Annotated in this window: 53 protein-coding genes and 2 pseudogenes; 9 read left to right on the plus strand and 46 right to left on the minus strand. The window is 63.6% G+C overall.

Annotated features, from left to right (window positions below):
* The 13 genes from VKR55_RS08850 to yajC form a co-directional block, all read right to left on the minus strand.
* A partial coding sequence (locus VKR55_RS08850; RefSeq protein ID WP_324401915.1) for an ATP-binding cassette domain-containing protein occupies positions 1-433 on the minus strand: 433 nt, incomplete at its 3' end.
* On the minus strand, positions 423-1,172 hold the full coding sequence (locus VKR55_RS08855) for an ABC transporter ATP-binding protein (protein ID WP_324401917.1): 750 nt from the start codon (positions 1,170-1,172) through the stop codon (positions 423-425). The genes VKR55_RS08855 and VKR55_RS08850, both read right to left, overlap by 11 nt.
* Positions 1,169-2,122, minus strand: coding sequence for a branched-chain amino acid ABC transporter permease (locus VKR55_RS08860; protein ID WP_324401920.1), 954 nt, complete (start codon positions 2,120-2,122; stop codon positions 1,169-1,171). The genes VKR55_RS08855 and VKR55_RS08860 overlap by 4 nt, the downstream gene beginning before the upstream one ends.
* Positions 2,123-2,125: 3 nt before the next feature.
* Positions 2,126-2,992: a branched-chain amino acid ABC transporter permease gene (locus VKR55_RS08865; RefSeq protein ID WP_324402020.1), complete on the minus strand. Its 867-nt coding sequence runs from the start codon at positions 2,990-2,992 to the stop codon at positions 2,126-2,128.
* Positions 2,993-3,137: 145 nt separating this feature from the next.
* Positions 3,138-4,382, minus strand: coding sequence for an amino acid ABC transporter substrate-binding protein (locus tag VKR55_RS08870; RefSeq protein WP_324401922.1), 1,245 nt, complete (start codon positions 4,380-4,382; stop codon positions 3,138-3,140).
* A gap of 51 nt (positions 4,383-4,433) precedes the next feature.
* Positions 4,434-5,378, minus strand: coding sequence for a dioxygenase family protein (locus VKR55_RS08875; RefSeq protein WP_324401924.1), 945 nt, complete (start codon positions 5,376-5,378; stop codon positions 4,434-4,436).
* A 150-nt stretch (positions 5,379-5,528) separates the two neighbouring features.
* Positions 5,529-6,767, minus strand: a complete 1,239-nt coding sequence (locus tag VKR55_RS08880; RefSeq protein ID WP_324401926.1) for a threonine ammonia-lyase — start codon at positions 6,765-6,767, stop codon at positions 5,529-5,531.
* A gap of 9 nt (positions 6,768-6,776) precedes the next feature.
* Entirely contained in the window at positions 6,777-9,650 is a 2,874-nt protein-coding gene (locus VKR55_RS08885; RefSeq protein ID WP_324401928.1) for a PAS-domain containing protein, read from the minus strand.
* 113 nt (positions 9,651-9,763) lie between these two features.
* The gene (locus VKR55_RS08890; RefSeq protein ID WP_324401930.1) at positions 9,764-10,621 is read right to left on the minus strand and encodes a phytoene/squalene synthase family protein; all 858 of its coding nucleotides are present in this window, start codon (positions 10,619-10,621) and stop codon (positions 9,764-9,766) included.
* Complete coding sequence (locus tag VKR55_RS08895; RefSeq protein ID WP_324401932.1) at positions 10,618-11,001, minus strand: Mth938-like domain-containing protein; 384 nt, start codon at positions 10,999-11,001, stop codon at positions 10,618-10,620. Before VKR55_RS08895 ends, VKR55_RS08890 begins: the two co-directional genes overlap by 4 nt.
* A gap of 89 nt (positions 11,002-11,090) precedes the next feature.
* A complete protein-coding gene (secF, locus tag VKR55_RS08900; RefSeq protein WP_324401934.1) occupies positions 11,091-12,158 on the minus strand; it encodes a protein translocase subunit SecF in 1,068 nt (355 codons plus the stop codon).
* 13 nt (positions 12,159-12,171) lie between these two features.
* Entirely contained in the window at positions 12,172-13,773 is a 1,602-nt protein-coding gene (gene secD / locus VKR55_RS08905; RefSeq protein ID WP_324401936.1) for a protein translocase subunit SecD, read from the minus strand.
* Positions 13,774-13,834: 61 nt separating this feature from the next.
* The gene (gene yajC / locus VKR55_RS08910; RefSeq protein ID WP_324401938.1) at positions 13,835-14,191 is read right to left on the minus strand and encodes a preprotein translocase subunit YajC; all 357 of its coding nucleotides are present in this window, start codon (positions 14,189-14,191) and stop codon (positions 13,835-13,837) included.
* 180 nt (positions 14,192-14,371) lie between these two features.
* On the opposite strand from yajC, the gene VKR55_RS08915 reads away from it, so the two are divergent.
* Positions 14,372-15,331 (plus strand): ATP-binding protein, encoded by a 960-nt coding sequence (locus tag VKR55_RS08915; RefSeq protein WP_324401940.1) that lies wholly within the window; start codon positions 14,372-14,374, stop codon positions 15,329-15,331.
* A gap of 124 nt (positions 15,332-15,455) precedes the next feature.
* Here VKR55_RS08915 and VKR55_RS08920 read toward each other — a convergent pair whose 3' ends face one another.
* Both VKR55_RS08920 and VKR55_RS08925 read right to left on the minus strand, forming a co-directional pair.
* Positions 15,456-16,811, minus strand: a complete 1,356-nt coding sequence (locus VKR55_RS08920; RefSeq protein ID WP_324401942.1) for a LysM peptidoglycan-binding domain-containing M23 family metallopeptidase — start codon at positions 16,809-16,811, stop codon at positions 15,456-15,458.
* A 108-nt stretch (positions 16,812-16,919) separates the two neighbouring features.
* Positions 16,920-17,570 carry a protein-L-isoaspartate(D-aspartate) O-methyltransferase gene (locus VKR55_RS08925; protein ID WP_324401944.1) on the minus strand — a complete coding sequence of 217 codons (651 nt, stop codon included), beginning with the start codon at positions 17,568-17,570 and terminating at the stop codon, positions 16,920-16,922.
* A 246-nt stretch (positions 17,571-17,816) separates the two neighbouring features.
* Between VKR55_RS08925 and VKR55_RS08930 the strand changes: the two genes are divergently transcribed.
* Positions 17,817-18,194: a response regulator gene (locus VKR55_RS08930; RefSeq protein ID WP_324401946.1), complete on the plus strand. Its 378-nt coding sequence runs from the start codon at positions 17,817-17,819 to the stop codon at positions 18,192-18,194.
* Positions 18,195-18,245: 51 nt separating this feature from the next.
* Here the strand turns inward: VKR55_RS08930 and surE are convergent, their stop codons facing one another.
* Positions 18,246-19,013: a 5'/3'-nucleotidase SurE gene (gene surE, locus VKR55_RS08935; protein WP_324401948.1), complete on the minus strand. Its 768-nt coding sequence runs from the start codon at positions 19,011-19,013 to the stop codon at positions 18,246-18,248.
* Positions 19,014-19,211: 198 nt separating this feature from the next.
* Between surE and VKR55_RS08940 the strand changes: the two genes are divergently transcribed.
* The gene (locus tag VKR55_RS08940; protein WP_324401950.1) at positions 19,212-20,078 is read left to right on the plus strand and encodes a hypothetical protein; all 867 of its coding nucleotides are present in this window, start codon (positions 19,212-19,214) and stop codon (positions 20,076-20,078) included.
* 339 nt (positions 20,079-20,417) lie between these two features.
* Here the strand turns inward: VKR55_RS08940 and VKR55_RS08945 are convergent.
* From VKR55_RS08945 to VKR55_RS08995, 11 genes and pseudogenes are all read right to left on the minus strand, one after another.
* Positions 20,418-20,639: pseudogene (locus tag VKR55_RS08945) on the minus strand (hypothetical protein); the annotation flags it as partial.
* 124 nt (positions 20,640-20,763) lie between these two features.
* A complete protein-coding gene (gene serS / locus VKR55_RS08950; protein WP_324401952.1) occupies positions 20,764-22,101 on the minus strand; it encodes a serine--tRNA ligase in 1,338 nt (445 codons plus the stop codon).
* A 116-nt stretch (positions 22,102-22,217) separates the two neighbouring features.
* Positions 22,218-23,030, minus strand: coding sequence for a twin-arginine translocase subunit TatC (gene tatC / locus VKR55_RS08955; protein WP_324401954.1), 813 nt, complete (start codon positions 23,028-23,030; stop codon positions 22,218-22,220).
* The gene (gene tatB / locus VKR55_RS08960; RefSeq protein WP_324401956.1) at positions 23,027-23,545 is read right to left on the minus strand and encodes a Sec-independent protein translocase protein TatB; all 519 of its coding nucleotides are present in this window, start codon (positions 23,543-23,545) and stop codon (positions 23,027-23,029) included. The genes tatC and tatB overlap by 4 nt, the downstream gene beginning before the upstream one ends.
* A gap of 89 nt (positions 23,546-23,634) precedes the next feature.
* Complete coding sequence (locus tag VKR55_RS08965) at positions 23,635-23,874, minus strand: twin-arginine translocase TatA/TatE family subunit (protein WP_324401958.1); 240 nt, start codon at positions 23,872-23,874, stop codon at positions 23,635-23,637.
* A gap of 169 nt (positions 23,875-24,043) precedes the next feature.
* Positions 24,044-24,769: an SMC-Scp complex subunit ScpB gene (scpB, locus tag VKR55_RS08970; protein ID WP_324401960.1), complete on the minus strand. Its 726-nt coding sequence runs from the start codon at positions 24,767-24,769 to the stop codon at positions 24,044-24,046.
* Between the two features lie 18 nt (positions 24,770-24,787).
* Positions 24,788-25,612 (minus strand): segregation and condensation protein A, encoded by an 825-nt coding sequence (locus VKR55_RS08975; RefSeq protein ID WP_324401962.1) that lies wholly within the window; start codon positions 25,610-25,612, stop codon positions 24,788-24,790.
* Complete coding sequence (gene nagZ, locus VKR55_RS08980) at positions 25,609-26,637, minus strand: beta-N-acetylhexosaminidase (RefSeq protein ID WP_324401964.1); 1,029 nt, start codon at positions 26,635-26,637, stop codon at positions 25,609-25,611. The genes VKR55_RS08975 and nagZ overlap by 4 nt, the downstream gene beginning before the upstream one ends.
* Before the next feature lie 86 nt (positions 26,638-26,723).
* Positions 26,724-28,292: an SPOR domain-containing protein gene (locus VKR55_RS08985; protein ID WP_324401966.1), complete on the minus strand. Its 1,569-nt coding sequence runs from the start codon at positions 28,290-28,292 to the stop codon at positions 26,724-26,726.
* Positions 28,293-28,410: 118 nt separating this feature from the next.
* Entirely contained in the window at positions 28,411-30,207 is a 1,797-nt protein-coding gene (gene argS, locus VKR55_RS08990) for an arginine--tRNA ligase (RefSeq protein ID WP_324401968.1), read from the minus strand.
* A 9-nt stretch (positions 30,208-30,216) separates the two neighbouring features.
* On the minus strand, positions 30,217-31,428 hold the full coding sequence (locus VKR55_RS08995; RefSeq protein ID WP_324401970.1) for a deoxyguanosinetriphosphate triphosphohydrolase: 1,212 nt from the start codon (positions 31,426-31,428) through the stop codon (positions 30,217-30,219).
* A gap of 112 nt (positions 31,429-31,540) precedes the next feature.
* Here VKR55_RS08995 and erpA point away from each other — a divergent pair, with 112 nt between their 5' ends.
* The 3 genes from erpA (at position 31,541) to VKR55_RS09010 (ending at position 33,061) form a co-directional block, all read left to right on the plus strand.
* Positions 31,541-31,870, plus strand: a complete 330-nt coding sequence (gene erpA, locus VKR55_RS09000) for an iron-sulfur cluster insertion protein ErpA (protein ID WP_324401972.1) — start codon at positions 31,541-31,543, stop codon at positions 31,868-31,870.
* Between the two features lie 9 nt (positions 31,871-31,879).
* The gene (gene xth, locus VKR55_RS09005) at positions 31,880-32,671 is read left to right on the plus strand and encodes an exodeoxyribonuclease III (protein WP_324401974.1); all 792 of its coding nucleotides are present in this window, start codon (positions 31,880-31,882) and stop codon (positions 32,669-32,671) included.
* 105 nt (positions 32,672-32,776) lie between these two features.
* A complete protein-coding gene (locus VKR55_RS09010; protein ID WP_324401976.1) occupies positions 32,777-33,061 on the plus strand; it encodes a hypothetical protein in 285 nt (94 codons plus the stop codon).
* Positions 33,062-33,144: 83 nt separating this feature from the next.
* On the opposite strand, the gene VKR55_RS09015 is transcribed toward VKR55_RS09010, so the two are convergent.
* From VKR55_RS09015 to VKR55_RS09025, 3 genes and pseudogenes are all read right to left on the minus strand, one after another.
* A complete protein-coding gene (locus VKR55_RS09015; RefSeq protein ID WP_324401978.1) occupies positions 33,145-33,960 on the minus strand; it encodes a tetratricopeptide repeat protein in 816 nt (271 codons plus the stop codon).
* Positions 33,947-35,671 carry a dihydroxy-acid dehydratase gene (gene ilvD / locus VKR55_RS09020; RefSeq protein ID WP_324401980.1) on the minus strand — a complete coding sequence of 575 codons (1,725 nt, stop codon included), beginning with the start codon at positions 35,669-35,671 and terminating at the stop codon, positions 33,947-33,949. The genes VKR55_RS09015 and ilvD overlap by 14 nt, the downstream gene beginning before the upstream one ends.
* 773 nt (positions 35,672-36,444) lie before the next feature.
* A pseudogene (locus VKR55_RS09025) lies at positions 36,445-37,202 on the minus strand (autotransporter outer membrane beta-barrel domain-containing protein); the annotation flags it as partial.
* Between the two features lie 196 nt (positions 37,203-37,398).
* On the opposite strand from VKR55_RS09025, the gene VKR55_RS09030 reads away from it, so the two are divergent.
* A complete protein-coding gene (locus tag VKR55_RS09030) occupies positions 37,399-37,593 on the plus strand; it encodes a hypothetical protein (RefSeq protein WP_324401982.1) in 195 nt (64 codons plus the stop codon).
* A gap of 29 nt (positions 37,594-37,622) precedes the next feature.
* On the opposite strand, the gene VKR55_RS09035 is transcribed toward VKR55_RS09030, so the two are convergent.
* The 6 genes from VKR55_RS09035 to VKR55_RS09060 all read right to left on the minus strand — a co-directional run bounded on the left by VKR55_RS09035 (position 37,623) and on the right by VKR55_RS09060 (position 42,292).
* On the minus strand, positions 37,623-38,825 hold the full coding sequence (locus VKR55_RS09035) for an FAD-dependent monooxygenase (protein WP_324401984.1): 1,203 nt from the start codon (positions 38,823-38,825) through the stop codon (positions 37,623-37,625).
* A gap of 15 nt (positions 38,826-38,840) precedes the next feature.
* Positions 38,841-39,236, minus strand: coding sequence for a hypothetical protein (locus VKR55_RS09040; protein WP_324401986.1), 396 nt, complete (start codon positions 39,234-39,236; stop codon positions 38,841-38,843).
* 20 nt (positions 39,237-39,256) lie between these two features.
* Positions 39,257-39,451 carry a hypothetical protein gene (locus VKR55_RS09045; RefSeq protein ID WP_324401988.1) on the minus strand — a complete coding sequence of 65 codons (195 nt, stop codon included), beginning with the start codon at positions 39,449-39,451 and terminating at the stop codon, positions 39,257-39,259.
* Positions 39,452-39,531: 80 nt separating this feature from the next.
* Positions 39,532-40,131 carry a 3-phenylpropionate/cinnamic acid dioxygenase subunit beta gene (locus tag VKR55_RS09050; protein ID WP_324401990.1) on the minus strand — a complete coding sequence of 200 codons (600 nt, stop codon included), beginning with the start codon at positions 40,129-40,131 and terminating at the stop codon, positions 39,532-39,534.
* Positions 40,132-40,142: 11 nt separating this feature from the next.
* Positions 40,143-40,946, minus strand: a complete 804-nt coding sequence (locus VKR55_RS09055; protein WP_324401992.1) for an SDR family NAD(P)-dependent oxidoreductase — start codon at positions 40,944-40,946, stop codon at positions 40,143-40,145.
* Complete coding sequence (locus VKR55_RS09060; protein WP_324401994.1) at positions 40,943-42,292, minus strand: aromatic ring-hydroxylating oxygenase subunit alpha; 1,350 nt, start codon at positions 42,290-42,292, stop codon at positions 40,943-40,945. The genes VKR55_RS09055 and VKR55_RS09060 overlap by 4 nt, the downstream gene beginning before the upstream one ends.
* Positions 42,293-42,448: 156 nt before the next feature.
* On the opposite strand from VKR55_RS09060, the gene VKR55_RS09065 reads away from it, so the two are divergent.
* Both VKR55_RS09065 and VKR55_RS09070 read left to right on the plus strand, forming a co-directional pair.
* Positions 42,449-43,249 carry an IclR family transcriptional regulator gene (locus tag VKR55_RS09065; RefSeq protein ID WP_324401996.1) on the plus strand — a complete coding sequence of 267 codons (801 nt, stop codon included), beginning with the start codon at positions 42,449-42,451 and terminating at the stop codon, positions 43,247-43,249.
* A gap of 218 nt (positions 43,250-43,467) precedes the next feature.
* Positions 43,468-43,761, plus strand: coding sequence for a hypothetical protein (locus tag VKR55_RS09070; protein WP_324401998.1), 294 nt, complete (start codon positions 43,468-43,470; stop codon positions 43,759-43,761).
* A 29-nt stretch (positions 43,762-43,790) separates the two neighbouring features.
* On the opposite strand, the gene VKR55_RS09075 is transcribed toward VKR55_RS09070, so the two are convergent.
* The 10 genes from VKR55_RS09075 to VKR55_RS09120 all read right to left on the minus strand — a co-directional run bounded on the left by VKR55_RS09075 (position 43,791) and on the right by VKR55_RS09120 (position 54,166).
* Positions 43,791-45,092 (minus strand): PQQ-dependent sugar dehydrogenase, encoded by a 1,302-nt coding sequence (locus VKR55_RS09075; RefSeq protein ID WP_324402000.1) that lies wholly within the window; start codon positions 45,090-45,092, stop codon positions 43,791-43,793.
* A 234-nt stretch (positions 45,093-45,326) separates the two neighbouring features.
* Positions 45,327-46,298 (minus strand): tripartite tricarboxylate transporter substrate binding protein BugD, encoded by a 972-nt coding sequence (locus tag VKR55_RS09080; RefSeq protein WP_324402002.1) that lies wholly within the window; start codon positions 46,296-46,298, stop codon positions 45,327-45,329.
* 143 nt (positions 46,299-46,441) lie between these two features.
* A complete protein-coding gene (locus VKR55_RS09085) occupies positions 46,442-47,683 on the minus strand; it encodes a threonine synthase (protein ID WP_324402004.1) in 1,242 nt (413 codons plus the stop codon).
* A 161-nt stretch (positions 47,684-47,844) separates the two neighbouring features.
* On the minus strand, positions 47,845-49,266 hold the full coding sequence (gene lpdA / locus VKR55_RS09090; protein WP_324402006.1) for a dihydrolipoyl dehydrogenase: 1,422 nt from the start codon (positions 49,264-49,266) through the stop codon (positions 47,845-47,847).
* Between the two features lie 12 nt (positions 49,267-49,278).
* Positions 49,279-49,524: a hypothetical protein gene (locus VKR55_RS09095; RefSeq protein ID WP_324402008.1), complete on the minus strand. Its 246-nt coding sequence runs from the start codon at positions 49,522-49,524 to the stop codon at positions 49,279-49,281.
* A 24-nt stretch (positions 49,525-49,548) separates the two neighbouring features.
* Complete coding sequence (locus VKR55_RS09100) at positions 49,549-50,907, minus strand: pyruvate dehydrogenase complex dihydrolipoamide acetyltransferase (RefSeq protein ID WP_324402010.1); 1,359 nt, start codon at positions 50,905-50,907, stop codon at positions 49,549-49,551.
* Positions 50,908-50,909: 2 nt separating this feature from the next.
* Positions 50,910-51,215 (minus strand): DUF5076 domain-containing protein, encoded by a 306-nt coding sequence (locus VKR55_RS09105; RefSeq protein WP_324402012.1) that lies wholly within the window; start codon positions 51,213-51,215, stop codon positions 50,910-50,912.
* Between the two features lie 3 nt (positions 51,216-51,218).
* The gene (locus VKR55_RS09110; protein ID WP_324402014.1) at positions 51,219-52,610 is read right to left on the minus strand and encodes a pyruvate dehydrogenase complex E1 component subunit beta; all 1,392 of its coding nucleotides are present in this window, start codon (positions 52,608-52,610) and stop codon (positions 51,219-51,221) included.
* A gap of 30 nt (positions 52,611-52,640) precedes the next feature.
* Positions 52,641-53,681, minus strand: coding sequence for a pyruvate dehydrogenase (acetyl-transferring) E1 component subunit alpha (pdhA, locus tag VKR55_RS09115; protein WP_324402016.1), 1,041 nt, complete (start codon positions 53,679-53,681; stop codon positions 52,641-52,643).
* Positions 53,682-53,818: 137 nt separating this feature from the next.
* Positions 53,819-54,166: an FtsB family cell division protein gene (locus VKR55_RS09120; protein ID WP_324402018.1), complete on the minus strand. Its 348-nt coding sequence runs from the start codon at positions 54,164-54,166 to the stop codon at positions 53,819-53,821.
* Positions 54,167-54,818 lie beyond the last annotated feature (652 nt).

Raw genomic sequence — 54,818 nt, forward strand, 5'->3', positions numbered from 1 at the left:
CGCCGGACATGGTGCCGGCCAGCTGGTTCCTGCGCTCCTGGAGCACGGGAAAGGTTTCGAACGCCATCGCCAGATTGTGCTGGATCGCGCTGCGGGCCGCCTTGCGAAAAGCGCCGAGCATCAGGTTCTCCACGACCGTAAGCTTGGGAAACAGCCGCCGCCCCTCCGGCACCAGCGCCACGCCGAGGTCGACGATCTGTTCCGGCAACAATTTTGTCAGGTCGTGCACCGTGCCGTCGATCGAGAGCGACACGCTGCCGCGCGTCGGACGCACCAGACCCATGACGCATTTGATCAGCGTGCTCTTGCCGTTGCCATTGGTGCCGAGCAGCGCGACGGTCTCGCCATTGTCGACACGCAGCGAGACTCCACGCAGCGCCTTCACCGCGCCGTAACCTGCGTCCAGGGCCCCGATCGCCAGGCTAAGTGCCAAGATAGGCCTCCTGGACGCGCGGGTTCGACATCACCTCGCCGGGTGCGCCGATCGCGATGATCTTGCCGGCATCAAGGCACATCACGCGCTCGGAGAAGCGCATCACTGCCTGCATGATGTGCTCGATCATGATAATGGCGATGTCCTCGCCGCAAAGGCTCATCAACAGGTCCAGCACCTCGTCCACCTCAGAGGCCGACAGGCCTGCCATCGCCTCGTCGGAGATCAGGAGCTTCGGGCCCGTCGCCATGGCACGCGCCAGCTCCATCTTGCGCAGCTCGACCTGGGTCAGCGTTGTGGTGGGCGTGAAGGCTTTCGCGGCCAGCCCGATCCTGTTCAGGATCACCATCGCGGCTTCGCGGCGATGCTGTTCGGTCTCGAACAGATGGCCGTGCGCGGCGAAGTCGAGCGCCACCATCAGATTCTCCAGCACAGTCATGCTGCGGAACGGCCGTGGTATCTGGAAGCTGCGGGCGATGCCGCGATGTGAGCGCAGGTTCGGCGGCAGCGGCGTGATGTCCTCGCCTGCGAACAGCACCGCCCCCCTGTTCGGGCGCAGCGCGCCGGAAATGCAGTTGACCAGCGTCGTCTTGCCCGAGCCGTTTGGGCCGATCAGGCCAAAGCGCTCGCCCTTGCGGATCTCGACATTGATGTTGTCGAGCGCAACGAAGCCGCCGAAGGTCTTGGTCAGCGTATCGATCCGCAGCAATGGTGCTTCGGGAGCGGTCGCGTCCGTCATGCGCGCCCTCCCTTGCCCGCGACGCGGGCGACAAGACCGATGATGCCTCTGGGTGCCGCGATCACGAACACCACCAGCATAATGCCAAGCACGAGCACGTTGACCTCGGAAGAAATCGTGACTTGCAAGAACTGCTGGGTGGTGCCCAGCAGAATCGCACCCAGCACCGGTCCAATCCAGTGTGCGGTGCCGCCGATCAGCGACATCGCCAGCACCGAGATCGAATAGTTCAGATCGAAGGCCGTGTCGGGATTGGCATATTGCAGGTACATCGCGGCCGGCGCTCCGCCCGCGGAGATCAGTGCGCCCGAGATCACGCAGGCCAGGAGTTTTAAGCGCAAGGTCGGCACGCCCATGCATTCAGCCGCAAGCTCGTCATCCCGCAGCGCCTGCAAGCCACGGCCGATCCGCGAATTCTGGATGAAGCGCGTGACCGCGACTGCGATCACCACCAGCACGGCCTGCACGAAGAACAAGAGCTTCACATAGCTGTCGAATGGCGCCGTCACCGGCGGCCGCTGGAGCTGGATGCCGGCGGCCCCGCCGACGAAGCGCCAGTTGGTGATTGACGTCTCGATGATGATGGCAAGCGCAATGGTCGCGATCGAGAAGAAGATGCCGCGCATCCTGAGCGTCAGTAACCCGACGCCAAGGCCGAGCAGGCTGCCGACCGCGGCTGCGGTCAGGATCTGCACGACGAGCGGCGCCTGAAAGACCTGGACCAGCAGCACGGCGGTATAGACGCCGACGCCGAAGAACGCATTGGTGCCGAAATTAACGTAACCCGCATAGCCGCCGAGAATCGTCCAGGCGACCGATAGCACGATGAATTGCAGGATCACGTAGCCGGCGAAGAAGGGATATTCATTCTGCAGCGTCTGCGTCAGCGCAAGGGCGACCGCCAGGAACACCACCGCGCCAAACCAGAATGCGATCGAGCCGCGCCGCATGCATCACCTGCCGAGCAGGCCTTGCGGCCGCACGGCCAGAACGCCGAGCAACAGCGCAAATGAGATCGCCGGCGCCCAGGAGGCGCCGAACATGGTGAGCACGATCGACTCGGCAACGCCGAGGATGATGGAGGCAATCAATGTTCCCGAGATGCTGCCGAGCCCGGCCATCACCACAACGCAGAAAGTCCGCCCGATATAGACGCGGTCGAGCGTCGGGTCGACCGGCGAAACCACGATCAGGAGCGCCCCGGCGATTCCGAGCACCGCGGTCGCGATGCCAAAGGCAAACTGCTTGATGCGGACCGGGTTGGCGCCCATCAGCCGCAGTCCTTCCTCGTCCTGCGCCACGGCGCGGATCGCGCGGCCCATGAAGGTCTTCGATAGATAGACGGCGAGCGAGACCGTGAGCGCCAGCGCCACGGCAAAGGCGATGAGCTGGCGGACCGGGATGCGCAGGTCGCCGATCCGCCACGCCTTGCCAATGTAGGAGGCCGTGACCGATTGCTGATCCACACCGAACTGCAGGATGATCAGCACTTCGATGATGAAGGCGACCCCGAAGAAGAACGCGATGCCGCGCACGCCCGCATCGCTGCCGCGCTTCTCGAAGGTCTCGTGGTAAAGACGATAGGTCAATAGACCGAGCAGGAAGAAGACCGGCGTGATCAGGAGGCCGGCGACGAGCGGGTCAATGTCATAGCTGTCGTTGAGCAGAAAGACGCAATAGGATGCGAGCACCAGGAAAGCGGGGTGCGCGACCTGCGGTACGTCAAGCAGGCCGAACGAGATCGACAGCCCGATGCTGACAGCCGCGTAGAAGCAGCCGAGCAGCACGCCCAGCACGACTGCGTCGCGCAGCAACTCCATCGAGAACACGTAGAGTAGCCCTCCCCGTCCTCCAGGGGCGACGGTATCATCGTCGCGCCCTAGCTCGTTGTTCTGCGCATGATCTGTTCGGAAAGGCGCGGCACGCCCTTTCGGATCAATGCACTGGAAGTCCGACGACTTGCGCCTATTTGCGCGCGGCCTCAAAGGGAGCGATCAGATCGCCCGTCTTCAGATTGTCGGGGAACAGGATCACCTGCTTGCCCGCCTGGCGGAACTGGTCGATGTTCTTGTCCTTGACGCCGCGGAACTGCGCCTCCAACGTCGCGCTCTGCTTCCACTCGCCGTCGTCGGCATAGGTGATCGACCCCACGATGGTCTTGTGGGTGTGCTCGCGGATATATTTGGCGAGCGTCTTCTGGTCGAGCGATTTCGTCGCGTTGACCGCCTCCTCGATCATCTGGCCCATGGCGTAGCCGTAAGGCGCGATATAGAAGCCGAGCGGGTCGACCTTTGCCGCGATGGCGCGCTTGGTGTACTTTTCGAAGAAGTCCTTGGTGCCGTCGAAATACATGCTCTTTTCAGGCAGCCAGGTGTTGTAGTTCACCACGCCATTGAGCAGCGATCCCATATTTTCCATCACGGTAGCAAATTGAAGGCCGACCATGGCGCCGCCGAAGATCTTGACGTTGTCGCCAATACCGATCTCGTTGACGGCGCGCAGAATCCCGGCCGAATCCGGCGGATAGGATGCGACGAAAACGATGTCGGGCTTCGCCGCGGCGACCGCGCGGACAATACTTGAGAACTCGGCCGTGCTCGGCGGATAGGCCTGGTCGAACACGATCGGGATATTGAGTTTCTTGGCAACCTCGCGCGCGGTCGTGGCGAGATTTTGCGCGAACTCCTGGTCGGCCGAGAGCAGCGCCATGGATTTGCCGCCAGCCTTCTGGCCGAGCTTTAAAAAGCCGTTCGCCCAGCTATCGGCCGGTCCCCACGGCGCGTTGTTGAACCACATGTCGTGGTGAACCTTGCGGTTCACCTGGAAGGAGAAGTTGCCCATCAAGAGCATGCCGCGCTGCTTCACGAGCGGCATGATCGGCGCGGTCGGCACCGTCCCGTAAGGCGCAAACAGCAGGTCGACCTTATCGACATCGAGAAGCTTGGCGTAAAGCGCGGGGGTCTCCGATGCGCTTGACTTGTCGTCGTAGACGACGAGTTCGACCTTGCGGCCGAGCAGGCCGCCCTTGGCGTTGACGTCATCGCGCCAGATCTCGATGCCGAGCAGCGAGGCCTTTCCGCCGGCGGCCAATCCCCCGGTCTGCGGCATCGACATGCCGATCTTGATCGGCGGCCCTTCGGCGCTCGCAACCGACGAGAGAGCGAGCGCCACTGCGGCCGTTGCCCAGCCGATCACCGTTCTACGATTCATGTTTCCCCCTAGGATCAGTTCTTGATTATCGAGTCGCCCTGTTGATCAGCCTTAACTTGCCGCGGGCGCCGGTGCGGCAACTTTTGCATTTTCGCCTTTGAGGATCGCCGATGGGTCGGAGCCGACGCGCCCGCTGGTCTTGTCGGCCTCGCCCTCGCGCGACAGCTTCAGGTCGAAGCGGATGCTCGGCAGGCCCGGAATCGGGCATTCGGGATCACTCGGTGCAATGTCGACGGCGAGATCATCGGACGAGCCGAACACCACGTCGTCGGCCAGATGCGGATCGTCGCGCAGATAGAGCGCGGTGACGAGCTCGCGATAGCCGGGCGAGCCGACCAGGAAATGAATATGGGCGGGCCGCATGCCGTGGCGCTTCTGCGCCTTCACCATCTCGCCGACCGGCCCGTCCATCGGGATCGAATAGCCGCGTGGCCTGACGGTGCGAACGACGTAGAGTCCGTCCTTGTCGGTCGAAAACACACCGCGATAGTCGACGGACGAAGCGTTCTCCTGGATGTCATAGAGACCGTCGGCGCCGGTCTGCCAGACCGAGACGGTGGCATCCGCCAGCGGCTTGCCGTCGACGCCGGTGACGCGCCCGTACAGCACGCATTCGGTGCCCGGCTTGACGTGTTTTGCAATCTGGGTGCCCGGAGCAAGCTTTGGTGAAGCTTCGCGATAGAACGGGCCGAGCAGGCTCGTATGCGTTCCCTCCTCCAGCGCCGTCCTGTCGTGCAGGCCGTTGACGAGCGCCGAAAGGCCGAGCGTATCCGACAGCAGGATGAACTCCTGGCGGGCCGGCGTGCACATCTTGCCGACCAGGGTCATGAATTCGATGCCCTTGATCCACTCCCCGGGGGTCAGGTTCACGTCCCGGGCAAAGGCGTGAAGATGCTTGACCGCGGCCGCCATGACTTCCTTCATGCGCGGGTCGGGGGTGGTCGCCATCTGTTCCAGAACGGCGTTCGTGACGGTGTCCGGCGTCAATTCGCGCATGGTCCGTTCCTCCCTTGACCCGCCGGCTTGTGCGGCAGCATCCCGAGCCTACCGCCCCCGACCGGATAACGTCCAGAGCGCAGAAAGGCTTATGGAAAAAGCGGGAGGAACCTTCAGTTTTTACGCTGCCTATTCCAGCGTCAGGGACCGCTAGTCGCAGCGCGCGGCAAGCCCTGCGGCCGAAAGCCGGGCCAGCACTTCCTCGAGATGGGCGCGGTCGCGCGTTTCAATCACAAGCTGCAGCACGGTCGCCTTGGCCGGCAGATCGGAAAAGGTCCGCTGATGCGAAACCTCGATGATATTGGCGCCGGCTTCGGCCAAAAGCGACGCCACTGCCGCCAGCTGCCCCGGCCGGTCGACGATGTCGAGCGACAATTGCTTGAGCCGGCCCTCGCGTGCGAGCTCCCGCGTCAAGACCGATGCAATCAGGCGGGTGTCGATATTGCCGCCGCTCAGCACCAAACCGACATTGCGGCCGGCGAACAGCTCGGGCCTGGACTGGACCGCGGCGAGGCCCGCCGCGCCTGCACCTTCAACCACGGTCTTCTCGATGTTGATCAGCTCGGCCACCGCGCGTTCGATCTCGGGCTCGCTCACCAGCAAGATCTCATCGACGACGTGCCGGATGATCTCCGTGGTCAGCTTCCCCGGCCATTTGACCGCAATTCCCTCGGCCAGCGTATCGCCCCGCATCGGAAGTTGCGTGTGCTTGATGGCGTTGTACATTGACGGATAGAGTTCGGCCTCGACGCCGACGACGCGGATATCCGGCTTCAGCGTCCTGGCGGCGATGGCCATACCCGAGATCAGCCCCCCGCCGCCGATCGGAACCACCAGCGTATCCAATGCGGGCACGGCTTTGAGCATTTCAAGGGCGATCGTGCCCTGCCCCGCGATGATCAAGGGATCGTCGTAGGGGTGGATCATGGTCATGCCGTGCGTTTCGCCGAGCTCGGCCGCATAAGCGCCGGCCTCTTCCAACGTGGCGCCCGTGACGACGACGACCGCGCCGTGACGGCGGGTGTTTTCGACCTTCACCATCGGCGTACCCACGGGCATGACGATCGTGGCGGGAACGCCGAGGCGCTTGGCGTGATAGGCTACCCCCTGCGCGTGGTTTCCCGCCGACATGGCGATGACGCCTTGCCGGCGCTCCTCCGCCGACAGTGCGCTGAGGCGGTTGAGCGCACCGCGCTCCTTGAAAGTTGCGGTGAATTGCAGGTTCTCGAACTTGAGCCAGAGATTGCAGCCGCAGATTTCGCTTAAGGTCCGGCTCTCGTTACAGACTGTAGCGGTGACTGAGCTGCCAATCACTTTCGCCGCGGCAGTGATGTCTGCCAGTTTGACCGGAAGCTTCTCCAGATCGGACGCGGGGCGGTGGGAGGTCATGTCCCCAAGCTACGCGACGCGGGCAGCATGATTCAATCGTTCGATGATGCGAAAGACCTCCGTAGACGCACAAGGGCGGCTGAAAAGGAACCCTTGCCCCTCCGAGCAACCCGCCTGGCGCACCAGCTCGAGCTGCTCGGCTGTCTCGATCCCTTCCGCCGTGGTTGTCATGCCGAGATTGGCGCCGAGGCTCGCAATGGTGCGCACGATCGCCTCGCTGCCGGAGGATTCGCCGAGCGTACCGATGAAGGAACGGTCGATCTTGATCTTGTCGAACGGGAATTTGCGCAAATAGCCCAGCGATGAATAGCCGACGCCGAAATCATCCATGCTGACGCGGATGCCGAGCGCACGAAGCTGATGCAGGATCGCAATCGTGGCGGCATCATCCTGAAGCAGCGCGCTCTCGGTGACCTCCAGTTCGAGGCGATCCGGGGCAAGCGCGGCGGCTGCAAGTGCGCTCGTCACCATGGCGGCAAGGCCGCGGGCGCGAAACTGGACGGGCGAGAGGTTGATGGCGACCTTGACGAAATCCGGCCATTGCGCCGCGGTCGCGCAGGCGCTCCGCAACACCCATTCGCCGATCGGCACGATGAGGCCGGTTTCCTCCGCGATCGGGATAAACTCGGCGGGGCTGATCGGCCCGCGCTTGGCGCTATCCCAGCGCAGGAGGGCCTCAAAGCCCGTGAGCTCGCCGCTGTCGAGCCTGATCTGGGGCTGGTAGACCAGGTGAAATTCGCCGGCCTCCAGCGCACCACGCAGATCCGTCTCCAGCAGATGGCGCGTCAGCGCCACTTCCTCCATCTCGGAGCGGAAGAACTCGTAGCCGCCGCGTCCCTTGGCCTTGGCCCGATAGAGCGCAAGGTCGGCGCACTTCATCAGGGGCTCGGCCCGGAGCCCATCCACAGGCACAATGGCGATGCCAATACTCACGCCTGAATGGACCATTTGATCCTCGAATGGCGGCGGGTGGCCGATTATCTCGGTGAGGCGCCGTGCCAGGCGCTCGGCGGATTCCGGCTGCGGCCCGCATTGCAGCACGGCAAATTCGTCACCGCCGAGCCGTGCAGCCGTGTCGTTCTCGCCGACGCATTCGCGCAACCGGTCCGCGACCCAGCACAACAGCCGGTCGCCGATCGCGTGGCCCAGCCGGTCGTTGACCGTCTTGAAATCATCGAGGTCTAGGCACAGCACCGCCATCGCCGCGCCTTCCGCGCTCGCCCGCGCGAGCCCCTCGTTCATCCTTTCACGGAACAGCACGCGGTTGGGCAAATCCGTCAGGGCGTCATGCTGGGCCATATGGGTGACGCGCGCCTCGGCCTTGTGCCGCTCGGTGACGTCCTCATAGGTGATGACCCAGCCGCCGTGCTCCATCGGGCTGTGATGGAGCTTGATGATGCGACCGTCGGCAAGGGGACGAAAGATCGTGCGGGCGCCATCCTTCAGCTTCTCGACATAGCCGTCATAGAGCTCCTGCGCGCTGGTGTCGGGATGATTGCCCAGTGCACAACTATGCTCCATGATCTCGCGCATGCTGACGCCGGGACGCACGATCTCCGGCGAAAGCCCGTAAATGTCGAGATAGCGCTTGTTGCAGACGATCATGCGCAGATTGCTGTCGAGCATGCACAACCCCTGCGACATGTTGTTGAGCGCCGCATCGAAGCGCCGGTGCTGCTCGCTCAGTTCCTCATGCGCCCGCTCCCGCTCGGTGATGTCTTCGTAGGTGCCGACAAATCCGCCGTCGGGAAGCGGGCGGTAGCGAACGGCGATCAGGCGGCCGTTCGCGGTGCGACGATGCAGTGCGGCGTGATCGAGGTTGACGATCCGCTCTCGCGCCGTAGCCATGATCTGCTCGGCATTGTATTCGGCGGCGGAATACGCGCCGTTCCGAATCACGAAATCGGCCAGCTCGGACAGATGGGTGCCGGGCTTGGCCTGCTCCGGCGTAAGCTTGTAGATTTCGAGATATTGGCTGTTGCGGCAGACGAGCCGCATGTCCTTGTCGTAGACGCACAGACCATGCGCCATATTCTCGAGCGCGGCGTCGAGCAGGAGATTTTGCTGCTTCAGAGCCTCCTCATGGCGCAACCGGTCGGTGACGTCATAGCACGCGCTGACCCACCCGCCGTCCGGCATGGGGCTCGAGACCGATTGGATGGTGTGGCCGTCGCTGCGGGTCAGAAGCCCGACGCTGGACGCGCCCTTGCGAATTTCGGCCATGCGCCGCTGATAGACGTCGTCTGCCGTCCGCCCCGGTGCGTTCCCTCGGGACACCCAGTGCTCGATCACCTCGCGATGGGTGATGCCGGGTTTGACGACACCGGGATCGAGACCGTAAACCTGCAGATATTGCTCGTTGCAGACGACCAGGCGTTCGTCGGCGCCGTACATTGTCAGGCCGTGCGACATATGCGCGACCGCACGCTCGATGCGCTCGGTCTGGAGCTGCAGCTCGCTTTCGAGCTTGGCCCGCTGGGTGATGTCATCGCAGACCGTCATCCAGGCGCCGCCCGGAAGAAGCTTGACGTCGAGCGTCATGATGATGCCGCTCGGCATCTCCTGCTGTGCGCTGAAAGGCTTGCCGGCGGCAACCTGGGCAAACCGGTCGCGACAGCGCTGCTCGACGCTATCCGGTGCAAAATTGCCGCAAGCGGCGCTGTGCTCCATGACCTCGCGGTAGGTCAGGCCCGGACGGATCACGTCCGCCGACATGTTGAAGATTTCGATGAAACGGCGATTGAACAGCACCACCCGGTTGTCGGCGTCGTAGACGCAGATGGCTTGGGTCGCGCTCTCCAGAGCGGCGCGGCTCAGCGCCAGCAACGCCTCGGTCGCAGCGCGCTTGGGCAGGCGGGCTTTTCTGCGGTGGCTCTTCTTCATGCGTGCCGCTTCCGGACTTTAAGGATTTGGCAACCATGCCAACAACCCAAAAGCCTAGCGGGCAGGCGGGAATATAGTCTTAAGGACGGTAGTTTACGGAACGTGACCGCAACCTACGCAGCCCGGAACTGCTTCGAGCGCGCCGCCCGCCACAGCGTCCACAGGACCGAGAACCGCGACCGGATCCGCTCCACGAAGGGATCGTTGTCGGCGCGCGTCAGCCGCGCGAGATCGCGGCGCACCAGCGCCAGTGGCAGGAACACCGGCCGCACGCTGGGCGACACCTCGGCGAGCAGTCCTTCCGCGGTCTGCAGATGTCGCCGCGCTTCGCGGAGCAACTGGTCGATCGCCGCACGCACTTTGGGTGTCTGCCTGCCGGCGAACACCTCCTCCGAGCCGCTGCCATGGCCTTGCAGAAATTGCAGCGGCAGGAACAATTGCCGCCGCGCCGCATCGCGCGGCAATGAGGCGACCACCTGGACGAAGCCGAACGCGAAACCGGCGTGACGGGCCAGGTGATCGATCTCCGCGGACGGTGGCGACAACAGCCGCGCCGCCAGCGCGAACAGCGCCGACGTCGTCTCGTGAACATAGCCTTCGAGCGCCGCCAGCGTCGGCATCGGGTCGTTATAGAGATCGAACTCATGCTCGCCGATCAGCGCCGACAATGGTTCGGCTGGAAGTCCGTAAGCACGCAGCACGAGCAGGAGCTCCGCCGCCACCGGATTGCCCTCCTCGCCGCCATGCGCGGCCCCGGCCAACAGATCGGTCCACCATTGCATCCTGATTTCACCGGGCAAGGGCTGGGTGACCTGGTCCCGGATGCGGATGATCTCGACATTGAAGGCATAGAGCGCGAGCAATGCGCGGCGCTCCGCCGGCGGCACGAACAGGGTCGAGGCGTAGCGGACAAAATCATGGTCGCGCACGAGATCGGCGCAGAAGGAAGCCGCGTCCCCGTCCCTGCTCATGGCACCGCGATCAGCGCCGCCGCAACGCGGCGGCGTTCGCCCATCATGATATTGTAGGTCCGGATCGCCGGCCCCGTCTGCATCGCGTCGAGTACCACATGCACGGCGCGCAGCGCCGCGCGAAGCTCGGCCGGCGGCGCCCAGACCTTGGTTCCGGTGCCGAGGATCAGTGTGTCGACGCTGTTCGCCGCCGCAAAGACGCGCCGCAAGGAATATTTATCGATCTGATCCGGCCGGGTGACCTCCCAGGCCCAGATCCCCTCGGGCAGGCACAGCAGCGAGCCCCGGTGCGACATATCCGCAAAGGCGAAGCCGCCCTTGCCATAGGCCTCGATCGGGGCCGACCTCGGAAGATGCGGAGCGTCATTCTGTGGGGGCATGAGCTCTGTCCGAAAATCGCTGCTCGCCCCGCTATCCACGTGCGGGGCAGGCTCTTTCGGGATCATGGCCGGGGATTTGCCATGGTCGCTTACTTCTTGGCTACCGCATCCGGCTTCTTGGCCGGCGTGTCCGCCTTCTTCGTCGGCGCGTCCGCCTTCCTGGCCGGCGTTTCCGGCGCCTCGGCGCGAGTGGTGCCGACGCCGAGATAGATCAGGATCGGCGCGGCGATAAAGATCGAGGTGTAGGTGCCAACCAGCACCACGCCGAACATCATGACCGCGGTGAAGCTGTGGATCGCCTGGCCGCCGAACAGGAGCAGCGCAAGCAGCGCCAGCGACACGGTGAGGTGGGTGACGATCGAACGCGACAGCGTCGAGTTGATCGACTCGTTCAGGAGCTGCGGCATCGGCATCTTCTTGTAGCGCCGCAACATTTCGCGGATACGGTCGTAGATGACAACGGTGTCGTTGAGCGAGTAGCCGAGGATGGTCAGCAGCGCCGCGATGCTGGTCAGATCGAAATCGACCTGGCTGATCGACATGAAGCCGATGGTGAGCACGATGTCATGCACGTTGGCGATCATGGCGCCGAGCGCGAACTGCCATTCGAAGCGGAACCAGAGATAGACCAGGATGGCACCGATCGCGAGCATCAGGCCGGCCATGCCCCAGCCGAGCAGTTCGCCGGATACACGCGGACCCACCACCTCGACGCGGCGGTAGTCGACGGAATCGCCGAGCGCACCGCGCACCTTGCCGACAGCCATTTGCTGCGCCTGGTCGCCGCCTGGCTGCTCGGCAACGCGGATCAGCACCTCTTTCGGACCGCCGAATTGCTGGAGCTGGACATCGCCGAGCCCGAGCGTGTTCAGCTTGCCGCGCATCGCCGCGATGTCGGCCGCGCCGGACTTGGACCGCACTTCAAGCAGCGTGCCGCCCTTGAAGTCGATGCCGAAATTCAGGCCATGGGTAAAGAACAGCGTGATCGCGACGATCGACAGCGTCGCCGAGATCGGGAACGAGATGCGGCGGAATTGGGTGAAGTCGAAATGCGTGTTGTCGGGAACGATGCGCAGCGACGGCAGAATGCCGAGCGCGCTGACGACGGTGAGCGCGGCGATCAGGATGCCAAGGCCGATGAGAATGGTGTGAGTCACTTCTGGCCTCGCATTAGATCGGCACGGTTTGCGGCCGCTTCCACCGCACCCACCCCGCCACGATCAGGCGGGTCAGGGTGAAGGCGGTGAAGACTGTGGTGATGATGCCGATGCCGAGCGTCACGGCGAAGCCGCGCACCGGGCCCGTGCCGATCATGAACAGCACCGCAGCGGCGATGAAGGTTGTGATGTTGGAGTCGAGAATCGTCGCGAGCGCCCGCTTGAAGCCGGCATCGATCGCCGAAATCGCATTGCGTCCGCCGCGGATCTCCTCGCGGATGCGCTCGTAGATCAGCACGTTGGAGTCGACCGCGATGCCCACCGTCAGCACGATGCCGGCGATGCCGGGCAGCGTCAGCGTGGCGTTGAGCAGCGACAACAGGCCGAAGATCATGGCCACGTTGATCACGACGGCGACGTTGGCGAACACGCCGAACAGCCGATAGGTCACGAGCATGAACACGACCACCATGATGGCGCCGACATAGGCCGCAAGCTCGCCCTTCTCGATCGAATCCTGTCCAAGGCCGGGACCGACAGTGCGCTCCTCCACCACGGTGAGCGGCGCAGGCAGCGCGCCGGCACGGAGGAGGACTGCCAGATCGTTGGCGGATTCCACGGTGAAATTGCCGGAGATCTGACCCTGGCCGCCGGTGATCGGCTCGCGGATCACGGGCGCCGAGATCACCTCGTTGTCGAGCACGATCGCGAAGGGCTGTCCGACGTTCTCGGAAGTCGCCTGAGCGAATTTGCGCGAGCCCGCGGTGTTGAACTTGAAATTCACCACCGGTTCGCTCGTGCGCGGGTCGAAGCCCGGCTGCGCGTCGGTGAGATCGCCGCCGGACACCAGCACCTGCTTCCTGATCACGTAGGGCACCTTCGGCGACGAAGCGCTCATCAAGAGCTCGTCGTCGGGCGGCAGACTGCCCGCCTGCGCCTGATCCGGCGGCACCGAGCTGTCGACCATGCGGAATTCCATTTTCGCGGTCTTGCCCAGCAATTGCTTCAGATGCGTCGGATCCTGCAGGCCGGGCACCTGCACCAGGATGCGATCGGTGCCCTGGCGCTGGATCACGGGCTCGACAGTGCCGAGCTGGTTGACGCGCTTCTCGACGATCTGCATCGACTGGTCGATGGCCTGGCGGATGCGATCGTTGACGGCGGCTTCAGGCACCCTCAAGCGGATCAGTCCGCCGCCCGCGTCGGTGACTTCGAGCGAGCGCTGGCCGTTGGAGCCGAGCAAGCCACCGAGCGGCTGGATCAACTCACGCAGCTTCGCAAGCGCCGTCGCCTGCTCGGTGTCTTTCCTGATGTGAACCTCGACCGCGTCGCCCTTCGTCGAAAGCCCGGTATAGCCGATCCTGGCCTCGCGCAGCACGCGGCGCACGTCGTCGCGCACCTGATCGAGCTTTTCCTTCTTTACATAGTTGGCATCGATTTCGAGCAGCAGATAAGAGCCGCCCTGCAGGTCCAGGCCGAGCACGAGGCGCCGCTGCGCCCATTCCGGCCAGGTCCTGACCCGTGCTTCGGGAAAGAAGTTCGGCACGGCGCAAAGGCACACCACCAGCGCCGTCAGGATGATGCCGAGCGCCTTCCACCGCGTGAAATACAACATTGAACAGACTCGTCAGATCATAGGAAGATGCGGCGCGGCGGCCCGCGCCTTGCATCGGGGATCAGCTTGCGGACGCGTCGTCCTTGATGATTTCCTTGGCCGGCTCGCCCTTGGCGCGCACGCCCGAGATCATCTGGCGCATCTGCCGCACGCGCACGCCGTCCGAGATTTCGAATTCGATCTGGTCGTCGTCGACGACCTTGGTCACCTTGCCGACCAGACCGCCGGAGGTCACGACCGTATCGCCGCGGCGGATGTTCTTCACCAGTTCGGCGTGGTCTTTGACCTTCTTCTGCTGCGGCCGCAGAATCAGAAAGTACATGATCACGAAGATCAGCGCGAACGGCAAAAGCGACATCAACATGCTGTTGGTATCGCCGCCGGCCGCAGCCTGGGCATACGCGGGGGTGATGAACATCAGGGAATCCTCGTGAGACGGGAGTGAACCGGTCGCGCCCGAAAAGGTCCGGTTCGGGGCAAATTCGCGCGGAATATAGCGGCCGCGGTCCCAATTGCAACGCTCGCCAGCCCACTGAATCAGGCCAGCTTGCTTGCCCGACCAAGGCCCGATAAGGCTGCGCCATCAGGAACTTGAGACATGTCGAAAAAATCCCGTAAAAGCGCTTCCAGGGCCGTTGCGCAGAACGCTACGAAAGTCGCAGCAAAACGCCCCAGGGCTTCAGTGGAAACCGACGTGCCGGTGCGGATCGTTCGCGCGCTTGAGACGATTGCGGCCCATCTTTCGGCCAACGCCCCAGCGCCCGCGGCGCCTGAGTCGTTTGGCGACGCCGATGCCTTTGTCTGGCACCCGAACGGGCGGCTGACCGAGGTCAAGCGCGTCAGCCGCGTCGAGCTCTTCCTGCTCAAGGGTATCGACCGGATGCGCGACATCCTGATCGAGAACACGGAGCGGTTCGCCAATGGGCTGCCGGCCAACAATGCGCTTCTCTGGGGTGCGCGAGGCATGGGCAAGTCATCCTTGGTCAAAGCGGCGCATGCCAGCATCAATGCCGGCCGCAGGGGCGCCGATCGCCTCAAGCTGATCGAGATCCACCGCGAGGACATCGAGAGCCTGCCCGCGCTCATGGAACTGCTGCGGCCCTCGCCCTTTCGCTTCATCGTGTTCTGCGACGACCTCTCCTTCGACGGCAATGACGCATCCTACAAATCGCTCAAGGCCGTGCTCGAGGGCGGCATCGAAGGCCGGCCCGATAACGTCGTCCTTTATGCGACCTCCAACCGCCGCCATTTGCTCGCCCGCGAGATGATCGAGAACGAGCGTTCGACCGCGATCAATCCGGGCGAAGCGGTCGAGGAGAAGGTTTCACTGTCGGATCGTTTCGGCCTCTGGCTCGGCTTTCACCGCTGCAGCCAGGACGAGTATCTTGCCATGGTAAGGGGCTATTGCGGCCATTTTGGCATCAAGCTCACCGAAGAGGAGCTGGAGCGTGAGGCGCTGGAATGGTCGACCACGCGCGGCTCCCGCTCGGGGCGCGTCGCCTGGCAGTTCACTCAGGAACTGGCGGGACGATTGGGCGTGAAGCTGAGTTGGAAATGATCTGCATCCGTAATTCACGCTCGTCACACGCGGGCTTGACCCGCGTATCCATCCTCTTCGCAAATGCCTTCTTGAGGGATGGATTGCCGGGTCAAGCCCGGCAAATGACAAGTTAAGCGGAGCGTTACGCCCCGCTGAGGAATTGGAGCGGGTCGACGGGCGTGGAACCCTTGCGGATTTCGAAGTGGAGCTGCGGCGACGCCACCTCCCCCGACTGACCCGATTTGGCAATGACCTGGCCGCGCTTGATGGTGTCCCCGCGCTTCACCAGCAGCTGACTCGCATGGGCATATGCGGTGACGTAGCCGTTGGCGTGCCGAACCAGGATCAGATTGCCGTATCCTTTCAGTTCATTGCCGGCATAGGCCACAACGCCATCCTCGGCGGCCTTCACCGGCGTGCCCTCGGGCACGGCAAGGTTGATGCCGTCATTGGACTTGCCGTTGGTCTTGGCGCCGTAAGCGGCGATGATCTTGCCGCGCACCGGCCAGCGGAAGGTCGGCAGTGCGCCCGTAGCCTCACTCGCCTTGAGCGGGGTTACTGCCTCTTCCGGCGGCGGATTGGCCTGCGCCAGTCGCGCGCTCTGTTGGGGTGCGGCGGCCGCGACCCTGGTGCCGGCTACCGGCACGGCTGCAGGAGCAGTCGCAACCGCGCCGAGCGGCGCCGCCGGAGCAGCCGCGGTCTTGGCGGGTACGGTCAGCCTGGCGCCGAGCTTGAGCTTGGCGGCAGCATCAATGTTATTGGCGCGGGCGAGCTCGGCGACCGAGATATGATTGTGGTGGGCAATGCTCGCCAGCGTCTCGCCGGGATTGACGACGTGGATGCTCGGGGCAGCCGCAACGGCGGCGGGCCTGCCGACCGGGACTGCTGCAACGCGCTGAGATGCAACCGCAGCGGGCACCGGAGCAGCGGCCGCGACGGTCGGACGAGGGATGATCAGCGATTGGCCGGGCGAGAGCCGGCGCGGTCCTTTGTAGCCGTTGGCGGCAAGGATCGCGGCCGGCGTCACGTGATAGCGTTTGGCCAGCACTTCCAGCGTGTCGCTGGTCCCGACGATGATGGTCATGCCGGGGGCGGGACGCGCGGCGGCGACCGAGCGCGGCGGCACGCTTGCCGTCGTTTCCAGTTTCGGCTTGGCCGGTGGGGCGTAGGCGACCGGCGGGGTGTAGGAGGCCATCCCGCGGCCGCCGCCGGAGACGCCGCCATGGGCGACCGGGTACGACTGCGGTGCGGCAACGGCAGGCGGCGCTGCCGAGGCCTGGTAAGGCGGGCGGGAATATTGCGGCAGCTCGCGCCGCTCGACCTGCGCTTGGGGAGCGGCGGCCGGTACCGAGCCGGTGGATTCCGGTTGATAATTGAAGGGATTGGAAAGGCGCGACGACATGTCGGCGCTGCAACCGGCGACCCCGAAGGAGATCAGCGCCAGCACCGCAAGCTGCGGGACGCAGCGCGAGCCAAAATAGGCATCAGCACGGGACATGGTTACTCACTCATACGCAACAAAGAACGTCTTTGAGTAAACACGCCCCCAGTAAACAAGCGCTTAACCCTGCAAATAAGACGTTGGAGGGAAAGCCAATCCGGGAATTTACAGCTCGCGCGCGATCCCCGGCAGCGCGGGGACGAAGCGCACGTCGACAAGCTCCTTGCGCTCCAGACCGCTTGCGGTCTTGACGATCCGGACCAGCGTCTGGACGCCATGATGCGGCCCAACCGGTGCGATCAGGATGCCGTTCGTCTCCAGCCGGTCGGTCAGGTTTTCCGGAATCTGCGCCATCGCCGCGGTGACGATGATGCGGTCGAAGGAGCCGATGTTGGCGGGCAGGTCGAAACCGTCTCCCAGCATCACTTCGACGTTGTCGAAACCCAATCGCTCCAGCCGCAAGCGGGCGGTGTCAGCAAGCGTGCGGAAGCGCTCGACGGTCAGCACCTTGCCCGCGAGCTTGGCGAGCACGGCAGCCTGATAGCCGGAGCCGGTGCCGATCTCGAGCACCCGGTGCTGCTTCTGCAGGTTGAGCTGCTCGGTCATGTAAGCGACCACGAAGGGCTGGCTGATGGTCTGTCCGCAGGCGATGCCGAGCGCGCTGTCGCGATAGGCGTCGTCGCGGTCGGCCTCGGCGACAAAGGCCTCCCGCGGCACTTCCTCGAGCGCCCGCAACACCGCCTGGTTGCTGATCCCGCGTCGCCGCAGGGTCAACTGAAACATCATCTTCTCTGGTGGGCCTTGTCTTGAGGACATCCTGGTCTCGTCGGGCAGCCCGGGAATCGCCACGGGCATGGCAGTTTGAAGCAATATGTACCTACGGCCTACCGAACATTTTTCCAGCTCCACGTTCCCGCCACGGAACCAGGCGTGATAGCCTCGCGTTGCGGCACGAACCGATCACTCGCTGGCGGTGGCAGCGATGCGTAAGTTGCATGTAGACGTTGCACCCATTGGCGTTTTTTGCGAACCTTACGATCCGGATGTGCAAGGACTGACCTCATGACTGTGACGCGGCCGCCTCGCGGCTCTGTGTTCCTCGTTGAAGACGAGGTCATGATCAGGATGATGGTTTCCGACATGCTGGAGGAGCTTGGCTACACCGTTGCCGCCGAGGCAGGTGAGATCGGCGAAGCACTGCGGCTTGCGGAAACTACCTATTTCGATCTGGCGATCCTCGACGTCAACGTCAACGGCAAGGTGATCTCGCCTGTTGCCGATTTGATCAAGGCACGCAACCGGCCCTTTATTTTCGCAACCGGTTACGGCTCGTCGGGCCTGCCTGAAGAGTATCGCGACCGTCCGGCGCTGCAGAAGCCATTCCAGCTCGAAACGCTTGGCAAGGTGATCGAGACCACGCTGCGCAGCGCAACCGTGTAAGGCGGACGCAGCGCGGCATGGAATGGCGCGGCGCGGTCGGCCGACGCACGGCTATTTCAGCAATTCCGTCAGCTCTCCGGAAAACTCCTCATCGGTGCGGTCGAGCCGAAGCGGCGTCACCGAGACGTAGCGCGCAGCAAGTGCGGCGAGATCCGTGCCCTCCTCCGGCGCGTCCATCACCGCCGCGCGCTCGAAGCCGATCCAGAAATAGGGATTGCCGCGGCCGTCGCGGCGCTGATCGACCTTCAGGAAGCCGAGATTGCGCTTGCCCTGCCGCGTGACACGGATGCCGGCCACCTGCTCCGGCGTGCAGGCCGGGAAGTTGACATTGATCACCGTGTTCTTCGGGATGCCCGCCGCGATTACCTTGCGGATGATCGGCGGGCCGAATTTCAGCGACGTGTCCCACAGCGGCCGTTCGCGCGTCTCAACCGAAAATTCCTGCGACAGCGCAAACGACGGCAAGCCCAGGATCGTGCCTTCGAGCGCGCCCGCGATCGTGCCGGAATAGACGACGTCTTCGGCGACGTTGCGCCCCTTGTTGACCCCGGAGAGCACGACATTCGGCATGGTCTCGCCCAGGATATGCCGCGCGCCCATGATCACACAATCGGTCGGCGTGCCGCGTACCGCGAAATGCTTTGGGCCGACTTCGCGCAGCCGTAGCGGGTCGTTCAGCGACAGCGAATGTGAGACGCCGGACTGGTCGAGTTCAGGGGCCACGATCCAGACGTCGTCGGACAACGCCCGCGCGATCTCCTCGACGACCTTCAGGCCCGGCGCATGGATGCCGTCATCATTGGTGCAGAGAATCCGCATCCTGCCAAAACCCTCAAGTCTCGAATCCTGCCTCTTTCAAGGCGCCGTCTTATCCGGTGCGGCGCGAACAGGCAAACGCGGCAGCCGGCTCAAAAATCGACGAATTGTTAAGCCGGCACTTGCTTTTGCGCCCATTGCGGGGCCACTAAAATGCCAGATGGCCTTTGCGCCGATGTTGAATGGCGACGGGGTTTCCGCATGACCCGCATTTTTGCCGCGACCGCTATTTTGATTTGTTTGGCCTTTTCCATTTCGTCTGCGGCGCACTCGCAATCGAATTCCGCCACCGATCACGGATGCTTTCCCTGGCAGGAGTTTCGGAACGGCCAGTGCGTTGCCAAGCCCGCGAACACGACGCCGCTGCCGCCGGCGCCTGCACCAGCCGTCACGCCACCCGCCGTCACGCCGCCCGCCCCGCCGGCGCCACCTTCGCTGGCGGCGAGCCCTTGCCTTGAGGGCGGCTTTAAAAACTCGGCCGACGAATGCGCCTGCCCCACCGGCACGCATGCGGATATTGCGAGCGGACGCTGTGCCGCCGACATCGCCGTGCAACAGCCCGAAAATCTTACCTGCGACGGCGGCACGTTGAGCAACGGCGCCTGCGTCTGTCCGTCCGGCTTCAACCTGATGCCGGCCGCCGGCAATGCCGGGGGCGGGACCTGTGTTCGCACCGATGCCGAAAATTGCCAGGGTGGCGAATTGACTGTCAGCGGCCGATGCTTATGCAACGGCCAGGTGACGATGTCGGGTGAGACCTATTTGCTCGCTTATTCCAATGGCAAATGCCTGCCGATGAGCTGTCCGGTCTCCGCCATGAAGGATGGCAAGTGCGGCGCGACCGCTTCAACCCAGCCGACTGCCGAGCCTGAGACCAAACCTCGGCCCGCACCGAAGGAGACCAGGCAAACCAGGAACCATCCGGGCGAAAGCGAGCATCGCCGGCATTGCGGACGCGGTATGGTCCTGACGCGCGTAGGCTGCGTGCCGGCAGAGCGGCGTTTGAACGACCTCTACCACCAATATTACCGCAACTATCAATTCCCGGGCATGGCGCCGCCCAACTGACGGAGCTTGCGGCCGCGGCGCTCAGTGCCGAACGCGCCAGCGCGGCAGGAATTTCGCCGACACATGCTCGATCCGCATCGCAAGCGGCCGAGATTTTGGCTGTGGCAATTCAATCGGCATTTGTGTTGCAGGAGGCTCAATGGCAGGAGGCTCGGCCGGCGGCGGGCTGGACTCCTTCGGGCTCGGCTTGGGCAAGATGGTTTCCGGCGGGCTCGCCTGTATCGGACCGGCTTTGGTCACGCCGGTTGTCGTCAAAGGCGGCGCAGCTTTCGGCGTCTCCGGCGCGGACGGCTGAAGCAATTCCAGCACGCTTTCAACCAGTGGAAGACCTTTTTTGCGCGGTGGCTCGGGAAAGCGTACCCGCGCGACGTCGAGCGCTCTGTTGAAATCCTCGATGTTGATCCAGGCCAGCGCGCGCATGCGCTGCGGCAAGTCGTCTTCCCACAGCCGCGCCGCCTCGACATCGAATGCGCCTTTCAGACGCTGGTCGACCGCCTGCACCCCGAAACCGGTCACGGCCCATTGTCTGCCGACCCAGAAGATGTCGCGATGCAGGGCCATCGGAACGCGCTCTCGCTGCGGAGAAAATTCATATGTAAACAATAAACACAGGCCGCGAGGATACCGGCGCGCCCGCCATTCGCAACAGCGAACGCGGGCGCGCCTGAAAAATCTGCAGCCGCGTTCAGGCGTCGTGTGCGATGACTTTAAGCCCGCCCATATAGGGCTGCAAAACGTCGGGCACTGCGATCGAACCGCCCTGCTGCTGATAGGTTTCCATGACCGCGATCAGCGCGCGACCTACCGCAGTACCGGAGCCATTCAGCGTGTGCACGAAGCGCGGCTTGCCGTCGGAGCCGCGCGAGCGCGCATTCATGCGCCGCGCCTGGAAATCGCCACAAACCGAGCAGCTCGAGATCTCGCGGTACGCGCCGCCCTCGCCCTGACCCGGCATCCAGACTTCGATGTCATAGGTTTTTTGCGCCGAAAAGCCCATGTCGCCGGCGCACAATGTCATCACGCGGTAATGCAGATCGAGTTGTCTCAAGACCTCCTCGGCGCAGGCGAGCATGCGCTCATGCTCGTCGCGGCTTGTCTCTGGCGTCGCGATCGACACCAATTCAACCTTGTTGAACTGGTGCTGGCGGATCATGCCGCGGGTATCGCGTCCCGCGGCACCCGCTTCCGCGCGAAAACACGGCGTCAACGCCGTGAATCGCATCGGCAATTCCTTGTCATCGACGATGGACTCGCGGACGAGGTTGGTGAGCGAGACTTCGGCGGTCGGAATCAGACCGAGCCGCTCGCTCTTCAAGCGCTCGTCGGGCGAAGCCAAGAGCTCGCCCTTGATCGCCCAGAACTGATCGTCCTCGAATTTCGGCAACTGGCCGGTACCGAACATCACATCGTTACGCACCAATAACGGCGGATTGATCTCGATGTAGCCATGCTCATTGGTGTGCAAGTCAAGCATGAATTGCCCAATGGCCCGCTCCATCCGCGCGAGGCCTTTTTTCAGCACGACAAAGCGCGCGCCTGACAGTTTCGCGGCTGTCTCGAAATCCATCAGACCGAGGCCTTCGCCAAGCTCGTCGTGCGCCTTAGACGCATAGCCATACTCGCGTGCCTTGCCGAAGACATGGTGCTGCACGTTGCCATGCTCGTCGGTGCCGTCAGGAACTTCCGGCGCAGGCAATGGCAGGTTCGGGATCGCCGCCAGCTCTTTTGCCAGCTCCTCATCGGCCTGCTTGGCGGCGGCCTCGAGCTCCGGCAGCGTCGTCTTCAGCTTCGACACCTCATCCATCAAGGCCTTGGCGCGCGCTTCGTCCTTGGCTTTCTTGGCATCGCCGATCTCTTTCGAAGCCGCATTGCGCCGCGCCTGTGCCTGCTCGGAGGCGAGGATCGCCGTGCGGCGTTTCTCGTCGATCGCAAGCAGCGAAGCGGACAGTGGCTCAAGCCCGCGCCGCTTCAGCGCGGCATCGAAGGCTTGCGGATTGTCGCGGATCGCTTTGATGTCATGCATGGCTGATGGCCCTTGAGTCGCGCCGTTATCGAAGGCGCCTTCCAGTAACCCGAATGGTCGTGATTTGGAACAGCCGCCACAGCCGTCAACGCGGCCGGTTTGCGGCGAAAGGCGCCCTACTCGGCGGGATTGGCCGCCGGCGGAGCGCCGGTGGTAGAGCTTTGCCGCGCGGCGGCAGCCTTCTTCTCGACCACGCGCACAGCAATGATCGAGCCCTCATAGAGGGCAAGCAGTGGCAGCGCCAGCGACGACTGGCTCAACACGTCAGGCGGGGTCAGGACGGCCGCGATGATGAAGGCGACCACGATGAAGTAGCGACGCTTGCTGCGCAGCATCTGCGAGGTGACGATGCCGACGCGGCCGAGAAGGGTGAGGATCACCGGTAGCTGGAAGGCGATGCCGAAGGCGAAGATCAGCGACATCATCAGTGAGAGATATTCGCCGACCTTGGGCAACAGCTCGATCTGCGCGGTGTCAGGGCCGCCCATCTGCTGCATGCCGAGCGAAAATCGGATCAGCATCGGGAACACCACAAAATAAACCATCATCGCGCCCATCACGAAGAAGATCGGTGTCGCAATCAGGTAAGGCCGGAACGCGTTGCGCTCGTGGCGGTAAAGGCCGGGCGCGACGAATTTGTAGATCTGGGTGGCGACAATCGGAAACGAGATGAAGCCGGCACCGAACAGCGCGAGCTTCAACTGGGTGATGAAGTATTCGAGCAGCGCCGTGTAGATGAATTTCGAATTTTCGGCGCCCGCGACCAGCACGAACGGCCAGACCAGGATGTTGTAGATTTGCTTCGCGAAGAAGAAGCAGAAGATAAAGGCAATGGCGAAGCCGAGCAGCGCCTTGATCAGGCGCGAGCGCAGCTCGATCAGATGGTCGAGCAGGGGTGCCTTGCTGGCCTCAATATCGGCGTCGGTCATGACGCTTTGGCGTCCTTGAGCTCGTCGGCGGCGGCCGGTGCGTTGTCCTGTGGCTGAACCTCGCGGGTGACGGCGAGCGGCTCGGTGGCTTCGTGCGTGGTTGCTTCCACCGCTTCGTGTGTGGTTGCTTCCACCAACGTCTCGGGTGCCGGAGCTTCCGGTGTCGTGGGCGTGGTCGGAGGCTCGATCATAGGCGTCGCCGGTGTTTCGGCCGGCTTGTCGACATCGTCGATGCTCAGTGCTTCCGTGACGTCCTTGGTAAGCGAGGTTATCAGACTGCCCTTGGAGAAGCTGGAAGCAGCCTCCCTCACCTCGTCAAAGCTCTGCTTGAGATCGGCCATCTCCGCTTCGCGCATGGCTTCCTGGAACTGGCCCTGGAATTCGGCGGCCATCTTGCGGGCCTTGCCCATCCATTGCCCCATCATGCGCAGCACGCCCGGCAGCTCTTTCGGGCCGATCACAATCAGCGCGACAACCGCGATGAGAAGGATTTCACTCCACCCAATGTCGAACATGAAAGATTCCGCTCACGCGAAGTCGCCTCGCCCCGATGCGTCGACAGCGATATGGGGCCGTCCGCGGCTTGCCAATAACGTCCGGCTCGTCAGACCGCCTTGCTGCCGACGTCCGTCCGCGCAGACGTGGACGACGCGTTGCTGTGATCGATGGACTTGACCGCATCGTTGGGCTTGTCGACCGCAGTTTCGTCGTCGCGCATACCCTTCTTGAAGGCCTTGATACCCTGCGCCACATCACCCATCAGATCCGAAATCTTGCCGCGGCCGAACAGCAGCAGGACCACTGCGATCACCACGATCCAGTGCCAAATGCTAAGCGAACCCATCCTGCAACCCTCCAACACCAATGGCCGGTCACCCAGCCTGATCTCATCGGAACGTAGGCTTGGGAGGCGTCAAAAACAAGCACTTAGGCGACGTCAAATCGTGAGTGACGTAACCGTAATGTGGCTACCGTTAACCGGCGCGGAAGCGCCCTTACAGCCTACGAAAGGCTTAGCTTTCGCCCTTGTCGCCGCCGCCTTCGGGCTCGACGTGCGGCGCCAGCGTCAGTTCCAGGTCGCCGGGCTCGAGCGGATCCTCGTCCTCGCGAAGCGTCGGATCGTCCGAAGGAGTCGGTACGGTGAAACCGGTCGGCAGGCGCGAGTCCAACAGGCCTGTGCCCTTCAGCTCATCGAGGCCCGGAAGGTCGCCGAGCACTTCCAGGCTGAACTGCGACAGGAACGTCTCGGTGGTCCCAAACGTCAGCGGCCGGCCCGGCGTCTTCCGCCGTCCGCGAGGCCTGATCCAGCCGGTCTCGAGCAAGACATCGAGCGTGCCCTTGGAGGTGACGACACCCCGGATCTCCTCTATCTCGGCGCGCGTCACCGGCTGGTGATAGGCGATGATCGCCAGCACCTCGATCGCCGCGCGCGAGAGGCGCCGTGTCTCCGTGCTTTCGCGCGTCATCAGCCAGGCGAGATCGCAGGCGGTGCGGAACGTCCATTTGTTGCCGATGCGTACCAGATTGACGCCACGCGTTGCATATTCCGCCTGCAATTGCGCGAGCGCCGCCTTCACATCGACCCCATCGGGCATGCGCTTGGCAAGGGTGGCCGTATCCAACGGTTCGCTCGACGCAAACAGCAGGGCTTCGAGAAGGCGCAACTCTTCGGGCCGCGCCTCGGGGCCAGCGGGAATGTCCTCGGCTTCATCCATGCGTTTTTCCGCCAGGCTTGCCATGGCCTCTCCTTCCTTGACTTACTGATCCGACGCCGCCACCGGCCCAGGGGCCTTCGGCGGGCGCTTTCGGAAATAGAGCGGCGCGAACGCCTGTTTCTGATTCAGTTCCATCTCGCCTTCGCGCACCAATTCCAGCGCGGCCGCAAAGCTCGACGCGAACACGGTGGCGCGTTGCGAAGGATCGGCGATGTAGCGCAAGAGATATTCGTCGAGGCAGCCCCAGTCCTCGGTGTCGGCCATGCCGATCAGACGCTCCAGCGAGGCGCGCGCCTCGGCGAGCGACCAAACGGTGCGCTTGGCCAGATGCACGCTTGCGAGCACGCGGTTCTGCCGCTGCGCGGCGTAGGCGGTGAGAAGGTCGAACAGCGTTGCCGTGTATTTCGGATGACGGATTTCCGCGATCGCCTCCGGATTTCCTCGCGGGAAGATATCGCGTTGCAACTGCGGCCGGTTCATCAGCCGGTTGGCGGCTTCGCGAATGGCCTCGAGCCGGCGCAGCCGATTGGCAAGGGCGGTTGCCATCTCTTCGGCACTCGGCCCTTCCGCGGCCGGCGGCTCCGGCAACAGGAGGCGCGACTTCAGGAAGGCAAGCCACGCCGCCATCACGAGGTAGTCGGCGGCAAGCTCCAGGCGGATTTTTCGCGCTGCCTCGATGAATTGCAGATACTGGTCGGCAAGCGCGAGAATCGAAATCTTGGCAAGGTCGACCTTCTGCGTCCGCGCCAGCGCGAGCAACAGGTCGAGCGGACCTTCAAAGCCCGCGACATCGACGACCAGTGACGGCTCGTCTTGAGCCAGCTCCGCCGGCCGGCCGGTCTCAAATGACAAAATCTCAGCGGTCATGCGTTCGCCGCTCCCAGACGACCGATCAATCCATCCAATTCCGCCCGCGCCGCCGCCCGATCGAAGGGTTTTGTGGGCGGCTTGCGCGACGCCAGCGCCGCCCTCGCTCGGTCCAACGCTTTGCCTGACAATTCGGGCGCCTCACGGGCCACATCGCGCATTTCGCCAGGCTCGCCGCTGCAGTGCAGAACCATGTCGCATCCGGCGGCCAGCAAGGCCTTTGTCCGCTCGGTGATCGATCCCGCCAGAGCGTTCATGCCGACGTCATCACTCATCAACAGACCCTGGAACCCAATCAAGCCGCGAATCACCTGTTCGATCATTGTCGCAGATGTCGTCGCCGGTTGGGCGGGATCGTAGGCGGTAAACACAACATGTGCGGTCATGGCCATCGGCAGATCAGCCAGCGGCTTGAAAGCCGCGAAATCGATGCGTTCGAGCTCGCTTTTGGGCGTATTGACCACCGGCAAGCTCAAATGGCTGTCGGCCATCGCCCGCCCATGCCCGGGTATATGTTTCAAGATCGGTAAGATACCACCTTGCTCCAAGCCCTCTGTCACCGCTCGGGCAATCGCCGCGACCTTCTTGGGTTCCGCACCATAGGCACGATCGCCAATCACATCGTCCGCGCCCGGAACCGGCACATCCGCCAGCGGCAGACAGTCCACCGAGACGCCGATCTGGCCAAGATCATCTGCGATCAACCGCGCCGAGAGCTTTGCAGCGGCCAAGCCGAGCGCCGGGTCAATGTCGTAGAGTTGCCCGAACGCAGCGCCGGCCGGATAGAGGGGCCAATTTGGCGGCCGGAACCGCTGCACCCGTCCGCCCTCCTGGTCCACCAGGATCGGCGCATCCGGCTCACCCAATGCGTTCCGGACGTCCGACGTTAGCGCAGCAACTTGCGCCGGCGTTTCGATGTTCCGCCTGAACAGGATGAAACCCCACGGCCGCTCGGCACGGATGAAGTCGCGCTCGGCTGCGGTCAGCGTGGTTCCGGACAATCCGGTGATGAATGCCTTGCTCATGCCGCGCGGAATAGCCCGCGGCCGTGAAAAGGGTCAAGGAAACCGCGAGTTTTTCCTCTGGATGGTTCTCTATACGCCGGCCCGGCTTACGGGACGAAGCATTGGCCGCCGGCGGCCTTGTAACTCACGCAGAAATGCGTGGCCTCTTCCCGCGACGCGAAGGGACCGACCATCGCCCGGTAGCGGATGCCCTTTTCGCCGAGATCCGCCCGCTTGATCACGGGCGTGTGCGAGCCAAGCTGATCCGGATACTTCCTTTGCAGCGCGCGGAACGACGCCTGCGCTTCGGCTTCAGACGTCTGTGAGGACACTGCCACCAGGAAGTGACCCTCGGCAGCCGGCGCTGCCTCGCCTGCCGCTGGCGCGATCTGGGTCGGCGTGGTCGCGGCCATGCGGGTCCGCGGTTCGGGCGGTGGAAGGGACGCTTGCGCCGCGTCAGGCGACAGCGACAAGGGTGCGTTGGCCGCTTGCTGCGGCGCGCCGCGAGCGGGCGCCACTTGCCGAGTCACTGGCCTGGTCGGAACGGATGGCGGTGCCGCCGTTGCAGTCGGTGCTGCCGCCGCCGTGACCGGCGCAGCGGCCGCATCGGGCTGGTCGCCATGGATCGAGAAAGTTCTGATCTTGCGCGGCTCGCTGTTGGGCATGACGCCGTTCGAAGCCGCCGCTCCCGACGCGGCGCCGGGCGGCCCCGGCATCGTGCTCGGCGACACACTGGCAGCCGTTGGCGGGTTCGCGTTCTGATTAAGCGGCGGGAACACAACACGCGGACCGGAAGTCTGGCTGTTGACGTCGACGGGCGTCTCCTCGCGCGGCACGATCTTTTCAGCGCCATCTCCGGTCGGCATGCGATCCGGCGCCTTGCCTGACGAATCCGACGACGGCGGGATGATCTTGGTCGGCGAGTTGTCGGCCTTGATGATCGGCGGCTCGCCGCTGCGGGGCGAGCCGACATAGCTGCGATATGCGAAGGCTGCGCCCGTGCCGACCACCGCCAGCGCGAGCACTGCAGCGACCGTGACCAGCCCGCCGCGGCGTTTCGGAGGCTCCTCCGACTCTTCTTCATAGCCCTCCTGGTAGGCGTAGGGATCGTCGGGATAAGCCGGCTCGCGCTGAAAATCCTGCGCGCCGTTTTCGAGCTGGCCATACAGCGCATCGTCATAACGCGATGGATCCGACTGCTCGTCATATGCAGGCTGACGATAGTCTTGTTGCTGCGCGGGTGCGGCGTAACGATGCAGCGGATGCACGGCGCCCGGCTGGTCGTCCATCTGATCGTCAAACGATGGCTCAATCGGCGCTTGCTGCGCGGTCTGCCGTTGCAAATTCGCGCGCTGCATCCATGGCGGCGGCCCTGCGGGCAGTTCGCCCTCCTCGTCCTCGTATGGCGCCTGATATTGCGGCTGCTGCGGCGGATAATGTTGCGCCGGCGGCGGCTGATATTGAGGTTGCGGCGGATAAGCCTCGCGCGGCCCAGCGGCGCGCTGCGGCGGCGGATTGGGAGCGCGATCCGTCGTCGCACCGAACGGATCGGTCTGTCCGATCAAGCGGGCGAGTTCGGCGAGCGGGTCGCTCTCGCCCCCTCCAGACCCGTGAGGATCACCGCCGCGACCATAGCCGTCAGCAGGGAAAGGTCTGTTCGGATATCGATCAGCCATCGTGATGATGCGTCCCCTTCGGGAAAACTGCCCCACCAAATTTCCAGGGCGGACCGGCCCCACCGGCTCGTCCAACAGGTCCCATCTGGCGGCGTGGGTCGCCCCAGCGGCAGAGAGATTACCGCATTTCGTCCGGGGCGTGGACGCCCAAAATGCCTAACCCCGACCCCAAAACCGAGACGACAGCCTGGACCATCGCCAGCCGCGCCTTGGTAAGGTGTGCATCATTATTGATAATGAAGCGTAAATAGGGCAAATCGCGCCCCTTGGTCCACAGCGCGTGAAACTCGCTGGCGAGATCATACAGGTAAAATGCGATTCGGTGCGGCTCATGGGCGGCCGCCGCCCCCTCGATCATCCGGGGATAGAGCGCGAGCCGCTTCAAGAGGTCGAGTTCCGCTGGATCCGTCAGCCGCTCGACTGGGGCCGAGGCCAGATAGGCCAGTCGCGCGCCCTCCTCCGCGGGCAGATCGTGCAGCACCTCCTCCCGCGCGTTGCGGAAGATCGAATGGCCCCTGGCGTGGCCGTACTGCACGTAAAATACCGGATTATCGCGCGACTGCTCGATCACCTTGGCAAGGTCGAAATCCAGCACGGCGTCATTCTTGCGATAGAGCATCATGAAGCGGACGGCATCCTTGCCGACCTCGTCGACGACTTCGCGCAGCGTGACGAAATCGCCGGCGCGCTTCGACATCTTCACCGGCTCGCCGTTGCGCAGCAGCCTGACGAGCTGGACGATCTTGACGTCGAGCGCCGCCTGTCCGCCGGTGACCGCCTTCACCGCCGCCTGCATGCGCTTGATGTAGCCGCCGTGATCGGCGCCCCAGACGTCGACGAGATCGCGAAAGCCGCGGTCGAACTTGTTCTTGTGATAGGCGATGTCGGAGGCGAAATAGGTGTAGCTGCCGTCGGATTTGAGCAGTGGCCGGTCGCTGTCGTCGCCATAGGCGGTGGCGCGGAACAGCGTCTGCTCGCGATCCTCCCAGTCTTCGACAGGCGCGCCCTTCGGGGGCGGCAGCCTGCCCTCGTAGACGTCGCCCTTCGCGCGCAGGAAATCGATGGTCTCGGCCACGCGATTGTTGCCGCTCTCGATCAAAGAGCGCTCCGAGAAGAACACGTCTTGCTCGATGTTGAGCGCGGCAAGGTCGCCCTTGATCGCTTCCATCATCATCGTGATGGCCTTGGCACGCACGATCGGCAGCCATTGCGCCTCGCTCATCGCGCGGAGCTTGTCGCCATGCTCTCCTGCGAGCGCCTGCCCCACAGGCTTGAGATAATCGCCGGGATAAAGCCCCTCCGGAATCGCGCCGATGTCCTCGCCGAGCGCCTCGCGATAGCGCAAGTAAGCTGAGCGCGCGAGCACATCGACCTGAGCGCCGGCATCGTTGATGTAATATTCGCGCGCCACGTCATGGCCGGCAAACCTGAGCAGGCTTGCCAGCGCATCACCGAACACCGCGCCGCGGCAATGGCCGACATGCATCGGTCCGGTCGGATTGGCCGAGACATATTCGACATTGACCTTCGCGCGTGAAGCGTCCTTGGCCCGGCCGAACACCTCGCCCTCGCCCAGGATCGTCCGCAGCGCGTCGATCCAGGCCGAGACCTTCAGCGTGAGATTGATGAAACCGGGGCCCGCAACATCGACCTTCTCGACGAGGGGATCGGCGCGCAGCCGCGTAGCAATCGCCTCCGCCAGATCGCGCGGTTTGGCCTTGGCGTCCTTGGCGAGCACCATTGCCGCGTTAGTCGCCATGTCGCCATGGCTCGCATCGCGCGGCGGCTCGACCACCACCCGCGAGAGATCGATGCCGACGGGCCAATTGCCTTCCTTGGCGAGCGCGGCGCAGATCGCGTGCACGCGCGCAAGCACATCGGCAAAGAGATGGAGCGAAGTGGGATTGTCGGCCATGGCCGCCGCCTAACGCAATTCCGGGGTCGAGTCAAAAAGCCTTTGATGCTCGGTCAATGCGAAGCGGTCGGTCATTCCAGCGATGAAATTGCCGATCCGCCGCGCGCGGGCGGTCTCGCTCTCGTGCGCGGCCCCTTCGAGCCATTCGGGCGGCAGATCGTAAGGGCTTTGGTGGTATCGCGTGAACAGGTCGAACACGATCTGCTCGGCCTCGCCCATCACGCGCATCACCCATTTGTGCCGGTACATATGCTGCTTCAGGAACGCCTTGATGCCGGCCTCCGCTTCTGCAACGCCAGGTGAGAACGCAATCAATGGCCGGCCATGGCGCCGGACGTCGTCGGCCGATTGCGGCCCGGCGAGATCGAGCCGCCGCCGCGCTTCCGAGGCAACGGCGCCGATCAGGTACGAAATCAATTCGCGCACGAGCTCGGCGCCGCGCCGATCCTGATCGAGGCGGGGATAATGCCGATCGATCGCGGCGATCATTTCGGCAGTCAGCGGCATCGCCTTGAGATCGTCGACGTTGAACAGACCGGCGCGCAGGCCGTCGTCGATATCATGCGCATCATAGGCGATGTCATCAGCGATTGCCGCGACCTGCGCCTCCAGCGAGGCGAAGCTCCAGAGTTCGAGATCGTAGGTCTTCACGAAATCGGCGATGACGAAGGGAATGCCGCCGTGCTCGCGATAGTCTCCGATCGGCGCCCCGGCGCGATCGGTCAGCGGGCCGTTGTGCTTGACGATGCCCTCCAGCGATTCCCAGGTCAGGTTCAGCCCATCGAATTCGGGATAGCGATGTTCCAGCGAAGTGACGACGCGCAGCGATTGCGCATTGTGGTTGAAGCCGCCATGCGTCTTCAGGCAGGCGTCGAGCGCGCGCTCGCCGGCATGCCCGAACGGAGGATGGCCGAGATCATGCGCCAACGCGAGCGTCTCCGTCAGATCCTCGTCGAGACCGAACTGCCGCGCCAGCGCCCGGGCGATCTGGGCAACTTCCAGCGAATGGGTGAGCCGGGTGCGGTAATGATCGCCCTCGTGGAACACAAAGACCTGGGTCTTGTGTTTCAGGCGGCGGAACGCGGTGGAATGGATCACGCGGTCGCAATCCCTGCGAAACGGGCTGCGGGTCTTGCTCGGCGGCTCGGAAAACAGCCGGCCGCGGCTCCGGTCGGGGTCGCAGGCACAGGGCGCGCGGGGGGCAGCCATTCCGACCGACACGGCAGTTTGATCCCTTCAAGTTGATTCCGCTCGCCGGGGCACTTAACTATCTAGCTAGCCGCTTACCAAATGAATTGGGCATGACGCGGATACGACCGGAGAGACCTCTGCAATGACCACAGCCGTCACCATCAGCGAGCGGGCTGCCCGCCGCATCGGCGAAATCCTCCGGGGTGAAGGCGATGGCGCCATGCTCCGCATCTCCGTGGAGGGCGGCGGCTGCTCCGGCTTCCAATATAAGTTCGATGTCGACCACGCCAAAGCCGAGGACGATCTGGTGATCGAGCGCGATTCCGCGGTCGTCCTGGTCGATCCGGCCTCGGTGCCGTTTTTGGCGGGATCGGAGGTCGATTTTGTCGACGATCTCATCGGCGCTTCTTTCCGTGTGCATAATCCTAACGCCACGGCGTCCTGCGGTTGCGGCACCAGCTTTTCGATCTAGACTTCTCTGATGCGCATCGCGACCTGGAACGTCAATTCGATCCGGCAGCGGCTCGAGCCTTTGCTCGCCTGGCTGAAGGAATGCTCGCCGGACGTCGTCTGCCTGCAGGAGATCAAATGCACGGACGACGCTTTTCCTCGGCTCGAGATCGAGGATCTCGGCTACAACGTCGTCACCCACGGCCAGAAGACTTTTAACGGCGTGGCGTTGCTCTCGAAGCTTCCGTTTGACGAGACCAAATCCGGCCTTGCCGGGGACGACGAGGACGCCCACGCCCGCTTCCTTGAGGGTGTGGTGCCGACCAAGGGCGGCGTGCTCCGCATCGCCTGCCTCTATCTGCCCAACGGCAACCCTGCGAATAGCGACAAATATCCCTATAAGCTCAAGTGGATGTCGCGGCTTCTTGAATATTCGAGGGAGCGACTTAAAGCGGAAGAGCCGCTGATCCTCGCAGGTGACTTTAACGTCATTCCGGCCGCCGAAGACGTCTATAACCCGCCGGCCTGGGTCGACGACGCGCTGTTCCGCCCTACGACCCGCGAAAGCTTCCAGTCGCTGCTTGGTCTTGGCCTCACCGACGCGCTTCGCGCAGTGACGGACGCAGCCGGCCAATACACGTTCTGGGATTACCAGGCCGGTGCCTGGCAGAAGAATTGGGGCCTGCGCATCGATCATCTCTTGATGTCGCCGCAGGCAAGCGACCGGCTGATCGATATTGGCGTCGATTCCTATGTCCGCGCCTGGGAAAAGCCGTCGGACCACGTGCCGGTGTGGGCGGATCTCGATCTCGAGGCGGCGTAAGCGGCCCTGCTCTCCACTCGTTGTTGCACAATTCCCTTTGCGTTCATCGACGCTGTTGACACGACGGTCATTGTTCATGTTATGTTCTTGACACGGAAGGGGCCCATGTCGGACAAAGTGCAATGCCAGACGCACGGCGAGCAGGAGGCGACGTATGTCTGTCGCCATATCATGGACTCGATCGACACTGGAAAGGCTGTCGGTTTTCACTGGCCTCGCGACAGTGACATGTCGCGCCCTGACGCGTGGTGCACGGAGTGCGAGCAGGTCCGCCAATCGGAAGGCGGCGATTGGACGGACACCGCCATGAAATTCGTCGACGTCTCGGTCCTGTGCGGCGGTTGCTATGATCGGGCCAAGGCCATCTGGCTGCGCGCCAGGGCGTCGTGAGAGTTCGCGATATGACGAAGGCTGGCGCCGGAGCGGCCTGCCAAATAAGACGTGCGTCAATTACCGAGCTCTGTACTCTCTGATCAGTCGCGACGGCCCTGCAGCCAGTATTTTATCATCTGGGCCGCCATGGCGCGGTCGTCCTCGCTCGCGCGCGACAGTGCCTGCGCGTAGCTTTCCTTGATCCAGGCTTCGTCCGCGGTGGCGCCGTCGCACGCAAGCGCCATCCACATCAGACCGCGTGCCCGCTGCGGCGGCAGGCGATCGCCGTTGAACAGCATCTGACCGAGCATGGCCTGCGCCTGACGCTGGCCCTTCTGCGCCGCAAGCCCAAGCCAGCGCGCGCCGTAGGTGTAATCGTTCGGCGTTGCATTGGCGGCCTTGAGGTAAAGCTTGCCCAGGTCGAATTGCGCATCCGCGCTGCCGAAATAGGACGCGGCGTAATACAGCATCTCGCGCGCCCGATCCGGATCGGGCTTGAGCGAATTGGGAATGCCGTTCAGGTAATAGCGAGCGAGCTCAACGAAGGCGTTGGCCACGGCTGCCGATTCCGGCAAGGACGGATTGTCCTCCGCATGATCCCTAGCGAGGCGGCTGAAATACTCGAACGCGCGCATGTCGTCGCGCGCCACGCCGTCCCCGGCGGCGTACATCCGCCCGAGCTTCCATTGCGCGATGGCATGGCCGTCCTCGGCGGCATATTCCAGCGCTTTCACCCTATCCGTCGGCATCGGCGCAGGGGTCGCTGCTTTCTTGCTGACGATAGCCGGCGGTCCCGAGATCACGGGGATCGTCGTGTCCTTCTGGTTGACCGGGGCGCCGTCGAACGCAAGCGCGGGCACTGCGACCAGCGCAGTCCCCACCATCAACGCAACAATGGTACGCCTAGATGTCCGCATAGCACTGTTTCTCGTGCGCGCCACCCGGATGGGTTACGGCCCCAGCCACCGCCGGCCCAACCTGCTGGGCATATTTCCAGAGCGCGCCCGACGTGTGATTCGTCTCGCGCGGGCGCCATTTGGTTCTGCGTTCCGCAAGCTCTTTGTCGGTCAATTTTACGTTAAGTGATCCGGCCACCGCGTCGATCTCGATGATGTCGCCGTCCTGAAGCAGCCCGATCGGCCCGCCCACCGCCGCCTCCGGCCCGACGTGGCCAATGCAAAAGCCGCGGGTCGCGCCCGAAAACCGGCCATCGGTGATCAGTGCGATCTTGCCCGAGGTGCCCTGCCCGGTCAGCGCCGCCGTGGTCGAGAGCATCTCTCGCATGCCGGGCCCGCCGCGCGGCCCCTCATAGCGGATGACGATGACCTCGCCTTCCCTGTAGGTGCGCTTCTGCACGGCCTCGAAGGCGTCCTCCTCACAGTCGAAGCAGCGGGCTGGGCCGGTAAAGCTCAGGTTGGACATGCCCGCGACTTTCACGATCGCCCCTTCTGGTGCGAGATTACCTTTCAATCCGACCACACCACCCGTGATGGTGATCGGCTTGTCGGCCGGCCGCACCACGTCCTGGTGCGGGTTCCATTTCACGCTTTTGAGGTTTTCTGCGATCGTGCGGCCGGTGACCGTCAAACAGTCCCCATGCAAATAGCCGTGATCAAGCAGCGTCTTCATCAGCAACGGAATGCCGCCAGCTTCAAACATGTCTTTGGCTACATAACGGCCACCGGGCTTCAAATCCGCGACATAGGGAGTCTTTTTGAAGATTTCCGCCACGTCGAACAGGTCGAACTTGATGCCGGCTTCGTTCGCGATCGCAGGAAGGTGCAAACCCGCATTGGTTGAGCCACCGGATGCCGCGACCACGGCCGCGGCATTCTCCAGCGCCTTGCGGGTGACGATGTCGCGCGGGCGGATATTGGTGCGCACGAGGTCCATGACCCGCTCGCCAGCAGTCATGCAGAAGGCATCGCGGATCTCGTAAGGCGCCGGCGCGCCGGCCGAGTACGGCAGCGCCAGGCCGATCGCCTCGGAGACAGTCGCCATGGTGTTGGCGGTGAATTGTGCGCCGCACGCGCCCGCGGACGGGCACGCCACGCGCTCGATCTCGTCGAGATCGGCGTCCGACATCGCGCCGACGGAGTGCTTGCCGACGGCCTCGAACATGTCCTGCACGGTGACCTGTTGCCCGCGGAAGTTGCCGGGCAGGATTGAGCCGCCATAGATGAAAATCGAGGGCACGTTCAGCCGCACCATCGCCATCATCATGCCCGGCAGCGACTTGTCGCAGCCGGCGAGGCCGACGAGGGCGTCATAGGCGTGACCGCGGACGGTCAATTCGACCGAGTCGGCGATACATTCGCGCGACGGCAGCGAGGAGCGCATGCCGTCGTGGCCCATGGCCATGCCGTCGGTGACAGTGATGGTGCAGAACTCGCGCGGCGTGCCGCCGCCGGCCGAAACGCCCTTCTTCACAGCCTGGGCCTGGCGCATCAGCGCGATATTGCAGGGCGCGGCTTCATTCCAGCAGGAGGCAACCCCAACCAAAGGTTGATGAATCTGCTCAGTGGTCAGCCCCATGGCGTAGAGGTAGGAGCGATGCGGCGCGCGTGCGGGGCCTTCCGTCACGTGACGGCTTGGTAGCCTGCTCTTGATGTTCGTCTTCGCGTCCATCGGCTGAACCTGCTTCCCGGGGCAAGCGCGTTGCCGGACCCGGGGTTCCCTACCCTGCGAAACATCATTTCATGGAGGGGTGTGGCTAAAAAGCGGCGCGAGCACGTTCGAGCCGCGGCGGATGCCAAATGCTCACAGATTGTTGCGTCCGGGCAACATCCGTGGCTCTACGGTAACGCTGGAACGGCAAGGTTCGCAACCCTCCCAGCGTGGGCCTCGCGCTTCGCCTCCTTCCTTGAGGAAGGCGCAAATAGACGTTCTCGCGGCGCGATGCGTCCGAGGGATTGCAAGACCCTCCAAAATGGAGGGCGCAGGGAAAGCCGGATGCTGGTTGCACCCGTGGAAGTACACAAAAGTAATCACCACAGGTTCAACCGGAGCGACCCGGCCTTCCCTGCGCGAGTGGTTTACGGCTTATACGTGTTCTCCCCGGCGTCCGGGCTTGTTAGCCGCCGTCATTCGCAAGTGAGCACTTGCGAACTTGATCCCAGCGTCGGGGGATCAGGACCGCACGATTTCGCCGTCCGCCTTGATCATCGCTCGTCGGGCTAGGCCAAAGCGTCCATCGCATCCCGCAGCCAACGTTCGTGACGACGCGTACGCCCCTCTCCATGGGCACGGGATGCAGGGAGATAATCATTCTTTTCCGAAAAACGGAAGCAAAATATTTTCTACAGAACGGCTTGACATTCCTTCTGATAAAGCGAAGTCGTGCGACGTGATTTGCCCGTCGCCTCACCGTCATTCCGGGGCGGGATGGCAAATCACGCGGGTCACCACGCGTAGCGCACCACGCCCTTGCCGGCGTAGCTGCGCGTGACGCTGGAGAACTCGCCTTCGAAGGTTGCGGCGGCCGACCAGCCGTTGATCCACTTCATTTCCGCTGACGCCGTGGTCAGCGCAGAGTCGGAGGCCTGCGCCGCGCCGTTGACGACGAAGCTTGCGCCGGGCAGCGCCTGGAAGGTCGCCGCGATCGAGCGGTCCGGATTGAAATCATGCGCCCAGGCAAGACGGCCGCGGAGCGTGAAGATGCCGTTCGCCATCGCGAAGGATTTGTCGGTGCGTATGCCAAGTTCGCTGCATTGGCGTTGAACTCGGCGCGCAGCTGATCGATGCCGGCAAGAGCCAGGGTGCGATTGGTGGTGACATCCTGCCAGCCATAGGCGAGCGCGCCGGTGATATAGGCCGCACCATGGGTGTGGCGGACGTAAGCGCCTGCCTGGAACAGATCCGATCGTCCCGAGCCGAGATTGTTGACGCTGAAGCTCGTGCCGCCGCCGGCGAATGCAAAACCTGCGAGGGTGCTCGGCGAGAATAGATAGTCGGCGCCAACCGCAGTGCCGGCGATGCGGCTCGTCGTATCGTTCGAGCCGACGATGGCATTGCCGTCGGTCGATTGCGATCCGCCATAGCCCGCCGCCCACACGCTCCAGCGCTGCACGAACGGCACCGGCGGCGCCTTGGTGAACATCGCAAGCGCATCATTGCTCCGGCGCGCCGCGTAGGTGCTCGCCTGACCGCTTTCATCCGCCGGCCACTGGCGCGCCATAAGCACTATTTTGCGCATAGGTTGGAGGAAGCACCGTTTCCGGGTGGGTGTGTCATTCGAGCGACACTCGCTTGAGTTACCGATCCATTCCGGGCGAAATCATTTACCTTTGCATTTCAAGGCTGTAAGTCCTGGGGAACCCAAAGGGAACTTTTCGCCTGCTCTGGCGTTATCCGGTATGCCCAATTATCCCTCGACGACACATCCCCGCCCCCTGACATCGGAAGAACGCAAGGCCAGGGACGCCGCCAGGCGCGCCGACGCCGAGCAGGCCATGCGCGAGCATGAAGCCGCACAGCGAGCTTTCCACGAAAATCGTAAGCGGTTGAAGGCCGAACGGCTCGCGCGCGAAGCCCGCTCCGCGGGCAAATAGTACCAAGGGCCGCACCCAGGTCCGGCCGATCAGATCGGAGTGCTCAGCGCGTCATAGGTGAAAAGCCAGTCGTAACGCTCGCGCACTTTCTCGGGCTGCCATTCGCGCGAAAGGTATTCATTGGCGCCTTCGGCATTGGCGAGCGCGGGGTTATGGAAGCGCTTGGCGTTCTCGGCCGATTTCACGACGATTGAAGTGGTTCGTGCAAGCCGCGCTTGCTGGAAACGCGGCAGCGCTTCCTCCACCGGAAATTGTTCGAGACAGCGCGCAAGCACGATGCCGTCCTCGATCGCCATGTTGGCGCCCTGTGCCAGAAACGGCAGCGTCGGATGCGCGGCATCGCCGATCACGCAGGCGCGCCCGACGACGAAGCGATCGAGCGGCTCGCGTCCCAGAAGCGCCCATTTGAAGGGCACGTCGACGTTCTCGATGATGGCGTGGACCGCGCCGTTCCATCCCGCAAAGGAGCGGCTGCAGGCTTCGCGGGTGCCCTGCTCGGTCCAGGACTCCACCGGCCAGTTCTCGCCCTCGAAGATGCCGACGAAGTTGAGAAGCTCGCCGCGGCGGACTGGATAAGTGATGACATGACCGCCGGGTCCCACCCAATTGGTGCCGACGTCGCGCTGCATGTCCAGTGGCAGGCGGTTCATCGGCACCAGGCCGCGCCAGGCCGCAACGCCCGCAAAGAACGGTTTTGTATCGCCGCCGATCTGCCGTCGGATTTCAGAGTGGACGCCATCCGCGCCGACCACCACGTCGCCACGTCGCTGCTCACCATTGGCGAGCCCGAGCCAGATTCCGCCGTCGTCTTCCTCAAAACCGGTGCAGCGGCTGCCGACATGCAGCGTCCCCGGCGCGCGGGCGTTGAACGCATCGACCAGCACGCGATGAAAATCACCCCGATGCACCATCCAGTACGGCGCGCCATAGATCGCGCGCGAGGAGGCACCGAGATCGAACAGCTTCCAGGTCCGCCCGGTCGAGAACAGGCGGATCTCCTTGCCCGAGGGTTCGCTGGCGATGCCTTGCATCGCCTCTTCGAGACCGAGTGCGATCAGAACGCGCGTGCCGTTCGAGGAGAGCTGAACGCCGGCGCCGAGCTCGCGCAGCTCGGAGGCCTGCTCGAAAATCTCGACCTCGATGCCGCGCTGGAGCAGCGCCAGCCCCGCGACGAGACCAGCGATGCCCGCGCCGGCGATCAGGACTTTTGGCGGATTTGGCGCTGCGCTCACACCGGCTCCGTGGCGCTATCGACGGCTGATCAGGAAATCGTCGGTGAACTCGCCGCGCGAAACTTTTACAGGGATTTCGCCGTCACTCCCGATCTCCAGGATTTCCGAGCCGGATTTATTCTCCGGCGGCGTCAACAGCTCGATCCGCTCGGCGATGCGCTCGGCCTGCCAATCGGTGAGCTTCCAGGCAAAGCTGCCGCCGAGGTCGCGCATGCCGAACTCATTATCGGCCGGCGTCAGCATCAGCGCATCGCGCGAGGTCGCGCCGGGAATACATTCTCTGACCGCGACCGGCCGCGGATGTTCGGCAAAACGCCTGAGCAGCTTCGCCAGCGCCGCAAGATCGGGGCCCTCGCCGAGAAACAGGAACAGCGGATGGAAATCGCTCGGCATGTATTCAAATCGCAGCATGTGCCCTTCCGTCGTGCGCCCTACTCGCTCAACACTTTCACGATGTCGGTGGCATGGCAGAGCTCGATCGCGCCGACCTCGCCAGGCCGACCCGGCGATTCCAGGGTACGCACCTGCAGCCACTGACCATCGTCCATGTTCTCCACGACTTCGGCGACAACACCTTCCTGCAATTTCAGCCGCGCGCCCACCTTGACGGCCGTGACATCAATCATGACGGCGTTCCTTGCCTCGCAGATCCTCGATGGAGCATGATCTCGCCGGAAAACCGGTACCCACTTTTCCGGATCATGCTCTAAAAGAGCGTGGTCAGATTCTTGGCCAGCAGGACGTTTTGTTCAAGCAGGATTTCGCGCCTGGCGATCTTCCAGCCTTGTTCCGTCAGACGAAGCGTGTCGTTGCGGCGGCCGACGAACATGTAAGTCTCGTACTCGACGCGGTTCTGATAGACCAGAAAGCGCGAGGTGGCGTCGAGCTCCCGCGCGTCGTCGATATTTGGGCGCGCGGCCCTGATCTGCACATTGCTCACCATGTGCGTGATCCGCGACAAGGGCTCCTCGGCATAATGCACGCCTGTCAGGATCTGGTCGATGCGCTTGGTCAGCGTCCATTTGTCCTCGTCGAACCAGCTAATGCCCTCGCCGTGACGCGTGTTCTCGCGCGCGGCGTGCTGGCCGAACTTCACGTTGCGGCGGATCGGCATGAAATAGGTGATGTCTTCGGTGAGCAACGCGAGCCAGTCGCGGAAGCGCCGGTCGTCGAGCAGATCGGCTTCATGGAAATAGAAATCGTCGACATCGGCCTTCAGGCGGTAATAGGCCGGCGATCTCGGCAACGAGGAATTGGCCGGTTGCGGAGCCAGCGCTTGCACCTGATCCTGAACGGTCGCGGTCATGACATGTCCTTTCAAGATTGTCTTGCAGGGATTGGTCCGCCCTGCCCGGCAAAACATCCGACGTCGATGACAGTGCCCGACAGCGTTTCCGCTTCAGGCGTGAGCAGGAACGCCACGACATTGGCGATATCATCGCCGGTGGCGACCCTTCCCGCGGCCGTGCCCGGCGCGCCCTTGCCGAAATGCGCGGCATCGCCGCCGACGCGGCCGAGGCTCATGCCGCTCACGATCCCGCCGCCGCCAGGAATGACGGTATTGACCCGGATGCTCTGGTGAAAGAAATCGTAGGCCATCGCTGCGGAAAGCGCGACGACGCCGCCCTTGCTTGCGCTATAGACCGCCATGTTCGGCTTGCCCCAGCCCGCGCCCGAACCGATGTTGACGATCGAGCCGCCGCCCTGCGCGATCATATGCGGCAGTGCCGCGCGGCTCATCAGATACGGCCCCTTCAGATTGACCGCTATGATCCGGTCGAACAGCGCTTCGTCCGTATCCAGCACAGTGCCGAGCGGGCCGATCGCGGCATTGTTGACGACCGCATCGATGCGGCCGAAGCGCGACAGCGCGCGTTCTGCCACCTTCGCCACATCGGCGGCGCGCGACACGTCCGCCTCCATCAATTCGGCGGAAAGGCCGTCGCACTCGAGCTCCTCGCGGAGCGAGGGAATCGCATCCCGCGCAATGCTGGAAACCTGTGCCGCCTCCAGCCCGAAGGCCGCGACCTGATGACCACGCCGCGCCAGCCTAAGCGTGATCGCACGTCCGATGCCGAACGTGCCGCCGCTGACGAGCACGACTTTTGACGGCGTGCTCATTCGGCGGCCTGACGGTTTGGCGCGGGTGAACCCATCAACTCGTTCCAGTCGCCGCCCTGCATGTAGGTGGCCCAGCGGCGATAGAAGCCGCGCGCGATCTGCTCGGTGATCTGGGTGCTCACTTCACCACCGAGCGGATGGTCGGTGACATAGGCGCCCATCGATTGCTGGTAGTTGAAGGGATAGCGGCGCGCGATCGTGCCGGTGCTGGCCGCGGTCGCATAGAGCCAGTTCTCCATGTCGTCCTGCTCGGTCATGCCGGCGGGCCCCGAGTAGCGCATGTAGTAGCGGCGCAGATAATCCTTGGCTTCGCGTGGTGCGTCCTTGTCGACGAGGAAGAAACGCCAGCCTTCGGTCGAGGTCGGGCTGTGGGGGTGCCAGGCGCAGAGCCCGCGCGGCTGCCGGCCGTGATAGGAGGTATTGGGAAAGATCGTCCCGACAAACGGCAGCAGCTTTGCCTGGTCGCCAAGCCGGCGCTTGCGCTCCTCAAAACAGTGCCGGAAGTATTGTTCCAGGATCGGATTGTCGAGGAACGATTCCACATACTCGTTGGCGTCCGGCTGGATCGCCGAATGCACGCCGTGCCCTTGCGGAAAGCTGATCCAGACGTGCTGCGCCTTCGCAAGCTCGTCGTCGCGGCGGCCCTTCTTGCCGGCGGCCGCGCTCGGGCCGATGCCAATGAGGTCAACGGAGCGGTGGCTCGGGTTGTGATAGGTGTCGCCGAGAAAATTCTCCGCGGCGAATTTCCAATTGGCGGGGAACACCCATTTGTGCACACCGATCACTTCCGAGCCGCCCTCGCGGCCGTCGCGGCAATCGAGCGCCTGATCGAGATGAATCTTGGCGTCGCCGAGATAGGTGATGAAGTCGGGCGCGTCCTTGTCCCAGGTCGCCCAGATCGAGCCCTTGTAGTTATAGAGCTTGGCGACCGAGACCAATGAATTGGCCTCGCGGTCGAGCACGCCCTCGTAGAGCGTGCGGTGCAGCGGCACGCCCTGCAGCTTGCCGTCGGTGGTGTAGGTCCAGCTATGGTATGGGCATGTGAACAACGACGTATTGCCCTGTTCATAGCGGCACACCTTCATGCCGCGATGCCGGCATGAGTTGAGGAAGACGTGGATCTCGCCCCTCTTGTCGCGGCAGAGGATCACGGATTCCTCGCCCATTCGCGAAGTGTAGAAATCACCGGGATTCGGCACCAAGCTCTCGTGACCGACGAGCAGCCAGGCCCGGGTGAAGACCTCGTCCAGCTCCTGCCGGTAGATCTCGGCGTCGACGAAGATCTCGCGACTGATAAAGCCGCGCTTGACGTCAACGAGCGCATCGAAGTCATTCCGTTGGGCCATTGGCTTCTCCTCCCTCGCTATTCGGCGGCGCCATTTCAATCTTCGCGTCATGTCCGTCTGATGGACATAATTTTCATTTTCGTGATAGTATTGCACCGGGCCGAACGGTCAAGCGCGTTTGTGCGCGGCCGGCCCCTGCAAAATCGGATGCTGTCGATGACGAAGAAGCCCAGAGCGAATTTGGTGAAGGCCGGTGGCGAAAACGGAGCCGCCGGCGTGCGCGCGGTCGACCGCGCGATTGCCATCCTGCAATGCTTCACGCCGGATCAGCCGGCGCTATCCGTGATCGAGATCCAGAAGCGCGTGGGCTTGAGCCGGCCGACCCTCTACCGGCTCTTGCAGACGCTCGCGCAGCGCGACCTCATTCTCAGCGAGGGCGATCCGCAGCGTTTTCGGCTCGCCCATGGTGTGATGAAGCTGTCGCATGTCTGGCTGAAAGGCCTCGACGTCGTCGCCTTGGCGCGCGGGATCGTCGAGGGCCTGCGTGAGGCGAGCGGCGAGACCGCGGCGCTGTTCAGATTGCAGGAAGATCGCGGCATCTGCATTCTGGAATTCGAGAGCCGGCACGTGCTCTCCATCAGCCGCGGCGTCGGCGACAGTCTGAGCGTCACCACGGGGGCCACCGGCAAAGCCATGCTCGCCTTCATGGAGCAGGAACGCCAGACTGAATTCCTGTTGACGATCCCCAAAGGAGCGCAGCGCGCGCGCCTTGAAGAAGAGATCAAATTTGCGCGAAAGCATGGCTATGCGACGAGCAACAGCGAGATTTTCGTCGGTGCGGTCGCGGTTTCGGCGCCGTATTTCGACCATCGTGGCAGCGTCGTCGGCTCGATCGGAATTTACGGCCCGAGCGCCCGCGTGAACGAGCGGAAGATGCTCGAATATTCAAAGCTGGTCCGCCAAGCGGGGCGGCAAATCTCCGTCCTGCTCGGCTCGCCGCGGAGCGAGCAGGTGTAGCTGCGCTGATCGGGCTCATTTTCGGGAATTGTTCCACCTCGATCACGACCAACGCTCGGAGCGATGTTCCCCGCGTGAATCGCACTTCCATTTGCTGCCACTCGGAACACTTTCCCCGTTGATCGGTTCACCCCGCTTGAAAGCGAGCCACGAGAAGCGTGGCGTCGAGAAGGGCCGCCTGCCCAAAATTGCAGCTCGCGCACACACAGGAGCAGCCCATGAAACTGAATGAAACGCAGGTGAAGCAAACCTTGAATCAAATGGATGCCCACGTTCTTCCCGATAGTCATCCAGCGGTGACACAATTGACCACCATGTTCGGAGATCACACCTTCTTCCTGGACAAGCGCGGTCTCAACGTGCTGGAGCCGGCTGAGACGCCGGAGACGGGAATGCAGTCCGGCGAGGTCCTCAACCTCGCGGACTGGACCGATGCATCGCTCACGAGCCTGACACCGCACGAACCGGAGTCCACCGGCACGATTGTGGTGTTCCGCGAAACCACGCACTGAAGACGCGCTGGCTGGCTCTGCGGCAATGGCTACGCAGCCGTGACGCGCCAAATGACGTTGCCGACATCATCCGCGATCAGAAGTGAACGCTCCGGGCCGAGCGCGACGCCGACCGGCCGCCCGTAGGATTCGGTCTCATCGGGCGCGAGGAATCCGGAGAGGATGTCCCGCGCCGGGCCGGACGGGCGGCCATTCTCGAACGGCACGAACACGACCTTGTAGCCGCTGAGCGTCGAGCGATTCCAGGAGCCATGCTGGCCGATCGCCATGCCGTCGGGAAATCCGGGAAGCGTGCCGGCGGGCATCCAGCACAATCCGAGCGAAGCAGTATGCCCGCCGAGCGCGTAGTCCGGCGTGATGGCCTTGGCCACCATGGCCGGATTCTGCGGCACCCGCTCGTCCACAGTCTGCCCCCAATAGCAGTAGGGCCAACCGTAGAAGCCGCCGTCGCGCACCGCGGTCAGATAGTCGGGCGGCGTCTCGTCGCCGAGGCCATCGCGCTCGTTGACGACGGTCCACAGCACGCCGCTTTTTGGCTCCCATGCGAGCCCTACGGCATTGCGCAGCCCACTGGCGAAGATGCGGTTGGTGCCTTTCGCAAGATCGAGCTCATAGATTGCGGCGCGGCCCTCCTCCACCTCCATGCCGTCATCGGCGATGTTGGTGGATGAGCCGACGCCGGCATAAAGCTTCGTTCGATCGGGGCTTGGCAGCAGGCTGCGCGTCCAATGTCCGCCAGGCTTGAAGGTCACGAGCGTCTTGCCGGCAGCGGTGATGCTGTCCGCACCTGCCACATAGGGAAAAGCCACGACGCCGTCGGTGTTGCCGACATAGAAAGTGTCGTCCACGAGCGCCATGCCGAACGGCTGGTTCAATCCTTCCATGAAGGTCTTGCGCGTTTCGGCGACTCCGTCGCCGTCCAGGTCGCGCAGCAAGGTGATGCGGTTCGCACTGACGCCGAGCGCCGCGGCGCGGCGCATCGTCGCCTGCATCGCATAGTGGAACACGCTTCGGGGATGACCCGCGACCTGCGTCGACTCGGCAATCAGCACATCGCCATTGGGCATCACGTTGATCCAGCGCGGATGGTCGAGACCGGCCGCGAACGCGTTGACCTTGAGACCGGGCGCTGCAGTCGGCTTGTGCCCGGCGGCCCATCCCCTCGCTGTCGGCATCTTCAGCGTCGGGATCGCGCCTTGCGGCTTCGCAGCCGGGATCACTGGTGCGTGACCCCACGCCTCCTCCTGCGGCACGCCCTGGAACCGGCGCCACCGCAGCGCGGCGCCTCCGACCAGCGCGACGACGCGCGCAAACATGCTGGAAAAGCTCATGAATTCCCCTGTTGACCGCGAACACCCTCCGGTACCGGAGGGGTCGGAACCCTGGAAGGGTCGCTTAGACCCGATGCCGATGACAGTAGTTATACGATCTTACTGTCCGTAACCGAATCGGGGAGATTGGGCTTGCGCTCTTCGTCAGGGCGCTTCCTCCCTAAACTTGCGCCCGCCTCAAATGGCGGGCTCCCTTTTCGCGACACCGCCAAACCGCGCAGGGCAGATCGCGGCTCATTCCACCTTCACATTGGCAGCCTTGATGATCGGCCACCATTTGGCGATCTCGGCCTTCTGCCAATCACCGAGCGCTTCCGGCGTCGACTGGCTGGCGGGCGGCATCCTCAGGCCAAGGTTTTCGAGCTGCTTCTTCACCTGCGGATCGGCCAAAGCCTCGTTGGCTGCCTTGTTGAGCTTGTCGATGATCGGCTTCGGTGTGCCCTTCGGCGCCCACAGGCCCGACCACAGCGTCATGTGAAAATTCGGCAAGCCGGCTTCATCGGTGGTCGGAATGTCCTGCGCCTGATCGCTCCGCCTTGAATCGGTGACGGCATAGGCGCGGATGTTCCCTGCCCTCACCTGGTTGATCGAATTGGAGAGCTGGTCGACGATGATGTCGATCTGGCCGGCGACGAGATCGTTGAGGGCCGGAGCCGTGCCGCGATAAGGCACGAACTGCACCGACACGCCCGCGGCCTTCTCGAAGGCAAGTCCCGCGATGTGGCTCCCAGAGCCCGCGCCTGCCGTGCCGGCGGTCGCCGGCTGTGGCCGCGACTTAAGCCACGCGATCAGGTCCTTGAGCGTCTTGGCCGGCACCGCGTTCCTGCTGACGATGACCATGGGGTTGCTCGGCAACAGCACGATCGGCTCGAGATCGGTGACGAGATCGTAATTGAGCTTGTAGATCGCACCGTTGGCGACATGGGTGCCGAGATGGCCAAAGCCGATGGTGTAGCCGTCGGGTGCGGAGTGAACCACGCGGCCGACGCCGATCGAGCCGCCGGCGCCGGTGATGTCCTCGACCACGATCGATTGGCCAAGCGAGCGCTTCATGCCTTCGCCAAGGATGCGCATCATCGCATCCGAAGGCCCGCCCGCGGCGAACGGCACCACCACGGTGACCGGCCGTGTCGGATAGTCTTCCGCGAGCGCGGGTTCAGCCAATGCAAAAATTGCGATTAGCGTAGCGAGAATTGGTCTAAACATCGTCACTCCTCCGACGCCGCACCATCGCAATTGCGAGGAGCCAACGGGTCCGCGCGAAGCGCGGCCCGATGACAGGCTCCGCGACGAAGCAATCCATTCCTTCGTCGCGGCATGGATTGCTTCGCTTCGCTCGCAATGACGGCCTATAGACTCGCGTAGTCGATCGGCTTGAAGCGATCGAGCGTGCGCGTGACCGGCGGCAGCGGACATTTGAGACCCGTAGCGCAATTGAACAGCATCACGCGATCGCTTTTCGCAACACGCCCATCGGCGAGGCTTTGCTGATAGGCGGCGTAGGTCGCGGCGCCCTCGGGGCAGAGCAGGAGGCCCTCCTCGCGCGCGACTTCGTTCAGCGCAGCAGAAATAGTCTCGTCGCTGACCGCGATTGCAAAGCCTTTGCTCTCGCGCACCGCACGCAGGATCAGGAAATCGCCGACCGCCTGCGGCACGCGGATGCCGGAGGCGATCGTATGCGCGTCCTCCCAGCGCGGCGCGTGCTCGCTGCCTGCCTCATAGGCACGCACCATCGGCGCGCAGCCGGCGGCCTGCACCGCAACCATGCGCGGGCGTTTTGCACCAATGAAGCCGATTGCCTCAAGCTCGGCGAATGCCTTCCACATGCCGATCAGTCCGGTGCCGCCGCCGGTCGGATAGAAGATCACGTCCGGCACCTCCCAGCCGAGCTGTTCGGCGAGCTCGAGCCCCATCGTCTTCTTGCCCTCGATGCGGTACGGCTCCTTCAGGGTCGAGGTATCAAACCAACCGACCTTGGCCTTGCCCTCGCCGACGATCTTGCCGCAATCATCGATCAGGCCGTTGACGCGATAGACGGTCGCACCCTGCAGCTCGATCTCGCTGACATTCACCTCCGGCGTATCGGCCGGGCAGAAGATCGTGGTCTTGATGCCGCAGCTCGTCGCATAGGCCGCGAGCGCAGCACCGGCATTGCCGTTGGTCGGCATCGCCATGTGCTTGACGCCGAGCGCCTTGCCCATCGACACCGCCATGACCAGGCCGCGCGCCTTGAACGAGCCGGTCGGCAACCGTCCCTCGTCCTTCACGATGATCTCGCCGCCGCCGAGCTTCTTCGACAGCCGTGGCAAGCGGATCAGCGGCGTCATGACCTCGCCGAGGCTGACGATGTCCTTGCATTTGCGGACCGGCAACAGCTCGCGGTAGCGCCACATGTCTGCCGGGCGCTGTGCCAGCGCGTCCTTGGTCAGCGCCTTCTTCGCGCCCGCGAGGTCGTAGCGCACCAGCAGCGGCTTGCCGGCCTTGGAGAGATTGTGGATCTGGTCGGCGGGATAGTGATCGCCTTCCATCGCGCATTCGAGATGGGTGACGAAGGTCGGACGTTCGATGGTGAGGTTGTCGTTGTCGTGCACGGCTTGGTTCTTTCTCTTACGTTCTTCCGAGCAGCGCTAACCTGCCAGCTCGTCATTGCCGGGCTTGACCCGGCAATCCATCCCTCTTGAAAAAGATTGTTCGCTGGATGGATGCGCGGGTCAAGCCCGCGCATGACGAATTGAGATGGCCGCTGTCGCCGTCAAATATTCAACACCCTCCCGTAGGCGTCGAGCACGGCCTCCTTCATCATTTCCGACAAGGTCGGATGCGGGAATACCGTGTGCATCAGTTCTTCTTCCGTCGTCTCCAGGTTCATGGCGACGACATAGCCCTGGATCAGCTCGGTGACCTCGGCGCCGATCATGTGCGCGCCGAGGAGCTGGCCGGTCTTCTTGTCGAAGACGACCTTGACCAAGCCCTGATCCTCGCCGAGCGCGATGGCCTTGCCGTTGCCGACAAAGGGGAAGCGGCCGACACGGATTTCGCGGCCCCCCTCCTTCGCCCTGGCCTCGGTGAGACCCACCGACGCGACCTGCGGATTGCAATAGGTGCAGCCGGGAATGAGGTTCTTGTCCATCGGGTGCGGATGAAGGCCCTTGATCGCCTCGACGCAGACCACGCCCTCGTGCTCGGCCTTGTGCGCGAGCATCGGCGGGCCTGCGACATCGCCGATCGCGTAGATGCCGGGCACGTTGGTCTTGCATAGGCCGTCGATGACGATGCAACCGCGATCGGTCTTCACCCCGAGCTTCTCGAGCCCGAGGTTTTCGATATTGCCGACCACCCCGACCGCGGAGATCACGCGCTCGAACTCGGTCGTGACCGGCTTGCCCTTGCCGTCATCGATGGTCGCGACCACGCTGTCGGCTTTCTTCTCAAGTTTTGTGACCTTGGTCGACGTGAGAATCTTGATGCCCTGCTTCTCGAAGCGTTTGCGCGCCAGCCCTGCGATCTCGGCATCCTCGACGGGCAGGATCTGCGGCAGCACTTCGACCACGGTGACGTCGGAGCCCATGGTGTGGAAGAACGATGCGAACTCGATGCCGATCGCGCCCGAGCCGACCACCAGAAGCGACTTCGGCATCCGATCCGGCACCATCGCCTCGAAATAGGTCCAGATGAGCTTCTTGTCGGACTCGAGGCCCGGCAGCACGCGCGGTCGCGCGCCGGTCGCGATGATGATGTGCTTCGCCTGATAGGCGCCCTCGCCCAGCGAGCCCTTCGGGCCTTCGACCGGCGATTTCTTCACCGTGAGCTTGCCGGGCGCATCGATCGACGCGTCGCCCCAGATGACCGAGACCTTGTTCTTCTTCATCAGGAAGCCGACGCCATCGTTGAGGCGTTTTGACACGCCGCGCGAGCGCTGCACCACCGCCTTGGCGTCGTAGCCGACCTTCTCGGCCGACAGCCCATAGTCCTTGGCGTGCTGCATGTAGTGGTAGATCTCGGCCGAACGCAGCAGCGCCTTGGTCGGGATGCAGCCCCAGTTCAGGCAGATGCCGCCGAGATAGGCCTTCTCGACAATCGCGGTCTTGAAACCGAGCTGGGCTGCGCGGATCGCCGTGACGTATCCGCCCGGACCGGAGCCGATGATGATGACGTCGAAGGATGTGTCGGCCATGGCGGCTCCCGTTCAACTCTTGATGTCGCTTGCGCCGCGGGCGCGGCGCCTTGAGATAATCACCCTGACCAGCCATTCCAGCCCGCCGATCAGGGCCAGAATGCCGAGGCCAACACAGACGAGGAACTGGGCGATGCCTCGTGACAGCGCTTCGCCGGAGAAGATGGCGTCGTGAAGGATTTCGCGGCCGGGCGGGCTGACGATGACGAGGACCGCGAGCAGCAGCGAGATCCAGGGCCAGCGCGTTCGGACATTCAACGTCGTCCCCTTCGCCCTTAAGCCTCACACCATCATCATGACCGGATTTTCGATCAGCCGCCTGAACTCGCCGATCAGCTCGGCGCCGAGGGCGCCGTCGATGGCGCGGTGATCGCAGGAGAGCGTCACGCTCATGATACTCGCGATCTCGATCTTGCCGCCGCGCACCACCGCACGCTCCTCGCTGGTGCCGACCGCCAGAATCGTCGCATGCGGCGGGTTGATCACGGCGGTGAAATCCTTGATGCCGTACATGCCGAGGTTGGAGACCGCGGTGGTGCCGCCCTGATATTCCTCGGGCTTGAGCTTTCGCGCGCGGGCGCGCGCGGCGAAATCCTTCATCTCGTTGGAGATGACGGACAACGTCTTGGTCTCCGCTTTGCGGATGATCGGCGTGATCAGGCCGCCCGGCATCGCGACCGCGACACCGACGTCGGAATGCTTGTGCTTGATCATGCCGCCTTCCGACCAGCTTACATTGCAGTTCGGAATCTTCTGCAGCGCGATCGCCATCGCCTTGATGACGAAGTCGTTGACCGAGATCTTGTAGAGCGGCTTCTTTTCCTTGTCCTTCGGCGCGGCAGCGTTGATCTCCTCGCGCGCGAGGAGGAGCTTGCCGATGTCGCAATCGATGGTGAGATAGAAATGCGGGACGTTCTGCACCGATGCGGTCAGGCGCTGCGCAATGGTGCGGCGCATGCCGTCATGCGGTACGATCTCGTAGGAGCCCGGCTCGAACAGCGCCAGAATCTGCTTGTCCGACATCGACGGCGCCAGCGCTGGCCCGGCGGCGGGTGCTGCGGCCGGCGCCTTCAGGCCCTTGCCGGACTTCGCCTCCTCGACGTCGCGCGCGATGATGCGGCCGTGCGGACCGGTGCCGGCGATACGGCCGAGCTCGATGCCGGCGTCTTTCGCCAGGCGTCGCGCGAGCGGCGAAGAGAAGATGCGGCCATGGCCGTTGGCTTGCGGCGCGGGTGACGCCGCCATTGGCGCGGGCGCCGCGGCAGGCTTTGGCGCAGGCGCCGCCGCGGGCGGCGGGGCGGCAGCCGGCTTGGGCGCCGGCGCTTCGGCTTTCGCGGGCGCGGGCGCCGCACTGGGCTTCGCGGCGCCGGCAGAGGCGCCAGCCGCCTTCACATCTTCGCCGTCACCGGCGAGCACCGCGATCACGTCATTGACCGGGACGTCCTGTGTGCCCTCGGGCACCAGAATCTTCGCAATGGTCCCCTCGTCGATCGCCTCGACCTCCATGGTCGCCTTGTCGGTCTCGATCTCGGCGATCACGTCGCCGGATTTGACCTTGTCGCCTTCCTTCTTGAGCCACTTGGCAAGGTTGCCCTTTTCCATCGTGGGCGACAGCGCGGGCATCAGGATGTTGATCGGCATTGTCAGTGACCCTGTTGCGACCGCGGCACGGTCTTGCCCGTGTCGGTCGGCCGCTCGATTTCGGCTTCGAACATGTCGACGATGCGCGCCAGCGCCTCGTCTTCGGTGATGTCGCTTTCGCGCGCATAGGCGCGCGCGGCATGGCGGGCGATATCGACGAGCATGAGGCCCCACATGTCAGGCTCCTCGAAGGCGCGCTGAAATGCGATGGAGAGCCCGCCGTCGACGACGAACGCGCGCAGCACCTCGACGGCGTCTTCGCGCCCCATCACGTCAGGCGGCAGCGGTTGCTCCTTGGGACCTGCCATGCTTCACCGATAGGAAACGGCCTTGGCGGCTTCCACCACCTCGGCCACGGAGGGCAATGCCAGCTTTTCCAGGTTCGCGGCATAGGGCATCGGTACGTCCTTGCCGGAGACGCGCGCAACCGGCGCATCGAGATAGTCGAAGGCGTGCTCCATCAGGCGGGCGGCGACTTCCGCGCCGACGCCGGATTGCTGCCAGCCTTCCTCGACGCAGACCGCGCGTCCGGTCTTCTTGACCGACGCCACGATGGTCTCGGTATCCATCGGGCGCAACGTGCGCAGGTCGATCACCTCGGCCTCGATCCCTTCCTTGGCCAGTTCGTCGGCGGCTTTAAGCGAATAGGTCATGCCGTTCGACCAGGAGATGATGGTGACGTGCTGGCCTTGCCGCGCCACGCGCGCCTTGCCGATCGGGATCACGTAATCGTCGAGCTTCGGCACCGGGCCGCTATGGCCGTACAAGACCTCGTTCTCGAGGAAAATCACCGGATTGGGATCGCGGATCGCGGCCTTCAACAAGCCCTTGTAATCGGCGGCCGAGAACGGCGCGATCACCTTGAGCCCCGGAATCTGCGAGTACCAGGCCGCATAATCCTGGCTGTGCTGGGCGGCGACGCGCGCGGCGGCGCCATTGGGCCCGCGGAACACGATCGAGCAGCCCATCTGACCGCCGGACATGTAAAGCGTCTTGGCTGCGGAGTTGATGATCTGGTCCATCGCCTGCATGGCGAAGTTGAAGGTCATGAACTCGACGATCGGCTTGAGGCCGGCCATGGCTGCGCCAATGCCAACGCCGGCAAAGCCATGCTCGGTGATCGGTGTGTCGATGACGCGTTTCGGGCCGAACTCCTGCAACAGGCCCTGCGAGACCTTGTAGGCGCCCTGATACTCCGCGACCTCCTCGCCCATAAGAAAGACATCGGGATCGCGCCGCATCTCTTCGGCCATGGCGTCGCGCAGCGCCTCGCGGATGGTCTGCGTGATCATCTCGGTGCCGGCAGGAACTTCGGGATCGGGCTCGGCGACCACCTGCGGCGCGGCCGGCGCAGCCTTGGGCTGCGGCGCTTCGGCTTTGGCCTGAGCAGGCGGCGCGGCTTCGACAGGCTTTTCTGCCTTGGCCGGCGCCGGCGCTTTGGCAAGATCAGCAGCGCTTTCGCCATCCGCCAGAATGGTCGCGATCGGCGTGTTGACGGCGACGTCGGCGGTGCCTTCCGGAATCAGGATCTGGCCGAGCTTGCCTTCATCGGTCGCCTCGACCTCCATCGTCGCCTTATCAGTCTCGATCTCGGCGATGACGTCGCCGGACTTGATGGTGTCGCCTTCCTTTTTCAGCCACTTCGCCAGATTGCCCTTTTCCATGGTGGGCGAGAGCGCAGGCATCAGCACTTGAATGGGCATGGTTACTCCGGAAATTAGCTGGCGTGCGCCTTAGCGGTAGACGTCGGTATAGAGCTCGGCAACGTCGGGCTCGGGATCGTGCTGCGCGAAGTCCGCCGCGGCATTGACGATCTCGCGCACTTGCGCGTCGATGTCCTTCAATTCCTGCTCGCTGATCTTCGCAGCCAACAGGCGGTTGCGCACCTGCTCGATCGGGTCCTGATCGTGGCGGACTTTTTCGACCTCCTCGCGGGTCCGGTACTTCGCGGGATCCGACATCGAATGGCCGCGATAGCGATAGGTCTGCATTTCGAGGATGTAAGGACCCTTGCCGGCGCGGCACCAGGCGATCGCCTGCTCGCCGGCGGCCTTCACCGCGCGAACATCCATGCCGTCGACCTGTTCGCCGGGGATATTAAACGAGGCGCCGCGCTTGGAAAAATCGGTCTGCGCCGAAGAGCGCTTCACCGAGGTGCCCATGGCATAGCGGTTGTTCTCGATGACATAGACCACCGGCAGCTTCCACAGCTCGGCCATGTTGAAGCTTTCATAGACCTGGCCCTGGTTGGCAGCGCCATCGCCGAAATAAGTCACGCTCACGGAATCATTGCCGCGATAGAAATTGGCGAAACCGAGCCCGGTGCCGAGCGAGACCTGCGCGCCGACGATGCCGTGGCCGCCGTAGAAGTGCTCGGCCTTCGAGAACATGTGCATCGAGCCGCCCTTGCCCCTGGAATAGCCGCCGCGGCGGCCGGTCAGCTCGGCCATCACGCCCTTGGCTTCCATGCCGGTTGCCAGCATGTGCCCGTGGTCCCGGTAACCCGTTATGACCTGGTCGCCCTTCTTCAGCGCCATCTGCATGCCGACCACGACGGCCTCCTGGCCGATATAAAGGTGGCAGAAGCCGCCGATCGCGCCCATGCCATAGAGCTGGCCGGCCTTCTCCTCGAAGCGCCGGATCAGAAGCATGTCGCGCAGCGCCTTGAATTCCTGCTCTTTGGTGAACTCCGGCGGCGAACCGTTGGTCGTGCCTTGCTCCTTTTCCTGCCCCTTCCCGTCAGTTTTGCTGTCAGTCTTTTTGGGTGTGGCCATGGCAAATCCGGCTGAAAAGAGAGAATGGATGGCCCTCTCTAACCCAACTCATTCCGGGGTGGAAGGATTGCGTGGCGCGTGGAAAGATTTGCTATGCCGCAGTGCAATGCGGCATGAAACTTTCGAAATCGAATGGCCTAATTTTTGGAATCGGACTGCGCCGATGGTGCGCGCTGTGGGATCATGCGCACCAGATCATGCGGATTTGCATAATCGAGCTCGAAGCGCGCGCGCTCGTCCAGCATGTCGGGGTCGACCCGGTCGGAACGCAGCAGCGAGACGCGATGCTCGTCATCCGCCCGCTCGCGTTTGAGCTGCGCGAGCTCTGAGGTCAGGGAGACCATCTCCTGGTCGAGTTCCTGCTGCGCGTTGAGGCCATATTTGCCGGTGTAGGCATTGACGCCGAAATAGCCGATCAGCGCGGCCGCCATCGTATAGAGGGCGAGCCCCGTCAGCACGGATCTGAGGCGCGAGCGGGAGACCATGACCGACCATGCGACGGCTCGGTTAAGGAAGGGCTAACCGCTGCCCTTCCCATCACGAGGCTTCGAGGGGTCTCTGTTCGTCATGCCCGGGCGAGTTTCGACCGAGACCGACATTCGTTGAAAACGGAGATTTAACAGGCTGTTGAAGAAGTAGCCAATCGGCGTGCGATAAAAGGAATGTCGTCGCTGCCTCCCATGTGAACTCGACGGTATCACCTTCGCAATGGCCATGTATTGCCCCTGTGAGGCAGGCAATCCAGGGCGAACTTGCCGCCTTCGTTTGCGAACAGAACATAAGAGCCCGGCCCAGCCAAGTCGTAGTCAGGCGTTTCCACGACACGCCATTTGCCCCGCAGCGCATGGCTGCACCGCCAGCAGCTTGGGCGGCTGAGATTGTAGGCCGCAAACGCCAACGTAAAGGGGGCGTCCACAACTCGCGCACCCGCAGCTTCACCTTGGCCAGATCGGTGGAACTTTTGATCCACCCGAACACTTCCTCGATCCCTCTTGCCGTAACCATCCGGCGAGTACCGCGGGGAACTGAACTTGCGATGTTCAAAAGGGATGGAACAATCCTTCGGACCTTAGCGTGTCAATCGCTTCGGCGAGAGTAAGGCTGCGATGCAGGCAGAACCATTCTCCGGTGTGGCGA

This window comes from Bradyrhizobium sp. (assembly GCF_035309285.1).
Taxonomy (GTDB): Bacteria; Pseudomonadota; Alphaproteobacteria; order Rhizobiales; family Xanthobacteraceae; genus Bradyrhizobium.

Coding starts and splice junctions, on each gene's coding strand:
- VKR55_RS09075 (WP_324402000.1), bottom strand. CDS start 45,092: ATGAGCTTTTCCAGCATGTTTGCGCGCGTCGTCGCGCTGGTCGGAGGC.
- nagZ (WP_324401964.1), bottom strand. CDS start 26,637: ATGAGCAAGGCATTCATCACCGGATTGTCCGGAACCACGCTGACCGCA.
- VKR55_RS08885 (WP_324401928.1), bottom strand. CDS start 9,650: ATGAAGAAGAGCCACCGCAGAAAAGCCCGCCTGCCCAAGCGCGCTGCG.
- pdhA (WP_324402016.1), bottom strand. CDS start 53,681: ATGGCCACACCCAAAAAGACTGACAGCAAAACTGACGGGAAGGGGCAG.
- VKR55_RS08985 (WP_324401966.1), bottom strand. CDS start 28,292: ATGGCTGATCGATATCCGAACAGACCTTTCCCTGCTGACGGCTATGGT.
- xth (WP_324401974.1), top strand. CDS start 31,880: ATGCGCATCGCGACCTGGAACGTCAATTCGATCCGGCAGCGGCTCGAG.
- scpB (WP_324401960.1), bottom strand. CDS start 24,769: ATGGCAAGCCTGGCGGAAAAACGCATGGATGAAGCCGAGGACATTCCC.
- tatB (WP_324401956.1), bottom strand. CDS start 23,545: ATGTTCGACATTGGGTGGAGTGAAATCCTTCTCATCGCGGTTGTCGCG.
- surE (WP_324401948.1), bottom strand. CDS start 19,013: ATGCGGATTCTCTGCACCAATGATGACGGCATCCATGCGCCGGGCCTG.
- VKR55_RS09070 (WP_324401998.1), top strand. CDS start 43,468: ATGAAACTGAATGAAACGCAGGTGAAGCAAACCTTGAATCAAATGGAT.
- VKR55_RS09100 (WP_324402010.1), bottom strand. CDS start 50,907: ATGCCGATCAACATCCTGATGCCCGCGCTGTCGCCCACGATGGAAAAG.
- VKR55_RS09055 (WP_324401992.1), bottom strand. CDS start 40,946: ATGAGCACGCCGTCAAAAGTCGTGCTCGTCAGCGGCGGCACGTTCGGC.
- argS (WP_324401968.1), bottom strand. CDS start 30,207: ATGGCCGACAATCCCACTTCGCTCCATCTCTTTGCCGATGTGCTTGCG.
- VKR55_RS09050 (WP_324401990.1), bottom strand. CDS start 40,131: ATGACCGCGACCGTTCAGGATCAGGTGCAAGCGCTGGCTCCGCAACCG.
- VKR55_RS08895 (WP_324401932.1), bottom strand. CDS start 11,001: ATGCCCCCACAGAATGACGCTCCGCATCTTCCGAGGTCGGCCCCGATC.
- serS (WP_324401952.1), bottom strand. CDS start 22,101: ATGCATGACATCAAAGCGATCCGCGACAATCCGCAAGCCTTCGATGCC.
- ilvD (WP_324401980.1), bottom strand. CDS start 35,671: ATGGACGCGAAGACGAACATCAAGAGCAGGCTACCAAGCCGTCACGTG.
- VKR55_RS08890 (WP_324401930.1), bottom strand. CDS start 10,621: ATGAGCAGGGACGGGGACGCGGCTTCCTTCTGCGCCGATCTCGTGCGC.
- tatC (WP_324401954.1), bottom strand. CDS start 23,030: ATGACCGACGCCGATATTGAGGCCAGCAAGGCACCCCTGCTCGACCAT.
- yajC (WP_324401938.1), bottom strand. CDS start 14,191: ATGTTCATCACCCCCGCGTATGCCCAGGCTGCGGCCGGCGGCGATACC.
- secD (WP_324401936.1), bottom strand. CDS start 13,773: ATGTTGTATTTCACGCGGTGGAAGGCGCTCGGCATCATCCTGACGGCG.
- VKR55_RS09080 (WP_324402002.1), bottom strand. CDS start 46,298: ATGTTTAGACCAATTCTCGCTACGCTAATCGCAATTTTTGCATTGGCT.
- VKR55_RS08855 (WP_324401917.1), bottom strand. CDS start 1,172: ATGACGGACGCGACCGCTCCCGAAGCACCATTGCTGCGGATCGATACG.
- VKR55_RS08915 (WP_324401940.1), top strand. CDS start 14,372: ATGTCGAAAAAATCCCGTAAAAGCGCTTCCAGGGCCGTTGCGCAGAAC.
- VKR55_RS08865 (WP_324402020.1), bottom strand. CDS start 2,992: ATGGAGTTGCTGCGCGACGCAGTCGTGCTGGGCGTGCTGCTCGGCTGC.
- VKR55_RS08925 (WP_324401944.1), bottom strand. CDS start 17,570: ATGTCCTCAAGACAAGGCCCACCAGAGAAGATGATGTTTCAGTTGACC.
- VKR55_RS08975 (WP_324401962.1), bottom strand. CDS start 25,612: ATGACCGCTGAGATTTTGTCATTTGAGACCGGCCGGCCGGCGGAGCTG.
- VKR55_RS09110 (WP_324402014.1), bottom strand. CDS start 52,610: ATGCCCATTCAAGTGCTGATGCCTGCGCTCTCGCCCACCATGGAAAAG.
- VKR55_RS09040 (WP_324401986.1), bottom strand. CDS start 39,236: ATGCTGCGATTTGAATACATGCCGAGCGATTTCCATCCGCTGTTCCTG.
- VKR55_RS08940 (WP_324401950.1), top strand. CDS start 19,212: ATGACCCGCATTTTTGCCGCGACCGCTATTTTGATTTGTTTGGCCTTT.
- VKR55_RS09010 (WP_324401976.1), top strand. CDS start 32,777: ATGTCGGACAAAGTGCAATGCCAGACGCACGGCGAGCAGGAGGCGACG.
- erpA (WP_324401972.1), top strand. CDS start 31,541: ATGACCACAGCCGTCACCATCAGCGAGCGGGCTGCCCGCCGCATCGGC.
- VKR55_RS09015 (WP_324401978.1), bottom strand. CDS start 33,960: ATGCGGACATCTAGGCGTACCATTGTTGCGTTGATGGTGGGGACTGCG.
- lpdA (WP_324402006.1), bottom strand. CDS start 49,266: ATGGCCGACACATCCTTCGACGTCATCATCATCGGCTCCGGTCCGGGC.
- VKR55_RS09030 (WP_324401982.1), top strand. CDS start 37,399: ATGCCCAATTATCCCTCGACGACACATCCCCGCCCCCTGACATCGGAA.
- VKR55_RS09045 (WP_324401988.1), bottom strand. CDS start 39,451: ATGATTGATGTCACGGCCGTCAAGGTGGGCGCGCGGCTGAAATTGCAG.
- VKR55_RS08920 (WP_324401942.1), bottom strand. CDS start 16,811: ATGTCCCGTGCTGATGCCTATTTTGGCTCGCGCTGCGTCCCGCAGCTT.
- VKR55_RS08930 (WP_324401946.1), top strand. CDS start 17,817: ATGACTGTGACGCGGCCGCCTCGCGGCTCTGTGTTCCTCGTTGAAGAC.
- VKR55_RS09060 (WP_324401994.1), bottom strand. CDS start 42,292: ATGGCCCAACGGAATGACTTCGATGCGCTCGTTGACGTCAAGCGCGGC.
- VKR55_RS08870 (WP_324401922.1), bottom strand. CDS start 4,382: ATGAATCGTAGAACGGTGATCGGCTGGGCAACGGCCGCAGTGGCGCTC.
- VKR55_RS09120 (WP_324402018.1), bottom strand. CDS start 54,166: ATGGTCTCCCGCTCGCGCCTCAGATCCGTGCTGACGGGGCTCGCCCTC.
- VKR55_RS09105 (WP_324402012.1), bottom strand. CDS start 51,215: ATGGCAGGTCCCAAGGAGCAACCGCTGCCGCCTGACGTGATGGGGCGC.
- VKR55_RS09065 (WP_324401996.1), top strand. CDS start 42,449: ATGACGAAGAAGCCCAGAGCGAATTTGGTGAAGGCCGGTGGCGAAAAC.
- VKR55_RS08965 (WP_324401958.1), bottom strand. CDS start 23,874: ATGGGTTCGCTTAGCATTTGGCACTGGATCGTGGTGATCGCAGTGGTC.
- VKR55_RS08875 (WP_324401924.1), bottom strand. CDS start 5,378: ATGCGCGAATTGACGCCGGACACCGTCACGAACGCCGTTCTGGAACAG.
- VKR55_RS08880 (WP_324401926.1), bottom strand. CDS start 6,767: ATGACCTCCCACCGCCCCGCGTCCGATCTGGAGAAGCTTCCGGTCAAA.
- VKR55_RS08860 (WP_324401920.1), bottom strand. CDS start 2,122: ATGCGGCGCGGCTCGATCGCATTCTGGTTTGGCGCGGTGGTGTTCCTG.